Source organism: Geomonas silvestris, from assembly GCF_014193515.1.
Taxonomy (GTDB): domain Bacteria; phylum Desulfobacterota; class Desulfuromonadia; order Geobacterales; family Geobacteraceae; genus Geomonas; species Geomonas silvestris.
Genome location: NZ_BLXX01000013.1, coordinates 1 through 57,671, shown reverse-complemented (window position 1 = coordinate 57,671; position 57,671 = coordinate 1). Strand labels below are relative to the sequence as shown.

At 63.2% G+C, this 57,671-nt stretch carries 50 protein-coding genes and 1 riboswitch (1 of these 51 running past the window's edge); of the genes, 35 read left to right on the top strand and 15 right to left on the bottom strand.

What is annotated here, in order from left to right; genetic code table 11:
- Together GMST_RS18000 and GMST_RS17995 are read left to right on the top strand one after the other, a co-directional pair.
- Positions 1-1,262: the 3' portion of a hypothetical protein gene (locus GMST_RS18000; protein ID WP_183356091.1), read on the top strand. The gene continues 853 nt to the left of window position 1, outside the view; 1,262 of the gene's 2,115 nt are visible here — the last part of the coding sequence; its start codon lies beyond the left edge, outside the window; its stop codon occupies positions 1,260-1,262.
- Between the two features lie 24 nt (positions 1,263-1,286).
- Positions 1,287-1,748 (top strand): hypothetical protein, encoded by a 462-nt coding sequence (locus tag GMST_RS17995; RefSeq protein WP_183356090.1) that lies wholly within the window; start codon positions 1,287-1,289, stop codon positions 1,746-1,748.
- Between the two features lie 85 nt (positions 1,749-1,833).
- On the opposite strand, the gene GMST_RS17990 is transcribed toward GMST_RS17995, so the two are convergent.
- Positions 1,834-1,971, bottom strand: a complete 138-nt coding sequence (locus GMST_RS17990) for a hypothetical protein (RefSeq protein ID WP_183356089.1) — start codon at positions 1,969-1,971, stop codon at positions 1,834-1,836.
- A 282-nt stretch (positions 1,972-2,253) separates the two neighbouring features.
- A riboswitch (cyclic di-GMP riboswitch) is annotated at positions 2,254-2,330 on the top strand.
- A 74-nt stretch (positions 2,331-2,404) separates the two neighbouring features.
- Between GMST_RS17990 and GMST_RS17985 the strand changes: the two genes are divergently transcribed.
- The 4 genes from GMST_RS17985 to tsaA all read left to right on the top strand — a co-directional run bounded on the left by GMST_RS17985 (position 2,405) and on the right by tsaA (position 7,249).
- Positions 2,405-4,363, top strand: coding sequence for an ATP-binding response regulator (locus GMST_RS17985; protein WP_183356088.1), 1,959 nt, complete (start codon positions 2,405-2,407; stop codon positions 4,361-4,363).
- A gap of 111 nt (positions 4,364-4,474) precedes the next feature.
- On the top strand, positions 4,475-5,335 hold the full coding sequence (locus GMST_RS17980; protein WP_183356087.1) for a response regulator: 861 nt from the start codon (positions 4,475-4,477) through the stop codon (positions 5,333-5,335).
- Between the two features lie 266 nt (positions 5,336-5,601).
- Entirely contained in the window at positions 5,602-6,678 is a 1,077-nt protein-coding gene (locus tag GMST_RS17975) for a sensor histidine kinase (RefSeq protein WP_183356086.1), read from the top strand.
- A 49-nt stretch (positions 6,679-6,727) separates the two neighbouring features.
- Complete coding sequence (gene tsaA, locus GMST_RS17970; RefSeq protein ID WP_183356085.1) at positions 6,728-7,249, top strand: tRNA (N6-threonylcarbamoyladenosine(37)-N6)-methyltransferase TrmO; 522 nt, start codon at positions 6,728-6,730, stop codon at positions 7,247-7,249.
- Between the two features lie 169 nt (positions 7,250-7,418).
- Here tsaA and GMST_RS17965 read toward each other — a convergent pair whose 3' ends face one another.
- From GMST_RS17965 to shc, 5 genes are all read right to left on the bottom strand, one after another.
- Positions 7,419-7,979 (bottom strand): four helix bundle suffix domain-containing protein, encoded by a 561-nt coding sequence (locus tag GMST_RS17965; protein WP_183356084.1) that lies wholly within the window; start codon positions 7,977-7,979, stop codon positions 7,419-7,421.
- Positions 7,980-8,223: 244 nt separating this feature from the next.
- A complete protein-coding gene (gene hpnH / locus GMST_RS17960; RefSeq protein WP_183356083.1) occupies positions 8,224-9,222 on the bottom strand; it encodes an adenosyl-hopene transferase HpnH in 999 nt (332 codons plus the stop codon).
- 128 nt (positions 9,223-9,350) lie between these two features.
- Positions 9,351-11,255 carry a 1-deoxy-D-xylulose-5-phosphate synthase gene (gene dxs, locus GMST_RS17955; RefSeq protein WP_183356082.1) on the bottom strand — a complete coding sequence of 635 codons (1,905 nt, stop codon included), beginning with the start codon at positions 11,253-11,255 and terminating at the stop codon, positions 9,351-9,353.
- Positions 11,256-11,660: 405 nt separating this feature from the next.
- On the bottom strand, positions 11,661-12,647 hold the full coding sequence (gene hpnA / locus GMST_RS17950; protein WP_183356081.1) for a hopanoid-associated sugar epimerase: 987 nt from the start codon (positions 12,645-12,647) through the stop codon (positions 11,661-11,663).
- Positions 12,648-12,660: 13 nt separating this feature from the next.
- Positions 12,661-14,703: a squalene--hopene cyclase gene (shc, locus tag GMST_RS17945; protein WP_183356080.1), complete on the bottom strand. Its 2,043-nt coding sequence runs from the start codon at positions 14,701-14,703 to the stop codon at positions 12,661-12,663.
- A 223-nt stretch (positions 14,704-14,926) separates the two neighbouring features.
- Here shc and GMST_RS17940 point away from each other — a divergent pair, with 223 nt between their 5' ends.
- The 3 genes from GMST_RS17940 to hpnI all read left to right on the top strand — a co-directional run bounded on the left by GMST_RS17940 (position 14,927) and on the right by hpnI (position 19,519).
- Positions 14,927-17,575 (top strand): MMPL family transporter, encoded by a 2,649-nt coding sequence (locus tag GMST_RS17940; RefSeq protein ID WP_183356079.1) that lies wholly within the window; start codon positions 14,927-14,929, stop codon positions 17,573-17,575.
- 1 nt (position 17,576) lies between these two features.
- Positions 17,577-18,152 carry a tRNA 5-(aminomethyl)-2-thiouridylate-methyltransferase MnmM gene (gene mnmM, locus GMST_RS17935; protein ID WP_183356078.1) on the top strand — a complete coding sequence of 192 codons (576 nt, stop codon included), beginning with the start codon at positions 17,577-17,579 and terminating at the stop codon, positions 18,150-18,152.
- 227 nt (positions 18,153-18,379) lie between these two features.
- A complete protein-coding gene (gene hpnI, locus GMST_RS17930) occupies positions 18,380-19,519 on the top strand; it encodes a bacteriohopanetetrol glucosamine biosynthesis glycosyltransferase HpnI (protein ID WP_371873138.1) in 1,140 nt (379 codons plus the stop codon).
- A gap of 157 nt (positions 19,520-19,676) precedes the next feature.
- On the opposite strand, the gene GMST_RS17925 is transcribed toward hpnI, so the two are convergent.
- The 3 genes from GMST_RS17925 to GMST_RS17915 all read right to left on the bottom strand — a co-directional run bounded on the left by GMST_RS17925 (position 19,677) and on the right by GMST_RS17915 (position 22,450).
- The gene (locus GMST_RS17925) at positions 19,677-19,889 is read right to left on the bottom strand and encodes a DUF2905 domain-containing protein (protein ID WP_183356076.1); all 213 of its coding nucleotides are present in this window, start codon (positions 19,887-19,889) and stop codon (positions 19,677-19,679) included.
- 12 nt (positions 19,890-19,901) lie between these two features.
- Entirely contained in the window at positions 19,902-20,444 is a 543-nt protein-coding gene (locus tag GMST_RS17920) for an epoxyqueuosine reductase QueH (RefSeq protein WP_183356075.1), read from the bottom strand.
- Between the two features lie 110 nt (positions 20,445-20,554).
- A complete protein-coding gene (locus tag GMST_RS17915; RefSeq protein ID WP_183356074.1) occupies positions 20,555-22,450 on the bottom strand; it encodes a cytochrome c3 family protein in 1,896 nt (631 codons plus the stop codon).
- Positions 22,451-22,715: 265 nt separating this feature from the next.
- On the opposite strand from GMST_RS17915, the gene GMST_RS17910 reads away from it, so the two are divergent.
- The 16 genes from GMST_RS17910 to GMST_RS17835 all read left to right on the top strand — a co-directional run bounded on the left by GMST_RS17910 (position 22,716) and on the right by GMST_RS17835 (position 41,234).
- On the top strand, positions 22,716-24,047 hold the full coding sequence (locus tag GMST_RS17910; RefSeq protein ID WP_183356073.1) for a porin: 1,332 nt from the start codon (positions 22,716-22,718) through the stop codon (positions 24,045-24,047).
- A gap of 132 nt (positions 24,048-24,179) precedes the next feature.
- On the top strand, positions 24,180-24,539 hold the full coding sequence (locus GMST_RS17905) for a cytochrome C (protein WP_183356072.1): 360 nt from the start codon (positions 24,180-24,182) through the stop codon (positions 24,537-24,539).
- 5 nt (positions 24,540-24,544) lie between these two features.
- The gene (locus GMST_RS17900) at positions 24,545-26,749 is read left to right on the top strand and encodes a methyl-accepting chemotaxis protein (protein WP_183356071.1); all 2,205 of its coding nucleotides are present in this window, start codon (positions 24,545-24,547) and stop codon (positions 26,747-26,749) included.
- Between the two features lie 130 nt (positions 26,750-26,879).
- Entirely contained in the window at positions 26,880-27,677 is a 798-nt protein-coding gene (trpA, locus tag GMST_RS17895; RefSeq protein WP_183356070.1) for a tryptophan synthase subunit alpha, read from the top strand.
- A gap of 141 nt (positions 27,678-27,818) precedes the next feature.
- Positions 27,819-28,667 carry an acetyl-CoA carboxylase, carboxyltransferase subunit beta gene (gene accD / locus GMST_RS17890; RefSeq protein ID WP_183356069.1) on the top strand — a complete coding sequence of 283 codons (849 nt, stop codon included), beginning with the start codon at positions 27,819-27,821 and terminating at the stop codon, positions 28,665-28,667.
- A gap of 95 nt (positions 28,668-28,762) precedes the next feature.
- On the top strand, positions 28,763-29,392 hold the full coding sequence (locus tag GMST_RS17885; protein WP_183356068.1) for a LysE family translocator: 630 nt from the start codon (positions 28,763-28,765) through the stop codon (positions 29,390-29,392).
- Positions 29,393-29,597: 205 nt separating this feature from the next.
- Positions 29,598-30,872, top strand: a complete 1,275-nt coding sequence (locus GMST_RS17880) for a bifunctional folylpolyglutamate synthase/dihydrofolate synthase (RefSeq protein ID WP_183356067.1) — start codon at positions 29,598-29,600, stop codon at positions 30,870-30,872.
- A gap of 117 nt (positions 30,873-30,989) precedes the next feature.
- Positions 30,990-33,032: an LPS-assembly protein LptD gene (locus GMST_RS17875; protein WP_183356066.1), complete on the top strand. Its 2,043-nt coding sequence runs from the start codon at positions 30,990-30,992 to the stop codon at positions 33,030-33,032.
- Positions 33,033-33,245: 213 nt separating this feature from the next.
- Positions 33,246-34,313, top strand: a complete 1,068-nt coding sequence (gene rfbB / locus GMST_RS17870; RefSeq protein ID WP_183356065.1) for a dTDP-glucose 4,6-dehydratase — start codon at positions 33,246-33,248, stop codon at positions 34,311-34,313.
- 387 nt (positions 34,314-34,700) lie between these two features.
- Positions 34,701-35,534, top strand: a complete 834-nt coding sequence (gene rfbD / locus GMST_RS17865) for a dTDP-4-dehydrorhamnose reductase (protein ID WP_183356064.1) — start codon at positions 34,701-34,703, stop codon at positions 35,532-35,534.
- 20 nt (positions 35,535-35,554) lie between these two features.
- Positions 35,555-35,920 (top strand): cupin domain-containing protein, encoded by a 366-nt coding sequence (locus GMST_RS17860; RefSeq protein ID WP_183356063.1) that lies wholly within the window; start codon positions 35,555-35,557, stop codon positions 35,918-35,920.
- 208 nt (positions 35,921-36,128) lie between these two features.
- A complete protein-coding gene (locus GMST_RS17855) occupies positions 36,129-37,202 on the top strand; it encodes a mannose-1-phosphate guanylyltransferase (RefSeq protein WP_183356062.1) in 1,074 nt (357 codons plus the stop codon).
- Between the two features lie 286 nt (positions 37,203-37,488).
- Positions 37,489-39,228, top strand: coding sequence for an aldehyde ferredoxin oxidoreductase family protein (locus GMST_RS17850; protein WP_183356061.1), 1,740 nt, complete (start codon positions 37,489-37,491; stop codon positions 39,226-39,228).
- A 46-nt stretch (positions 39,229-39,274) separates the two neighbouring features.
- A complete protein-coding gene (locus GMST_RS17845) occupies positions 39,275-39,829 on the top strand; it encodes a nucleotidyltransferase family protein (RefSeq protein ID WP_183356060.1) in 555 nt (184 codons plus the stop codon).
- Positions 39,816-40,040, top strand: coding sequence for a hypothetical protein (locus GMST_RS17840; protein WP_183356059.1), 225 nt, complete (start codon positions 39,816-39,818; stop codon positions 40,038-40,040). Before GMST_RS17845 ends, GMST_RS17840 begins: the two co-directional genes overlap by 14 nt.
- Positions 40,041-40,058: 18 nt before the next feature.
- Positions 40,059-41,234: a class II aldolase/adducin family protein gene (locus tag GMST_RS17835; protein WP_183356058.1), complete on the top strand. Its 1,176-nt coding sequence runs from the start codon at positions 40,059-40,061 to the stop codon at positions 41,232-41,234.
- Between the two features lie 178 nt (positions 41,235-41,412).
- Here the strand turns inward: GMST_RS17835 and GMST_RS17830 are convergent, their stop codons facing one another.
- Together GMST_RS17830 and GMST_RS17825 are read right to left on the bottom strand one after the other, a co-directional pair.
- Complete coding sequence (locus tag GMST_RS17830) at positions 41,413-42,237, bottom strand: NHL repeat-containing protein (RefSeq protein WP_281380070.1); 825 nt, start codon at positions 42,235-42,237, stop codon at positions 41,413-41,415.
- 46 nt (positions 42,238-42,283) lie between these two features.
- Positions 42,284-43,042, bottom strand: a complete 759-nt coding sequence (locus tag GMST_RS17825; protein ID WP_183356056.1) for a fibronectin type III domain-containing protein — start codon at positions 43,040-43,042, stop codon at positions 42,284-42,286.
- 375 nt (positions 43,043-43,417) lie between these two features.
- On the opposite strand from GMST_RS17825, the gene murJ reads away from it, so the two are divergent.
- Positions 43,418-44,992, top strand: coding sequence for a murein biosynthesis integral membrane protein MurJ (gene murJ / locus GMST_RS17820; protein ID WP_183356055.1), 1,575 nt, complete (start codon positions 43,418-43,420; stop codon positions 44,990-44,992).
- Between the two features lie 350 nt (positions 44,993-45,342).
- On the opposite strand, the gene mazG is transcribed toward murJ, so the two are convergent.
- The 3 genes from mazG to tgt form a co-directional block, all read right to left on the bottom strand.
- Positions 45,343-46,143: a nucleoside triphosphate pyrophosphohydrolase gene (gene mazG / locus GMST_RS17815; RefSeq protein ID WP_183356054.1), complete on the bottom strand. Its 801-nt coding sequence runs from the start codon at positions 46,141-46,143 to the stop codon at positions 45,343-45,345.
- Positions 46,144-46,165: 22 nt separating this feature from the next.
- Positions 46,166-46,522 (bottom strand): c-type cytochrome, encoded by a 357-nt coding sequence (locus tag GMST_RS17810; RefSeq protein WP_183356053.1) that lies wholly within the window; start codon positions 46,520-46,522, stop codon positions 46,166-46,168.
- Positions 46,523-46,633: 111 nt separating this feature from the next.
- Entirely contained in the window at positions 46,634-47,737 is a 1,104-nt protein-coding gene (gene tgt, locus GMST_RS17805) for a tRNA guanosine(34) transglycosylase Tgt (RefSeq protein WP_183356052.1), read from the bottom strand.
- A gap of 423 nt (positions 47,738-48,160) precedes the next feature.
- Here tgt and GMST_RS17800 point away from each other — a divergent pair, with 423 nt between their 5' ends.
- From GMST_RS17800 to GMST_RS17780, 5 genes are all read left to right on the top strand, one after another.
- A complete protein-coding gene (locus GMST_RS17800) occupies positions 48,161-48,817 on the top strand; it encodes a succinate dehydrogenase cytochrome b subunit (protein WP_183356051.1) in 657 nt (218 codons plus the stop codon).
- A 9-nt stretch (positions 48,818-48,826) separates the two neighbouring features.
- Positions 48,827-50,740, top strand: a complete 1,914-nt coding sequence (locus tag GMST_RS17795; protein ID WP_183356050.1) for a fumarate reductase/succinate dehydrogenase flavoprotein subunit — start codon at positions 48,827-48,829, stop codon at positions 50,738-50,740.
- Positions 50,740-51,504 (top strand): succinate dehydrogenase/fumarate reductase iron-sulfur subunit, encoded by a 765-nt coding sequence (locus GMST_RS17790; protein WP_183356049.1) that lies wholly within the window; start codon positions 50,740-50,742, stop codon positions 51,502-51,504. The genes GMST_RS17795 and GMST_RS17790 overlap by 1 nt, the downstream gene beginning before the upstream one ends.
- Positions 51,505-51,655: 151 nt before the next feature.
- On the top strand, positions 51,656-51,808 hold the full coding sequence (locus tag GMST_RS22505; RefSeq protein ID WP_308936502.1) for a type II toxin-antitoxin system HicA family toxin: 153 nt from the start codon (positions 51,656-51,658) through the stop codon (positions 51,806-51,808).
- Between the two features lie 2 nt (positions 51,809-51,810).
- Positions 51,811-52,023 (top strand): type II toxin-antitoxin system HicB family antitoxin, encoded by a 213-nt coding sequence (locus tag GMST_RS17780; RefSeq protein WP_183356048.1) that lies wholly within the window; start codon positions 51,811-51,813, stop codon positions 52,021-52,023.
- A 17-nt stretch (positions 52,024-52,040) separates the two neighbouring features.
- On the opposite strand, the gene GMST_RS17775 is transcribed toward GMST_RS17780, so the two are convergent.
- The gene (locus tag GMST_RS17775) at positions 52,041-52,517 is read right to left on the bottom strand and encodes a tRNA (cytidine(34)-2'-O)-methyltransferase (RefSeq protein ID WP_183356047.1); all 477 of its coding nucleotides are present in this window, start codon (positions 52,515-52,517) and stop codon (positions 52,041-52,043) included.
- A gap of 230 nt (positions 52,518-52,747) precedes the next feature.
- Here GMST_RS17775 and trpB point away from each other — a divergent pair, with 230 nt between their 5' ends.
- The 4 genes from trpB to ettA all read left to right on the top strand — a co-directional run bounded on the left by trpB (position 52,748) and on the right by ettA (position 57,489).
- Entirely contained in the window at positions 52,748-53,938 is a 1,191-nt protein-coding gene (gene trpB / locus GMST_RS17770; protein WP_183356046.1) for a tryptophan synthase subunit beta, read from the top strand.
- A 241-nt stretch (positions 53,939-54,179) separates the two neighbouring features.
- Positions 54,180-54,881, top strand: coding sequence for a transglycosylase SLT domain-containing protein (locus tag GMST_RS17765; RefSeq protein ID WP_183356045.1), 702 nt, complete (start codon positions 54,180-54,182; stop codon positions 54,879-54,881).
- Positions 54,882-54,965: 84 nt separating this feature from the next.
- Positions 54,966-55,466: an LEA/WHy family protein gene (locus GMST_RS17760; protein ID WP_183356044.1), complete on the top strand. Its 501-nt coding sequence runs from the start codon at positions 54,966-54,968 to the stop codon at positions 55,464-55,466.
- Between the two features lie 121 nt (positions 55,467-55,587).
- Entirely contained in the window at positions 55,588-57,489 is a 1,902-nt protein-coding gene (gene ettA / locus GMST_RS17755) for an energy-dependent translational throttle protein EttA (RefSeq protein WP_183356043.1), read from the top strand.
- Positions 57,490-57,671 lie beyond the last annotated feature (182 nt).

The window sequence follows — 57,671 nt, the reverse complement described above, 5'->3', positions numbered from 1 at the left end:
ATGCTCAAACCACCGGTTATCTCATGATCCTCGGGCTGAGACTGTCCGGCCCCATGACGTTCCTGATGGCGGACCAATGGCCGGCCATGAAGAGCGGTCACGCGGGCGTCGTCTATAAGTACCAGGCAGGCAAGTTCTACATCTATGACGACAACTTCCCCGGAGAGGCGACGTCCATCGATTGGGGCGTGGACCAGGCCACCGGCAGGTACAAATTCAGCAACTACACCAAGAACGCCGCTTACAACCCCCAGTTCACGCAGTTCGCCTTCGAGGCTTTCGCGACATTTGCGGAGTCGAGCCAGTACAAGCAACTGTTTGACGGCGCCCAGACCGGATGGGCCGCCGGCAATTCGAAATTCAATACCATTGCCATCACTTCTGCTGCCGACGGTTCCAACGCCGCGCTCAACATAGCTGCCGACGGGACGGTTGAACTGACGCAGGAAGGTCCCGTTACCATCAAGGGCACCGCGACCGGCGGCATCAAGACCGCCAAGTACATCATCTATCGCCTAAACGGAGGCCAACGCAACCGGGTGGAGATCACCGGCAACAGCTTCACCCTCAAGCTGCCGACCGTCACCCTCGGCACCAATTCACTCACGATGGTGGCTTCCGATGACCGGTTCGACGAGTGGCATGCCTACGGCGGCTTCAAGGAAGTTGCCATCAAGATCAAAGGGCAGTTGTTCTTCCAAAATGCCGGGTTCGAGACCGGTGATTTCTCCTCCTGGAATTCCGAGCGTCACCTGTGGCCGGACCAGTCCCCCGAATCGGTGATTCCTTCCGACAAAAGTGCTATAGTGAGCGCGGGCATGGACCCGTACGCTACGACCATAAACCAGGTCTACGTCGGGCACTACGCGGCCCGGGTCAACAACGCGGACAACATGTACCACATCAGTTCCGTGTCCCAGACGGCCACCGTTCCCAACGCAAGCAATCCGCAGGTCAAGTTCTATTGGTCCGCAGTACTGGAAGACCCGAACCACCCGGCCAGCGAGCAGCCCTATGTCGACGTCATCGTTACGGACGACACCGGCGCGACCCTCTACAGCAAACATTTTTACTCCAATGACCCGACCTACCCGGGGTGGATGTCGTTCCAGGGCGGGAGCTGGAAGGCGATCCCGTGGCAGACCATTACCCTCGGCTTCACCAAGGCGGATGCGGGTAAGCGAATCACCGTGAAAGTGTCGGCAGCGGACTGCGACCAGGGCGGCCACGGCGGCTATGTCTATCTCGACGGCGATGAATAACCGCGTATAAAAGGAGGATGGGCCATGGCAGGTAGCCTTGCGCACCCGCCATGGCCCACTCGCATGCACTACGTCAAGTCGGTTCTCACCATCTGCTTCCTCGTTACGGCGTGCGCGCCATCTGCCTGTAACGGCACCCGGTTACCCATGACAACACAACCCACCCAGAGAAATGGGGCCGAAGTCCCCCATATTTCCCCCAGTGACTGGAAAGAGATCCTCCAAAGCGACCGGTCCGCGCACCGCAGACTCAAGGTTCGCATAAAGCTTACCGACGTCAGCGCGTTTGGGGGCTTCTACGCCAAGGGGCACCTCGTCGGATCCCCGAGTTCGAAGGTGCACCTGATCTGGCAACCTGATGCCACTCCCAAGGGACCGGGGCGGGACAAACTGGTCGAGGGGAGGATCGTCACCGTAACAGGAGAGTTCCAGGGGGTTACGGCGGAAGGCGAGGCCATCCTCAATGTGAGTGAGCTGAAAGATTGAGGAGACGCGTGGTGCCGGCGGAGATCGCCCTTCAGATATTCTCCGGCAATTGCCCTGTGCAGATCAACGGCCTCGCAGCTGACGCCTAGGCTGCCATGGGTGGTGCCGTCAGGAACTGCAACACCACTATCGGGCATTCCACGTTGTAGTGCAGCCCATCGTCTGCGAAGTCGGCTATGATCTCGTCCGGCAGGGTGTTCCCGTTCCAGCTGTGACGCATCATATTATGAATAATGCAAACATGCGGACCGCGATCGCTGCAATGGTTTTCTCGGAACGGACCGGCAAAGCTGCCTGTACCTGAGGGGAAGGTCGTGGAAACTGGTATTTCAGGGTGTTCTGGCACGGACGCAGATCTGCCGCAGTGATACGCTGCTGCGGGGGCGGGAAGGATGTTCTGTAGGAGTAAGTGGAGAGAAGGTTGTCCTCATACTGCCTTCTCGGCACTTAAAGAGTTGACACCGGTATTTTCCTGTGATATTGCGGATCTAACATAACAGCTGGTACACGATAATACTCAACCATCCGCGAGGGTGGGGCGGAAAGCCTATAGGGTCTCCCTGAGACAGCCGGGTTGCCGAAATATCATCACGCTCATGATATCGGCCCCGGTTTTTTTGCGTTCGGGGCATGCACAGTGAACTTTCGGAGGCCCCATGCTGAGCGACAATCCCGCCTCTCCCGCTATTCTGCTGATCGAAAACGACGAGGATGCCGCCGCCTCGATCCGCCAGGCCTTCGAGGCCGCCCCCGACGCTTACCGGTTTCTTTCGCTCAACAACCTCTCCGACGCGTATGCGTACCTGGAACTCAATTCCCCCGACCTGATCCTCGCCGACTACCTTTTAGCCGACGGCGACAACAACGCCCTGGTCGCCAAGGCCTTCGGCATCTGTCCGGTGATCCTTTTGGCAGCGCAGCCAAACGCACGCACTGCGGTGACCGTCATCAAGGCCGGGGCGCAGGACTATCTCGCCAAGTCCCCAGATACCTTCGCCTCGTTGCCGCAACTCGGCCGCCTGGCGCTCAAGGAGTGGCTGATCCTCCAGGAACGGAGGAAGATCCAGGAAAAGGTGAGCCAGGGGAAGCGCGAGTGGGAAAATACCTTCGACGCCGTCTCCGATCTCATCCTAATCGTCGACACCAACCACACCATCTCGCGTGCCAACCGGGCCATGGCCGAGCGCTTCGGCCTGAGCCCCGCCGACCTGCCGGGACGCAAGTGCTACGAAGTCTTCCACCAGCGCTCCACCCCCCCCCACTTCTGCCCCTTCCGCAGGCTGATGGCCTCGGGCGGGGAACAGCGCCAGGAGATCGAGGAGAAGACCCTGGACGGCTTCTTCGAGCTCACGGCGTCCCCGCTCTACGACCTCCAGGGGGAGCTCGTGGCCTGCGTGCACGTGGCGCGGGAGATCACCGAGCGAAAGCGCACCGAGGAGGAGCGCCTGGCGCTCGAGCAGCAGTTGCAGCAGGCCCAGAAACTGGAGAGCCTGGGGGTGCTGGCCGGCGGGATCGCCCACGACTTCAACAACATCCTGATGATCATCCTCGGCCACTGCTTCCTCGCCAAGGATGACGGGGACGGCGACCAGCGCGCCCACCTGCAGCAGATCGAACTCGCCGCCAGCCGGGCCGCCGACCTCTGCCGGCAGATGCTCGCCTACGCCGGCAAGAGCCCCCTGGTGCAGACCCGGGTCGACCTGAGACGGCTGGTGCAGGAGATGGTCGACATGCTGCGCTCGGCCATGAAGAAAAACGTCTCCTTCGAGTTCGAGGAGGTAAGCGCGCTGCCGGAGATCACCGGCGACCGGGCCAAGATCCAGCAGATCATCATGAACCTCATCGTGAACGCCGCGGAGGCCATCGGCGAGCACGCCGGGACGGTGACGGTCGAGCTCTCCTCGGCTGAGCTGTTCCCGGGGCAGGAGGCGGATTTTCTCGGCAACCCGATCCCCGCGGGCCCCTATGTCTGCCTCAAGGTGGCCGATACCGGCTGCGGCATGGACGACGAGACCCGCAAGCGCATCTTCGAGCCGTTCTTCAGCACCAAGTTCGCCGGGCGCGGACTCGGGATGTCGGCCATCATCGGGATCGTGAAGTCGCACAAGGGTGCGCTGCAGCTGAGGAGTGCCCCCGGCTCCGGTACGGTCTTCAAGGTCTACTTCCCGCTGAGCGCGGCTGCCGGTCCGGAAATGGCGGCGCCGCGGCCGGCGCTGGCCGCAGGGGAGCGGCAGCCGAGCGGGCAGGGGACCGTGCTCCTGGTGGACGACGAGGCCGCGCTGCGGGAGATCGGGGCGAGGCTTCTGGAGGGGATGGGGTTTACGGTGCTGCAGGCGGTCAACGGCCGGGAGGCGGTCCGCCTCTACGCAGAGCGCAGATCGGGGATCGACCTGGTGCTCATGGATCTCACCATGCCGGACCTGGACGGCATCAAGGCGTACCGGGAGATGCGCAAGCTCTCAAAGAGCGTGCCGATCGTGATCTGCAGCGGGTACGACAACAACGAGATTTCTGCGACGATAAGCCAGGACCCGCTTGCGGGATTCGTCTCCAAGCCCTACCGGCCGGAGCAGGTGCGGCAGCTGTTGATGAGGCTTTTGAAAAAAGAACTCTGATTCCCGCGACGCGCTCTGTGGGCAGGGACCATCAGGGCATCACTCCTCGGAAAACCCGGTAGAACCTTAAGCAAGGCTACGGGGGCAGCAAATATCATGGAGATCGGGACGATGGCAGACGAGCAGCAGACCGAGGCAGGCACCCCTAAAAAGAGGCTGGGGGAGATTTTTGTCGAGAAGGGAATACTGTCTGCGCTGACGGTGGAACGGCTGGTGGTGCTCGCCAAAAAGAAGGGGAAACGCTTCGGGACCGTGCTCGAGGAGCTGGGGCTCGTCACCCCCAACGAGTTCGCCGAAGCCCTGGCGCAGCAGCATAACCTCAAGTTCCTGAACGACTTCCACCTGTACCGGTACCCTGACGAGCTGCTCAGGATGGTACCGTTCAAGACGGCCATGGAGCACTACCTGTTTCCGCTGAAGATGCAGGACGGCAAGCTCGCCGTCGCCATCAGCGATCCCCAGACCCTGGATCTGGCCAAGTCGCTTGCCGAGAAGCAGGGGCTGGTCATCATGCCGTACATCGCCGCGCGCAGCGAAATCATGCTGGCTATCAGGGCCCACTACCTCAAGTCGGCTTCCGCAGCGCCACGGGACAAAAAATGCGTGCTCGTGGTGGAAGACGACCAGGCGGTGCGGGAATTCATCGGGTCTTCGTTGAAACGGAAAGGGTACCACGTGGTCAGTGCCTGTGACGGAATGGAGGCGTTCCGCGAAATCGTCTCGGTACGGCCCGACTTGGTGATTACGGATAAGGAGATGCCGAAACTGAACGGGTACGCGGTGTTGGAGTCGGTGCGCAGTTTTCCGGAGACGGCCAAGATACCGGTGATACTCATTACCTCCACCGCCACCGTTGACGAGGAGGCCGCCGCACTGCGGCGCGGCTTTTTCGATTTCATCCCCAAACCGTTGCGGGAGGCCACTCTTGCCGTGAAAGTCGAACGTGCGCTCAGCATGTCCGAAGAGTACTGAAGAGGGAGTTTGGGGCTGCTTGCAGCAGGGCGGTGAGAGCCGGGTGCCGACTCCGCCCGAAGGGGGAGGCAAGGGATGTTGCCAGGGCAGGGGAGGCCCTTACAATTTCAATTTGACAATTTAATGAACTAGCACGATCATGCCTTTGAACCCGGCAAGGCGCGCCTGCTTCCTTGGGCCATCGCCTTTTCCGGTGGCCTCGACACCGTTTGACCGGTTGGCGCGCTTCATCCCGGGGATTAAAGAGTGATGGTGAGGTGTTTTCTTTGACGTCAAAAGCTGAAATGGAGCCCACCGGCGGACCTGCGCCGGCCTTCGACTGGAGGCTGCGGGTGGCTCTGAGCGCTTCCAAAATGGGACTTTGGGACTGGGACCTGCAGACCGGCGCGGTCACCTGGTCTCCGGAGACCTTCGCGATAGTCGGCCTCGAAGATTTCGACGGCGGTTTCGATAGCTTCGCAAAACTGGTCCATCCTGAGGACCTCCCCCGGGTCATGGAGCAGGTCGACCGGGCCCTGAGGGAAAAAAACGAATATACCGACGAGTTCCGCATCACCCGTCCGGACGGCCAGGAACGCTGGCTCTGCAACGTGGGACGCCCCACGCTGGATGAGGGCGGGGTACCGGTGCGGCTTTCGGGCACGGTGCAGGACGTGACCGAGCGCAAGCAGAGCGAGCAGGTGCTCAAAGGCTACGCGCAGCGCCTGATCGCGCTCGAAGAGGAGTTGCGCAAAGAGGTGTCGATCGAGCTGCACGACGATATCGGACAGCAACTTTCGGCTCTGGGTTTCAACTTGGGCTACCTCAGGAAAAACCTGCCGGCCGGGGTCGACAAGAACCTCGTGGCGACGCTTGACGACTCGCGCCGGTTGGCCAAGGAGATAAACGGTGCCGTCCGGAATCTGATGGTCGAGCTGCACCCGCTGCCACTGGAAGAGTTCGGGCTGGCAGGGGCGATTACCGACTTTGCGAAGCAGTTCTCGAAAAGAACGGGCCTCGCCCTCAGCTTGCGGCTGAGTCCGGTTCTGCCGAGGCTTCCTGCGCAGGCGGAACTTGCCCTGTTCCGGATCACCCAGGAAGCGCTCAACAACGTTCTCAAGCACGCCGCAGCCACCGAGGTCCGGATCTCCCTGGACATCAAGGGGGCGTTGTTGCACCTCTCGATAAGGGACGACGGGCAGGGGTTCCAGCCCAAGGGGGAGCACCAGCAACGAGCTGGCACGGGGTGGGGGCTCACCATCATGAGGCAACGCGCGGCATTGGTGGGCGGTAGTTTGCGGATCGAGACCGAGCCTGGGGCCGGGACCACGATCTGCGTCGAGATGGGAGTCGCGGGGCGCTGAGGGGCGCCACCTTCTTTCGGGGATCAGACCGTGGAAAGAACCATTTGACATGACGACAGACGCTCACGATTTTACCTATCGCCCCATCGGGATCCTGCGCTCGCCCTACGCCCGCCGCATCGATGCGCCGCACCAACCGACGGTCGTGGAAGGTACCGAGACCGGCGAGCAGGCCCTGGCGACCCTGGAGCTGGCGGGGTGGCTCGACGAGAAGGTGCTGCAGGATCTGGCGGGTTTCCAGAGGCTTTGGCTCATCTTCGCCTTTCACCTAAGCGAAGGGTGGAAGAGCACCGTGAAGCCGCCGCGGGGTGGGCCGAAGCGCGGCGTCTTGGCCACCCGCTCCCCGCACCGCCCGAACTCTATCGGGCTCTCCGCCGTGGAGCTGGTGCAGGTCGAGGGGAGAACGCTCAAGCTGCGCGGCGTGGACCTTTTGGACGGCACGCCGGTGCTGGACATAAAGCCGTACGTCCCCTACGCGGACGCCTTCCCGGATTCACGGGCGGGATGGATAGATGAGATGGACGCGAAGCTTGGGCGGTACTCGGCGCCGGGACCCAGGAGGCCGCGGTAGCTGAAGGTGCATCCAGTACTGCTTTACTAGCCCGTGGAGAGGGATGCCTTTCCACGGGCTCTTTTTGTAAGGCAACCAGCACAGAAAGGACGGAAGGGACGGAAAGGACGGAAGGGACGGAAAGGACGGAAGGGGGCGTGGGAAGCTGAAGAGGCTTCACGTGGCTGGTCTAGTCTGGTGAACTGCGGCGCGCTTGTAAGCGCGCGCGGGTCATGCGCTCACGCAGACCGCCCTCTGTGAGAAATGTTGTCTCAAGTTGGGCCAGTTGCCGGTCCAGGAGGTAGTTGGTCACTCGAATGAGGCCGATGATGACATTGGCCGAGATGGTTGGATCCGGGTGCTCAATCCCTTTGCGGAAAGTGTCGTAACCGGCACTAGGGATGCGGTTCAGCTTCCGGAGACGCATGGCGCAGGGGTGGTCCTTGGACCATTCGGTGAGGTCGTGAGTGCGCAGGAAGTCGCGGTAGTCTTCCAGGAGTTCTTCCAGGCTCGCCCTTGCGACGTTGGTGAGCTTGATCTCGGTTTCTTTGGAGGTCCCCGATGCCATGCTTCCCTCGACAATGTTCTGCTTGCCTGAGCGTGCAGCCTGCACCATCTGGTCATGGGTGCGGCTGCGCCGGTCGATGAAACGGTTACAAAAATACACCGTGGCGTCGTAGACGATTTGGGCCTTCTGGTAGGAGAGCAGCTGCTGGTAACCACCATGCTTGGGGATAAAACCGGTGGACATGTCAGCCTCCGGTGTTGCGGGTTAGTTTTTTAGGGGCTTAAAGGACTTGAACGACACCAAGGACACCAAGGACACCAAGGTAACGCAGGGCACCGGGTAATTTTATCGCAGTTTGGTTGACTTGATGTCCTTGTTTGTCCCTGGTGTCCTTTTTGTCATTTAAGCAGCTCAGCCACAAAAAACAAAGCCCGCTGGTCCGAAGACCAGCGGGCTTTTGTGCGTGCAAAAAGGTGGCTGGGGCTGCCTAGGTCATGTTCCAGAGGAACATTTCCCACATGTCTTTCCAGCTCTTGCCGATCTCGGCGACGACGGAGGGCTCGAATCCGCAGTGCATCATGCACTGGGCGCAACGCGGGTCCTTGCCCACGCCGTACTTGTCCCACTCGGTCTTCTCCATCATCTCCTTGAAGGTCGGGTAGTGGGCGTCGGTGATCAGGTAGCAGGGGGCCTTCCAACCGCGGGTGTTGCGGGTCGGGTTGCCCCACGGGGTGCACTCGAGCTGCTTCTCCCCCTTCAGGAACCTCAGGTACATCGGGGTCGAGTAGAAGCAGAAACGCTTGCTCATCTCGTAGACCTGCTCGAACTTCTTCTGGATCTCGCGACGCTCGAGGAAGAGCTTCTCGCCGACTGCCTCGTAGCCGAAGCCCGGCGCCACCAGGAAGCCGTCCACACCGAGATCGCGCAGGTGCGAGAAGAGCATCTCGATCTCGACCAGGTCGGTCTCCTTGAAGATGGTGGTGTTGGTGCAGATCCGGAAGCCCAGACGCTTCGCCTTCTTGATCGCCTCGATGGCGATCTTGAAGGTACCCTTGCGCTCGAGGATCCGGTCGTGGGTCTCTTCCATCCCGTCCATGTGGATGTTGAGGATGAAGTTGGGATGCGGCTTCATGTTGTCGAGCGCCTTCTCAAGCAAGAGGGCGTTGGTGCACAGGTAGATGTGCTTGCCGCGCTCCAGGACCGCATCGATCAGCGGGTAGATGTGCGGGTAGAGAAACGGCTCGCCACCGGTGATGGTGACGACCGGTGCCGGGCACTCGTCGACGGAGTCGAGGCACTGTTGCAGGGTCAGCATGTCCTGAATAGTATCGGCATATTCCCTGATCCTGCCGCACCCCGAACAGGCGAGGTTGCACAGGTGAGTAGGCTCCAGCATCAGCACCAGCGGGTACTTCTCCACTTTCTGGAGCTTGTTGGAAACGATGTACTTGGTCAAATCGTAGTTGAGTCGCATGGGAAAACGCATGTTGAGATCCATCCCCTTGAGTTACTGCAGAAATTTGCTCGGCATTGTGACACAGAAAAACGGGACAAGTCAAAGGGTACGTCCCCTCCCTTTGTCTGTCCCGTGAGTTTGCTACCTGGGTGCTACGGTTATTTCACCCGCGAAAGCTGCGGCTTGGCTACCTTGCCGGCGCTTAAAAACGCCTCGCAGGTGGCCGCGATTCCCGCGCCGTCGAGACCGAGGTCGGCGCGCAGCTGCGCCTGGCTCCCCTGCTCGATGAAGGCATCGGGGATGCCGATCCTTTTAAGGCGCACCGCGGTGTGCCCCTCGTCGGAGAGGAGCTCGAGTACCGCTGACCCGAAACCGCCCATGAGGGCGTTCTCCTCGACGGTGACCAGAACACCGGTCTTTGCCGCCTGGGACAGGATCAGCTCGCGGTCCAGGGGCTTCGCGAAACGGGCGTTCACCACCGACGCCGAGATGCCGCGCTCGCGAAGCAGGTCGGCGGCCTCGAGTGCCGGATAGACGGTGGAACCGATGGCCACGATGGAGAGGTCGCTCCCCTCTTCCAGAAGCTCGCCTTTGCCGATCTCGAGAGCTTTCAGTTCCTGGTCCAGCGTGACGCCGTAGCCGGCGCCGCGCGGATAGCGCAGCGCAATGGGGCGATCGTGGTAGACCGCGGTCTTCACCATGTGCTGCAGCTCGTTCTCGTCCTTGGGCGCCATCACGGTGAGTTCCGGGAGATGGCGCAAAAAGGAGATGTCAAAGGCGCCGTGGTGCGTCGGGCCGTCGTCGCCCACCAGGCCGGCCCGGTCGAGCGCCAGGACAACAGGCAGCTTCTGCAGGCAGATGTCGTGGAACACCTGGTCGTAGGCGCGCTGGGTGAACGTGGAGTAGATGGCGGCCACGGGGCGGAACCCCTCGGCGGCAAGGCCGGCTGCGAAGGTGAGCCCATGCTGCTCGGCGATCCCCACATCGAAAAAACGCTCCGGGAAACGCTTGGCAAACGGGGTGAGACCGGTGCCATCGGGCATCGCCGCGGTGATCGCCACGACCTTGGGATCCTCGGCCCCCAGTTTCACCAGGGTGTCGCCGAAGACGGCGGTGTAGGAGGGGGGCGCGGGTTTGGACGCAGCTCCCGCGGGCTTCACCGGAGCGATGCCGTGGAACTTGTCCGGGGTCAGCTCGGCCGGCTCGTACCCTTTCCCTTTCTTGGTCATCACGTGCAGCAGGATCGGCCCCTCCATCTTCTTCACGTTCTCCAGAACGCTCAGCAAGTTGGGGATGTCGTGCCCCGGAATGGGACCGACGTACTCGAAGCCCAGGGCCTCGAAAAGGGTGCCCGGGGTGAGAAACCCCTTGAGGGAGTTCTCCGCCTTCTTCGCAAAGCTCAGGATGTTGCTGCCGATGGCCGGGATGCTGGAGAGAACCCCTTCCATCTCCTTTTTGAGGCTGCGGTAGTAGCCTCCGGTCATCTTGCGGGAGATGAAGGAGGAGAGGGCGCCGACGTTCTTCGAGATGGACATCTCGTTGTCGTTAAGAACGACGATCAGGTTCTTTCTTAGGTGTCCCGCCTGGTTCAGCGCCTCGAAGGCCATGCCGCCGGTGAGCGAGCCGTCGCCGATCACCGCGATGGTGCGCGCGGAGTCCTTGGCGAGGCTGTGGGCCACCGCCATGCCGAGGCCGGCCGAGATGGAGGTGGAGGAGTGGCCGGCGCCGAAGGCGTCGTGCGGGCTCTCCGAGCGTTTCGGGAAGCCGCTGATCCCCTTGTAGCAGCGCTGGGTGTGGAACTTGTCGCGCCGCCCGGTGAGGATCTTGTGGGTGTAGGCCTGGTGGCCGACGTCCCAGATGATCTTGTCCTTGGGAGATTCGAAGCAGTAGTGCAGCGCGATGGTGAGCTCGACGCACCCAAGGTTGGAGGCTAAGTGCCCTCCGGTCTTGGTGACGGTCTCCAGCAAAAAGGCACGGACCTCGTCGGCCAGTGTGGAGAGCTCTTCTTCGGACAGCTTCTTCAGGTCGCCTGGACTGTTGATTTTGCCGAGTTGTTTGTACATGGATCTCCTTTCGAGAACCCCGCAACCCCGAGAAGCGGTTCTATGTTCTACGTTCTAGGTGCTACGTAAAAGCGGAAGCCGCCCCTGGGGTTGTTACCGCCCGGCATGAGCTCAACACCATTGTAGAGTGCAGCCGGGACGTACTACCGAAACTAACTGTAGGTTGAAAACCGAAGACGGTAGATGCTTCGGTTGGGTAGTCGAAAAAAAGAAACGGTTCTATGTTCTAGGTTCTATGTTCTAGGTTAAAACCGACTATCTCGTATCGGCGTTGGCGGTGCTGCCGGCGCCCTCACCCCGACCCTCTCCCAGAGGGCGAGGGGGAAAACCTTCTATAGGCTCCGTATGCGGTGGTTCGAGGTTCTCAACGTAGAACTTAGAACTTAGAACAGCCGTTCGCCTTCATCACTTCGCGTAGTCGTGGCTGCGGAACCACTCTACCGCGCGCTCCAAGGACTCCTTCACGGGGCGCTGGGGAAGACCCAGTTCGCGCACGGCCTTCGCCGAATCGAAGAACATGAACTTCGCCGCCATCTGCACGCCGGCAAGCGGTATGAGCGGCTCCTTCCCGGTCAGGGCCGAAATCCCCTGGTTCAGATAGGCGGCCCAGAGGATGGGGCGGTAGGGGAGCCTCACCCTGGGAGCCTTGAGACCGGTCACCTCGGAGAGGAGCCGGAAGATCTCGGCAAGGGTCAGGTTCTGGTTCCCCAGGATGTACTTCTCGCCGATCTTCCCTTGCTGCGCCGCCAGGATGTGGCCGCGGGCGCAGTCCTCGACGTCGAGGATGTTGAGGCCGCTGTCGAGATACGCGGGCATCTTCCGGTTCAAAAAGTCGACGATGATCTTGCCGGTCGGCGTCGGCTTGATGTCCCGGGGGCCTACCGGCGTGGAGGGGTTCACGATCACCAGGGGAAGCCCCTTGGGGAGGAACTCCTCGGCCGCGCGCTCGGCCAGGAACTTGCTCTTCTTGTAGTCCCCCACCATGTCGGCAAAGCTGACCGGGGTCTTTTCGTCCCCCGGCCGGCCGTCCCCAGGGTTCCCCAGGGTGCCGACGCTGCTGGTGTAGACTACCTTTTCCACCCCGGCATCGAGTGCGGCGCCGAGGATGTTGCGGGTCCCGCCTACGTTTGCCTCGTACATGGAGGCGGGGTTCCTGGTCCAGAGCCGGTAATCGGCGGCGGCGTGGAACAGGGTCTGGCAGCCGGCGAGCCCGCCGATCAACGCCCCGCGGTCGCTCAAATCCCCTTCCCAAACCTCGACGTCGAGACCTTCCAGGTTGCGGCGGTCCGAACCCGGCCGGGCCAGGACGCGCACCTCGCAGCCGTCCTTCAAAAGTTCGCGGGCGATGCTCGCACCTAAGAAACCGGTGGCGCCGGTGACAAATGCCTTCATGCCTTTTCCCGCGTCAGTTCATGCCGCCGGTCTGCGCCCGGTAGGTCCCCAGGGCCATGAGCGGGAAGCAGTTGCGGTAGATGTGGTACTTGATCATGAAGTACTTCGGGAAACCGGTGCCGGTGTACTGGGTCTCGTCCCAGGTGCCGTCGGCTTTCTGGGTGCTGATCAGGTACTGGATGCCGCGCGCCACGGTGGAGGAGTTGGCCTCGCCGGCAGCCATCAGGGCCAACAGGGCCCAGCCGGTCTGCGACGGGGTGCTCTCGCCCATACCCATGAGGGTGCGGTCGTGGTAGGACTCGCAGGTCTCGCCCCAGCCGCCGTCGATGTTCTGGCGCGACTTGATCCAGTTGACCGCCTTCTTGATGTAGGGCTGCTCCAGGTCCTCGCCGATGGCGGAGAGACCGCACAGGACGCTCCAGGTGCCGTAGAGGTAGTTGACCCCCCAGCGCCCCCACCAGGGACCCTCGGGCTCCTGGTTCTCCTTGAGGAACTCGATGGCGCGGGTGGCCGCCGGGTATTCCAGCGCGTAGCCGAAGGTCCCCATGAGCTCGAGCATGCGGCCGGTGAGGTCGGCCGTGGGCGGATCGATGTTCGCCTCGAGGTCGGCAAAGGGGATCTTGTTCAACAGGTACTTGGTGTTGTCCTTGTCGAAGGCGCCCCAACCGCCGTTTTTGCTCTGCATCCCGAGGCACCAGTCGATGCCGCGCTTGATGGCGCCGTTCATCGACTTTCTGTCTTTCACCTGGATACCCTTGAGCGCGATCATCACGAAGCCGGAGTCGTCGACGTCGGGGTACCAGTCGTTCAGGAATTCGAAGGCCCAGCCGCCGGGCTCGAGGTTCGGAGCCTTGATCTTCCAGTCGCCGGGCTTGCGCACTTCCTTGTCCAGAAGCCACTGGGCGCCCTTGACGAGGGCCGGGTGGTCGGAAGGGACGCCGGAGTCGACCAGCGCCTTCAGGGCCAGCGCGGTGTCCCAGACCGGCGAGATGCAGGACTGCAGGACCAGCTCGTCCTCGGTTTCGATGCAGAAGTTGGCGAGCGCCTCCATCCCCTTCACGATGACCGGGTGGTCGTTCGCGTAGCCGCGCACGTGGAGCGCCAGGATGGCGTTCAGCATGGCGGGCTGGATGCCGCCCCAGTCGCCGGTGTGCTCCTGGTGCTCCAGGACCCACTGCTCGGCCGCTGCCAGCGCCTTGTTCTTGAACGGGCGGATCGGGCTCGACTCGTACACCTTGAGCATGTGGTCCACGCCGATGAAGAAGTTCTTCCAGGTGAGGATGCCGTCTTCCTTGGAGAAGGTGTAGTCGATGGGGCGCGGCGGGCGTAAGTAGAGTTCCTGGATCCTGGCCGCCGGCGGGAGCTTCTTCACCGGGCGCTTCTCCATGACGATGGAGAGCGGGATGATGGTGGCGCGGGCCCAGCTGGAGAACTCGTACATGTTCAGGTAGGCCCAGTTGGGGAGCAGGGTGAGCTCCACCGGCATGGACGGCACGCCGAACCAGGCGAACTCGCCGAAGAGCGCCAGGAATATCTTGGTGAAGACGCGGGTCTTGATGATGCCGCCCTGCTCGAGGATGAAGGTGCGCGCCCTCTCCATGGCCGGGTGCTCGGCCGGGTAGCCGGCAAGTTTCAGGGCGAAGTAGGCCTCAACCGTGGTGGAGATGTCCCCGGGGCCGCCGTAGTAGATGGTCCAGGAACCGTCCTCGGTCTGCTTGGAGAGGAGGTAGTTTGCCATCTTGCGCTGCTTTTCGTGATCGACCATTCCCAGGAAGTGGAACAGCATCACGTACTCGGCAGTAATAGTGACGTTCGATTCTAGCTCAGCCCACCAGTACCCCTTGGGGAGCTGCTCTCTGAAGAAGAAATCGCGGCTCGCCTCAATGGCAACGTCGAGCGGGCTTTTGGATTTACCCTGCTTGCTCTTCCAGATGGACGCCGGCAGATGATGCACCTTGCCGCCCTGCTGCTGGCTGGCCGGCTGCTCCGTTTCGGTAGTGTTACCGTTAAATGAAGTCAGTGCGTGTGATATGGGGTGCTTATAGAGGGAGGTCACCACAAACTCCTTTGATCATTGCAGATTAGCTCAGTGTAACGATTTTGCTGTTTGTTACAAGCTGTGAGACATACCATAATTTGACAGAAAGGTACACCCCTTTTTGTGGATATTTCCGAATTTTGCTAATTAAAATCGAGGTTTGCTGCAGTTTCTTGATTTCTCGGGACGCGGTGTGATAGGTTCGGCTCACCAATAAATGAAAGTGACCATGAGACCTTCTATGACTACGACTCCGCAAAAGCGCGGCCTTTTGTTTTCGCTCGCCTCACGCCACCCCTGGCTCGTCCTCGCTGTTGCCCTTGTTCTTTCGGGGCTTTCCCTCTGGTTCACCGCCGAGCGCATGGAGTTTCTCACCGGGCGCGACGACCTGATGCCCAAGAACACCCAGTTCAACCGCGACTTCAAGACCTGGCGCGCCGAGTTCGGCGACATGGAAGATATCGTGGTGGTCATCGAGAGTAAGGACGCCGAGCGCGCCGGCGCCTTCGGGAGCCGGCTCTACCAGGAGCTCGCCAAAGACAAGAAGGTCTTCGCCGACGTCTTCTACCCGTTTGCGCTCCCGTTTTTCCAGAAAAACGGTCTCATGTTCATGTCGCTCGACGAACTGAAGGAGCTGCACCGCAACTTAAGCCTCGCGGCGCCGGTGTTGCAGGAACTCTCCGCCGCGCCCAAGGTCTCCACCCTGTTCACCCACCTCACCAAGCGGATGGACAACTACGTGGCCGGAAAAGGGGACGAACTCCCCGGGCTGGTCTTCATGCTGGACAAGCTGGGGGCTGGCTTCACCACCTTCGGCGCCGGGAAGGGATCTCCCCCGTCGCTGGAAACGGTCTTCATGAACTCCGAATCTTCCTTCGCCAAGGCCGGCCAGCAGCAGATCCTCACCGTTTTGCCGGTGAGAAACAGCACCGGCTTCGTGCCGGCGGTCGCCGCAATCGCCAAGGTGCGTGCCGAGGTTGCGAAGCTGAAGGCGCTTCCCGAGTTCAAGGGTGTGAAGGCGGGGCTCACCGGCTCGCCGGTCCTGGAAAACGAGGAGATGGCAACCAGCCAGAAGGACATCTCGTTCGCCACGATCGTCTCGCTGGCGCTCACCGTGGTCCTCCTGCTTCTGGCGTTTAGAGGGGTGCTGAACGTGATCGCGGCGATGGTGTCGCTTTTGGTCGCCATCTCGCTCTCCTTCGGGTTTGCGACCCTGGCCGTCGGGCACCTGAACATACTTTCCATGGTCTTCGCCATCATGCTGATCGGTATCGGCATCGAGTACGGGATCCAGGTGGTGCTGCGCTACCAGGAAGAACTGCGCCAGGGAGTACCGGAGCTCGAAGCGATCGGTACCGGGGTAAACCGCAACGTCTGGGCCATCGTCATGGCGGCGGCCACCGTGGCTGCGGCGTTTCTCACCTTCGTCTTCACCGACTTCCGCGGCATCGCCGAATTGGGGATCATCGCAGCGGGAGGGGTCGCCATCTGCGTCGCGATCACCTTCACCGTGCTCCCCGCCATGCTGGTGCTCCTCTCCCGCTTCAGGAAACCGAAACAGGTAAAGCCCGTGCGGCCGGCGGCCGACGGCAGGCGCTTCAACCTCATCTTCGGGCACCCGAAGGCGGTCATCGCGCTTACCGCGCTTTTGTGCGCGGGCTCGCTCTACCCGCTCACCCACATCGCCTTCGACTACAACCTGATGAACCTGCAGGCCAAGGGGCTCGAGTCGGTCACCTACGCCTACAAGCTCATGCGCAGCAAGGAGAACGCCGGCTACTTCGCGGCGGTCACCGCCAACACCCGCGAGGAGGTGGCGGCGAAGACCAAGGCGCTGGAGGCGCTCCCCGCGGTGGACCACGTGGTGAGCATCGACAGCTTCGTCCCCGACCACCAAAAGGAGAAGCTCGCGGAACTCGCGGCGATCCGGCAGGAGCTCTCGGGGATCAATCCCGGCAAGTACGAGGAGGAGCTCTCGCTCATGGAGCTCCCCACCGTGTTCGAGAACTTCCGCACCTCGACGGTGAAGTTCAAGGAGAAGCTCGTGGCGGAAAAACGCCCCGAGGCGAAGCCGGTGGGGAACTTCCTCGCCATCCTGGACACGTTCTTCGCGGGGCTTGAGAAGGAGAAGGATAGAAACGCGGTGGGGATGCTCTCCGACTTCCAGGGGGGGATGTTCCGCGACCTCCCGGACAAGATCGGGCTCTTGAAGGAGAGCCTGAACGCCACCCCGATCACCGACGCCGATATCCCGCCCGAGCTTAGGGCGCGCTTCGTCGGGAAGACCGGGAAGTTCATGCTGCAGGTGGCGCCCAAGGGGGAGATCTTCGACCTGAAGCCGCTGAAAAACTACCTGGACCAGGTGCGCAGCGTCGACCCGCACGCAAGCGGCGAGCCGGTCATGGTCTACGAGTCGATGACCATCATGCGCGACGCCTACCGGATGGCCTTCATCTACGCCTTTGCGGCCATCGTCGGGATCCTCCTGGTCACCTTCCGCAGTCTGAAGTTCACCCTGATCGGGCTGGTGCCGCTCGTGGTGGGGGTGCTCTTCATGGTCTCCGGGATGTACCTCTTCGGGGTCAGCTTCAACTCGGCGAACATCATCGTGATGCCGCTTGTGCTGGGGATCGCGGTCGACTCGGGGATCTACATCATCAACCGTTTCCGCCGCGAGGAGGGGAGTGCCGCCTCGGTCGTTATGAGCAGTACCGGCGTCGGGGTTTTGTTGAACACCCTCACCATCATGGCGAGTTTCGGCGCGCTCATGGTGGCGCACCACCAGGGGGTCTTCAGCATCGGCGCCGTGATGTCCCTGGGGATGGTGGCCTGCCAGATCGCCTTCATGGTGACGCTGCCGGCGGTCCTCACCCTGGCCGGAAAGAAGTAGCGTGAAAAAACCGGAGAGCCTGCGCGGCGCGGTGCCGCTGGCCCACTTCTACCTGAAAGAGCGGGTGCGGGAAGGCGACCGGGTGCTGGACGCGACCTGCGGCAACGGGCAGGACACGCTGCTTCTGGCCGAGCTGGTAGGGGAGGGGGGCGAGGTCGTTGCCTTCGACGTGCAGCCGCGGGCCATTGCGGCAACCGGCGAACTGTTGGAGCGCCACGGGGTTTCGGGGCGGGTCCGGCTCGTCGAGGCCGGCCACGAGCGGCTTGGAGAGCTGGTGAGTGGCGAACTGGCCGCGGCCGTCTTCAACCTGGGGTATCTGCCGGGAGGGGATGCGGCGCTCGTCACCGTCCCCGAGAATAGCGTGGCAGCACTTACCCAGGCCGCGGGGCTTTTGAAGCCCGGCGGGATCCTGACCGTCGCACTCTACACCGGGCATGACGGAGGGCCGGAGGAGGCGGGTGCGGTGGAGGCCTGGGCCGCGGGGCTGTCTCCGAGAGAGTTCAACGTCTGGAGCTGCCGCCAGCTGAACCGTCCCCCGCTTGCGCCGTATCTGGTTTTCGTGGAGAAGGTGCGGTAGTCGACAGCCCAACTCGCAGTGGTAGCCTTTCCGGGTCGCGCCGACTTCTCCTCTCCCCTGGTGGGATAGGGATAGGGTGAGGGGGAAGCTGGCTGAGACGAGGCTGCCTGTGGTCTGTTGTCTGCCGCAACTTGGTTTTTTATGGGTGGCACCTTCCCTCACCCCCCAGCCCCCTCCCGCAGGGCGGGGGAGTCGGTTACCCCGCAGAAGATAACGTAGAGGTTTTGATGCATCCGGTTATCCCCTTTCTCATAACTGCACCTGCTCTCGCCTATTCGGCGATCACGCTTTTTTGCGGGCGCAGCTTCTTCGGCAAGGGCTCGGCGCTCTCCGACTTCACTCCGCCGGTCACGATCCTCAAACCGGTGAAGGGGATGGACGGGGAGAGCTTCGAGAACTTCGCCTCGTTCTGCCGCCAGGACTACCCCACCTACCAAATCGTCTTCGCCGTCGCCTCGGAAAACGACCCGGTCATCCCGGTGATCAAGCGGGTTAAGGAGAGCTTCCCCGAGCACGACGTCTTACTGGTCATCGACCCCCGCATTCACGGAGCGAACTACAAGGTCTGCAACCTGATGCACGCGCACGCCCGGGCGAAGCACCCGTTTGTCATCGTCTGCGACAGCGACATCCGGGTGACGCCGAGCTACCTGCGCGAGGTCTTGGCCCCCTTCGCCGATCCGGAGGTCGGGCTGGTCACCTCGCTCTACCGCACCTCGGGCGCCCGCGGGGTCGGCTGCGCCATCGAGGCGCTCGGCTTTTCCTGCGAGATGGTCCCCAACGTGATGGCGGCGCTCAAGCTGGAGGGGCTGAGCTTCGCGCTGGGGGCGTCGATCGCGGTGCGCCGCGAGGCCTTGGAGAAGATCGGCGGCTTCGAGGCGCTGGTGGACTACCTGGCCGACGACTACCAGCTGGGGAACATGACCTTCCGCGCCGGCTACCGACTGGAGCTCACCTCGTACTGCGTGGAGAGCATCATGAAGGGGAGCGAGAGCGTCAAGGAGGTGCTGGTGCGCCAACTGCGCTGGGGACGCACCATGCGGGTCTCGCGCCCGGGGGGGTACCTCGCCTCGGGGATCACGCTCCCCTTTCCGGGGGCGCTCCTGGCGCTCATCCTCTCCGGCTTTTCGGCGGCGGGGTGGGGGGCGGCGGCGCTCCTCTACCTGGTGCGCTCGGCGGTCTGCCTCACCTACAGCAGGGCGTTTCTGAAGGATCTCCTCCTGCCGCGCTGGCTCTGGCTCTTGCCGGTGCGCGACGCGCTCTCCTTCGGGGTCTGGTTCCTCTCGCTCTTCGGGAGCCGGGTCATCTGGCGCGGGCATCTCTTCCAGCTCTCCAAGGGGGGGAAGATCGTCGAGGTGGAGTCGTAAAGGCGGATCCCCCCTGTCCCCCCCTTTTGCAAAGTGGGGGACGCGAGGGCGGCTGCAGCTCGTCGGGGAAATTTAGTTGTGGCTTCTGGGAGCGTAACGGAGAATCAAAGAAGGGGACGGGCACCTTGCGGAGCCGGTCCCCTTTTGTTTGCGGGAGCTATTTGCGTAACAGCCAGAGGACGAAGGAGAGGACGACGGAGACGATGATGCTGGTGGCAAGGGGGAAGTAGAAGGTGAAGTTCTCCCGCTTGATGTAGATGTCGCCGGGGAGCCGCCCGAGCCAGGGGAGCTTGCCGGCGAAGTTGAACAGCACGCCGACGGCGGCGATGACGAGGCCGATAACTATGAGGGATTTTCCCAAGGAGGACATCGCGCTTGCTCCCTACGCGCCCTTTTTCTTCTTGGCGTAGCGGTCCTTCTCGCTGTAGATGCAACCGCAGTACTTCTGGCGGTAGAGCCCCATCTCCTTGGAAAGGTCGATCCCTTCCTGCCAGCCGCGCCGGAAATCGTCGTGGTAGAACTTGACGCCGTAGCGCTCCCCCAACTCCTCTCCGTAGGCCCGGATCAACTCCTGGTTCTGGTACCTGCTGTAGAGAAGGGTCGAGGAAAAGTGCGGGAAGCCGAGTTCCGCTGCGCTCTTCGCGGTTTCCTCGAGACGGGAGCGGTAGCAATAGCCGCAACGTGCCGCCGGTTGCCCCGCCACGTTTTCCAGGAACTCCTCGAGCCGGTACTCGTCCCGGTAGATCACCTTGAGCTCCACCATCTCGGCGTAGCTCTTCACCGCGTCGCGCCGCAGGCGGTACTCCGTGTAGGGGTGGATGTTGTGGTTGAAGAAGAACCCGGTCACCTCAATCCCGCCGGAACGAAGTTCCTTCACGGGGTAGACGGCGCACGGCCCACAGCAGATGTGTAAAAGTAGTTTCATGGACAGCTCTCGTGCGGCTGAAAAAGGGAGCCCCGCGCCAGGAAGGGCGGGGCTCTGTGGTCGGTTGGCTCGACGTGCCGAGTGTGCCAGGTTTTACTGCGTGCTGCCAGCTAGGGGCGCTCCGGGGAGTTCCAGGCCCCGGCCTTCGCAGCGGCGGTTGCCGGGTCGGCGTCGCTTCCGCTGCGGCTCCAGCCGACCAGGTAGAGCATCGCCTCGCTGGTGCCGCTCGCGATGGTGGTGATGACGTACTTGGTGACGCCGTTGGTGGTGGAGTCGAAGGCGCTGTCGTAAGCCTTGGCCCCCTTGGTGAACTTTCCGAACACCGGGTTGGTCAGGGCGCTCCCCGAGGCGCTCACGGTCTGAGCGGTGGTGCCCGTGGAGCCGTTCATGATCCCGTCGTCGATGAAGTCGATGGAGTCGTAAAGCAGGCGCCGCGAGTAGCTGCGGGCATGGGCGAAGGCCGCCGGGTCCTTGGTCAGGAGTTGGACGTTGAAGCAGGCACCCATCATTTTCTTGCCGTTCCGGGTGCCGCTGATGGTCCAGTCCTTCACGGCGCTGGCCGAGCTGTGGGTCTGTCCCCCGACGAAGAAGTACGGGTAGAGGGCCGGATCGTACTCGACGTTGTACCTGTCTTTCAAGAGGTAGACGGCCAGTTCCAGGGTGGACTGGAACGCCTCGGCCTGCGGCTCGAGGAACACGCTCCGGAAGTTGGCGGCGTTGAGCGGCACGGTGTTTTCGGAGGAGTGGCAGTTGGTGCAAAGCTGGTTGTAGGCGTTGTCGTCGATCTTCAGGCTGTGGCCGTTTGCCGCCCGGACCGCAACGCCGCTTGCGTTGAGGTGGCAGGTGACGCAGGGGCCGTTACTGTCCGCCACTCCCGGCACGAAGAAGCTCGGCTTGTGCGAGTCGTTGTTGATCCGGGTGGTGCCGAGGTTGCGGTGGGTGCTCGTGGTCCCTCCGCTCATCCCGCCCGGGGTGGAGATGCTGTCCGGGGAGAGCGATTTGCCGTAGGTCGAGGAGCCGATTACCGCGCTTGCCGAGGTAAAGCCGGTGAAGCCGGACTGCATGTACATGAGCCCGGCGGCGGCGAGGTAGTGCGGGTTGATGAAGTTGGCCGAGGCGAAGTTGGGGACCGCGTCCAGCGAATGGCCGCTCTCGCGCCCGGTGTGGCAGGGGATGCAGAGGTTGGTCTCGCCGACCGCGGGGAAACTGGCCAGGTCGCTGCCGTTATACCCTTTGTAGGGCGCGGTGAAGGAGGCCACCTGGCGGATGTTCTTGAAGTCGTAGCTTGTGTGGCAGGCGTTGCAGGCCAGAAGCTGGCGCGACCCGTCGCCGGTACCCGCGGCGGTGCTGGGGACCGTGAAGTTGCTGGTCACGTAGCTTAGGTAGCCGGTGGCGGTGTGGCAGCGGCTGCAGAGGGCGCGGCTGGCGACGGTAAAGTCGTTGCTGGACCAGGCCACCCCCTTGGGATCGCCGTGCGCGGAACCCGCCCAGGCCCGGTGCTGCGGGGTGACCGTGTTCAGGTGCGGGTTGTGGCAGGCACGGCAGTCGCCCACGTAGCGCCCGCTTACAAAGGAGGCGCGCTTGGCCTGTCCCTGCACCGTGGCGCTCGAGTAGCCGTAGTGCTGCGGCGCCTTCACCATCATGATGTCGGAAGGGTGGGCGGGGCCGTGGCACTTGAGGCACTTGCCGGCGGCATCCGGGTTCTGGGTTACCTCTCCGGTCCCGCCGCCGTGACAGGCGCTGCAGGCGTTGTTCGGGTGGTTTGCGGGAGGCTCGTGGCAGTCGGCGCAGCTGGCGCCGTTATTGAGGTTGTGGGTCGAGGTGCCCCACTCGGCGGCGATCAGGGCGCCGGTGCCGGGAGAAACGGCGCTGGCGTGGCAATCAAGGCAGGTGGCCGACGCCGCCGCCGTGCTGACGGCGTGGGGGGAACCGGTCGAGCTGCTGCCGCCGCAACCTGCCAAGAGCACGAGGGAAATAACACAGAAAACAAGGTTCACAAGCTGCATGACAGGACCCTCCCGATATTTTGCCGATCTTTATAGCATTTCCGTCAAAAAAAAAGTAGAAAAAATGAGTATCGGCTCACTCCGTATACCGGAATTCCTACGTCAGGTTGTTTTGTTAAGTTGACTTCACATCGTCAATATTGTAATAATCGGCATCCGCTTTTGGATCTCTGTCATCAGTGTCTGCGGTTTTGCCTGAGATAATGGTTTTTTATGAGTGTGGCATAATGTTTCTTTGTGATTACTGCGCTGCCAGGAGATCTTAATGTCCTCGAGGAAAAGCTCCCTTGTTCTCGCTCTGCCGTTGTTGGCCCTTACCCTCTTACAACTCAGCCTCCCAAAAGGGGCCCACGCCATCCCCGCCTTCAGCAGGCAGTTCAAAACCGAGTGCTCCACCTGCCACACCATCTACCCGGAACTCAACGAGTTCGGCGACGCCTTCCTGAAAAACGGCTACGTCTACCCGGGGAAGCCGGGGGAGGCCGTGCAGCCTGCCGATAAGAAAGAGGGCAAGATCGAGGGACTCTGGCTTTCCGGGCTTCCGGAGCTTTTGCCGGTATCCTTCACCGGCACCCTGGACGTCGCCTACAACAACGACGCCTTCGACGGCAACAAGGTCGACCTTTCCACCCGTTCGCTGAGGCTCCAGGCCGGCGGCGCGTTCCGGGACGTGGCCGGGTTCTTCCTGACCTACAACCTCTACTCGCAGGGGACCCAGACCAGCGCCACCGCCAGCAGCAGCCCGGCGAGCAACGCCAACACCCCTCCCAGCAACAGCCCCGACATCTACGAGATGTACGCCATCTGGCGCCACGCCTTCGGCACTCCGATCAACTTCCGGATCGGCCGCATGGAGCCCAAACTCTCCTTGTGGAAAAAGAGTAACCGCGTTATCCTTACCCCCTCGTACGCCTCCACCGCCTACACCGTCGGTTCCTCCTTCTCGCAGGGCTCCACCCCCTTCTCCCTTGATGCTCCTGAAGACGCCCTCGAGGTGAACGCGGTGCTCGGGAACCGGGTCTTCCTGGCGGGCGGGGTGGTCGACCGCAACGGCCAGAAGAACAAGGACGGCTACGGGCACATCTCGGTGAAGCTGGGCGGCACCGACTTCCTGGGGCACGAACCCGAGATCGACCTGGAAAGCGACAGCGTCTGGGATTACCTCTCGCTTACCCTGGGGGGCTTCGGCTACGCGGGGAGCAACGGGAAGTTCAACGACCGCGGCGTGGCCCAGTTCAAAAACGAGTTCTACCGTGCCGGGGCAGAGGCGGACCTGCTCTACAAGCGCTTCCACCTGAAGGGGAGCGGCGCCTTCGGGCGCGACGACAATCCCACCTTCAGTTCCACGGCCCCCACGCCGATAGACTCGAAGGCCTATGCGGTGGAAGGGGAGTACATGTTCGGCGCCCCGGTGAACCTGATCACCCTTTTCCGCTACGAGTACCAAAAAGACCTGAACGGCCGGACCCGCCGCTACATCCCGGCGGTCTCCTATGCGCCGCTGCAGAACACCAAGGTCTCCCTGGAGTACATCTTCACCGACGCCCCCAGCGGGATCCAGCGCCTGACGCTGGCCTCCCTGGCGATCAGCTTCTAGCCGCTCGAAGGCGAGGTTGAGGTGAAGGTTGAGGTTGAGAAGACCTCGAGACGACAACCGGCGGCGTACGCGCTCCGGAGGTTATACACAAACAAACAGCAGTACCCGCCTTATCAAGGAGGATTCACCCAGATGAAAAAGCTCCTCATCACCCTGCTCCTGGTTTCCCTGTCGGCAACCGCGGCCCACGCCGGACTCAAGGTCATCGGGAAAGGGGACAACATGCGCCTCGACCCCTCCAACTTCCCGCCGCAGATGAAGGCCAACTACGAGATCGTCCGCGTGAGGTGCGTGAAGTGCCACACCCTGGAGCGGACCATCGTCGCGGTGCAGACCGGCGTGGCCCCCATCTCCGGCCAGCCTTTCGACCGCAACGCCACCAAGGCCTACGGTGTGAAGATGCTCAGAAAGCCCGACTCCAACATGTCCAAGCCGGAGGTGAAAGCCTCGGTCGAACTGCTCAACTACCTCTTGTCTGAAGCGGAGCGCTGATAGTGATGAAAAATATCAAGCTGCGTACCCGACTTCTGGTCTCCTTCCTGATCATGGCGCTTTTGGTTGCCTTCACCGGCTTCTTCGGCGCGCTGAACATGAAGCGGGTGGGCGGCGAGATCCAGAGCATCCTGGAACAGCTCTCCAAGCAGCAGAAGCTGGTGCTGCTCATGGGGGTCACCCAGAAGTACTGCCACGTAAGCCTCATGCAGGCCGCCCTGGTCCGCAGCGAGCCGGACAAGATGGAAGAGTACGTGGAAGACTACCGGATGAAGCGCGACCTGTTGCTCTCCCAGGCCCAGACCATCCTGGACGGCAACAAGAAGCTCGGCGTGCGCCCCGCGGCGAAGGGGAGCCTGATCGAGAAGCGCACCCGGCTGTTCCTGGTGAGCTGGGCCGACTTCGAGAAGGTGGCCGACCAGCTGATTGCCCGCAAGGAACAGCTGATGAAGGCGGTTCCCCCCAACTCGCTCGGGCAGGCAGCCAAGGATGCGCTGGCCGACGAAGAGCTGCACAAGCTCGCCAACGACGCCATCACCGAGGCCAACGACAAGGCCAAGGCCGACCTCGACGACATCCTGGTCGAGGTGGGGAACCAGATGAACGCGGCCAACGCGCAGGTGACCCAGATCCAGCGCTCCGCAGGGATCACCTTCGTGGTCGTCATCCTGATCTCCATCGCAGTCGCCATTACGCTCGGGCTGCTCATCACCCGCAACATCGTAAGCCGCATCCGGATCATGGCCCAGGCCGTGAACCGCGGCGCCGAGGGTGACCTGACCGCCACCATCGTCCTCGACACCGACGACGAGCTGGGGCAGCTGGCGCGCGACTTCAACGAGATGGTCAATAAGCTCTCCGGCATGATCGGCAAGGTGTCGCGCTCCTCGAGCGAATTGGCCGGCATCTCCGACACCATGGCGAAGGCGTCCCACTCGGTGGTCGGAAGCGCGAAGACCCAGGCCGACAGCGTCTCCAAGACCTCGGCCGCCATCGTGCAGATCAACACCTCGGTTAAGGGTGTGGCCCAGGGGGTCGACTCCCTCTCGGTCTCCGCCTCGGAGAGCTCCTCCTCGATCCTCGAGATGGCCTCCAGCGTGGAAGAGGTGGTGCAGAACATGGAAAACCTGGCCCTCTCGGTGGGCGAGGTGAGCTCCTCCATCGTCGAGATGGGAAGCTCCATCAAGCAGGTCGGTAACGGCGTGGTGAGCCTCATGGAAGTGGCCACGGCGACCGCCTCCTCGGTCATGGAGATGGACAGCTCGATCAAGCAGGTGGAGCGAAACGCGAACGAAACCGCCTCCATCTCGAAGGCCGTGCGCGTCGACGCCGAAACCGGCCGCGAGGCGGTCGAAGCGGTGATCGGCGGCATGCAGGAGATAAAAAGGGCCTCCAGGATCACCTCCGAGGTAGTCACCACCCTCTCCGAGCGCGCCGGCGACATCGGCGAGATCCTCTCGGTGATCGACGAGGTGGCCGAGCAGACGAACCTCCTGGCCCTGAACGCCGCCATCATCGCGGCCCAGGCCGGCGAGCACGGCAAAGGGTTCGCCGTGGTGGCCGACGAGATCAAGGAACTCTCCGAGCGTACCTCCAGCTCGACCCGCGAGATCTCCCAGGTGATCCGCGGCGTCCAGGAGGAGACCCGCCGCGCCGTGGACGCCATCAACCAGGCCGAGCGCTCCATCGCCGACGGCGAGCTCCTCTCCCAGAAGTCCGGCGAGGCGCTCACCAAGATCGTGATCGGGGTAACCGAGGCGACCGCGCAGGTGACCGAGATCGCCCGCACCACCGTGGAGCAGGCCAAGGGGAGCCAGATGATCCGCGAGGCGATGGAGCAGGTCTCCGAGATGGTGGCCCAGATCGCCAAGGCGACCCGCGAGCAGGGGCAGGGGAGCGAGCTCATCATGGCGGCGGTCGAGAACATGAAGGGGCTCACCTCGCAGGTGCTCTCCTCGACCCGCGAGCAGAACAAGGTGGGGAACCTGATCGCCCAGTCCACCGAGAGCATCACAGAGATGATCCGCCACATAAAGCGGGCCTGCGACGAGCAGAGCCGCGGCTCCGAGCAGATCGTCTCCTCGGTCGAGGACATCCAGTCGGCGACCGACGCGAACCTCGAGGCGACCCGGGTCATGGACGAGGCGGTCTACAAGCTGTTCCGCCAGACCGACCTTTTGAAAAAAGAGATGGAAGCGTTCAACATCTAGGGCGGGGCTTCCGTCAAAACTGCAGGAAACAGCGGGGGCGAATGATGTTCGCCCCTTGTTGTTTTTATCGGCCGGCTGTGCTACAAATCGTCCTTCGCGGCAGCATGAGCCGGCGTTAAAGGAGTGGAACATGAGCAGGATCGAGAAGAAGTTTGCCGAACTGAAAGGGCGCGGCGAGAAGGCGCTGGTTACCTTCATCACCGCCGGGGACCCGGACCTGGCCACCACGGAAGAGGTGGTGCTCGAGCTGGAGCGTGCCGGCTGCGACCTCATCGAGTTGGGCGTCCCCTTCTCGGACCCGATGGCCGACGGCCCGACCATCCAGCTCTCTTCGGAGCGCGCACTCGCCGCCGGGACCACGCTCCCCGGCATCCTCGAGATGGTCGCGCGCCTGAGGAGCCGCACCCAGATCCCCATCGTGCTCATGGGGTACTTCAACCCGATCTTCGCCTACGGCGCCGAGCGCTTCGCGGCCGACGCGGTCAAGGCCGGCGTGGACGGACTCCTGGTGGTGGATCTCCCGCCCGAGGAGGCGGCCGAACTGCAGGTGGCGACCGACGCGAACGGGCTCGATTTCATCTTCCTCTTGACCCCGACCTCGGATCCCTCGCGCGTGGCGACCGTCTCCCGCCTGGGGCGCGGCTTCATCTACTACGTCTCGGTGGCAGGGGTTACCGGCGCCCGCAGCCAGGTAGCCGATACCCTGGCGGACCGGGTGGCGAGCGTGCGCAGCGAACTGGAACTCCCCATGGTGGTCGGTTTCGGGATCTCGACTCCCGAGCAGGCGGCCCAGGTGGCGAGCGTGGCAGACGGGGTCGTGGTGGGGAGCGCGCTGGTGAAGTACTTCGAGCGCTTCAAAGGGGCGGAGCTCTTACGCGAGCTCTCCGGTTTCGTCGCCTCCCTCAAAAAAGGGGTGCTGGGCGCCTGACCGCTTATCCGCCGTAATACCGAAAAGTTACGGCGAGTTGCCCACCGTTTTGATTGACATCGCTGTGGTGATCTGTTAAGTATCTGCCGCAGTTTACACTAACGAACTATACGGGGGGAGGGCCCCCTGACGAGGTATGCTATGGCTTGGTTTAAGAGGGACAATCCGCCGATCGGGAAGGGGGCCAACCCCAGGGTAAAGGTGCCGGAAGGGCTTTGGACGAAGTGCGTGAGCTGCGGTGAGACCATCCTGACCAAGGACATCGAGAACAACCTCAACGTCTGCCCCAAGTGCAACCACCACTACCGGATCTCGGCCAGAAAGCGCCTGGAACTCCTCCTTGACGCCGGGAGCTTCACCGAGTTCGACGCCGGGATGGTATCGGTCGACTGCCTCAACTTCAAGGACACCAAGAGCTACCAAAGCCGCATCGACGCTGCGCTCGCCAAGGGGGGCTCCAAAGACGCCATCATCTGCGGCTCCGGCCAAGTCGAGGGGACCCCGGTGGAGATCAGCGTCTTCGACTTCTCCTTCATGGGGGGCTCCATGGGGAGCGTGGTCGGCGAGAAGATCACCCGCTCCATCGAGCGCGCGCTCGACAAGCGCACCCCGGTGATCATCGTCTCCGCCTCGGGCGGCGCGCGCATGCAGGAGAGCATCCTGTCGCTCATGCAGATGGCGAAGACCTCCGCGGCGCTCGCGAAGCTTGCCGAGGCGGGGCTTCCCTTCGTCTCGATCCTCACCGATCCGACCACCGGCGGCGTCACCGCGAGCTTCGCCATGCTGGGCGACGTCAACATGTCGGAGCCCAAGGCGCTCATCGGGTTTGCCGGGCCGCGCGTCATCGAGCAGACCATCCGCCAGAAACTCCCCGAGGGTTTCCAGCGCGCGGAATACCTCCTGGAGCATGGCATGGTGGACGTCATCGTGGAGCGCAGCAAGATGAAGGCGCAGCTCTCCAGCATCCTGAAGATGCTCTACCGCAACTAGTCCCAGCCGGCAGCACACCCCCAAACGGAAAGCCACCAGGCGCCCGTCCAGCAGCTCGGCTGGCGGGCGCCTTTTGTATTTCTGGAGGAAATTTCATGGTGACCCTAAGTCAGCTCGCCCTTTTTTCCGCCGCCTCGCTTCTGCTCATCTTCACCCCCGGCCCCGACATCATCTACGTGATGACCCGCGGCATCGCGCAGGGGAGGAGGGCGGCCCTTGCCGCGGCAGCCGGGTTTGGCCTGGGTAACTTCGCGCACACCTTCTTCGCGGTGGTCGGGCTCTCGGCGCTCATCAAGTCGTCGGCCACCGCTTTCGCCTGCGTGAAGTACGCCGGCGCCGCCTACCTCTTCTACATCGGCATCAAGCTCCTGCGCAGCGGCGCCGCGCTGGTCCCCGAGGGGAGTGCCGGCGACCTCGCCTGCCGGACCATTTTCCGGCAGAGCATCCTGGCCAACATCATGAACCCCAAGGTGGCGCTCTTCTTCCTGGCCTTCTTCCCGCAGTTCATCGAGTTCGGCCGCGGCCAGGTGGCGCTGCAGATGCTGATACTCGGGAGCACCTTCGTCGTCCTCACCCTGCTCGGCTTCGGGCTGGTCGCCCTTTGCTCCGGAGAGATCGGCCGCTGGCTGAACCGCAGCGCCACGGGCGGCGCGCGGGTCGGGCAGTTGGCCGGCTGCGTCCTCATGGGGCTCGGGCTGAAGCTCGCCTGGCCGGAGCGCTGGTAGGGAACGCCGCCTTGCAGTGAGTCCCCTCTCCCCTTGCGGGAGAGCAACTGTGAGGGGGAAGCTGCCGCCTCAGCGCAACTGGCAGCCTCACCCACCCCCTAGCCCCCTCCCTCGAGGGAGGGGGGACTCGTAACGGACATCGACCCGAGGCAGCTTGGGAATCGGTGGACTTTTGCCTGCTCTTTACCTATAATCCCCGCCAGTCATGACCTACGCTGAAACCCTCACGCACATCTTCGCCCTGGGCCGCTTCGGCATCAAGCCCGGGCTGGAACGCATCTCGCTTCTGCTTGAGGCCCTGGGCAACCCGCAGCACGCCTTCGCGGCGCTCCACGTGGTGGGGACCAACGGCAAGGGTTCCACCGCCTCCCAGTTGAGCACCCTGTTGGCTTCCGGCGGTTACCGTACCGGGCTCTTCACCTCTCCGCACCTCATCTCCTTTACCGAGCGCATCCGGGTCAACGGCGCCGAGATCGCCGAGGAGGACGTGGTGCGCCTCGCCGGGCGGGTGCTGGCGGCCGCCCCTCCGGAGACCACCTTCTTCGAAATCGTGACGGCCCTGGCGGCGCTGCATTTCGCCGAGGCCGGGGTCGAGATCGCGGTCTTCGAGGCGGGCATGGGGGGGCGTCTCGACGCGACCAACGTCTTTGACGGGGTCCTCGGGATCATCACACCGGTTTCCCTGGACCACACCGATTACCTCGGGGGCTCCATCGCCGAGATCGCCCGGGAAAAGGTGGGGATCTGCAAACCGGGGCGCCCCATCGTCTCGGCGCAGCAAGCGCCGGAGGCGGCGCAGCTGATCGAGGCACAGGCCGCGGCACTGAGTGCGCCGCTCTACCGGCTGGGCGAGGAGTTCGACGCCTGGTGGGAAGGGGGGAACCTGAGCTACCGCGGCATTGGGATGCGGCTCGATGCCCTCAGCCCCGGGCTCGCTGGCGCCTACCAAAGCGGCAACATCGCCTGTGCCCTGGCCGCGGCCGAGCTTTTGGCCGGGGTGGGTTTCCCGGTTCCCGCGCGAGCCTTTCCCGGGGCGGTAGCCGAGGCCCGCTGGCCGGGGCGCCTGGAACTCTTTGAAGGAACGCCCCGGCTCATCCTGGACGGGGCGCACAACCCGGCAGGCGCCCGCGCCCTCGCCGAGGCCTTGGGCGGGATCCCGTACCAACGTCTCTTCCTGGTAATCGGGGTGATGGGGGACAAGGAGCTCTCCGGGATCCTGGGCCCCCTGGTGCCGCTCGCCGAGCGCGTCTTCACCGTGTCACCCGACCTGGAGCGAGCGCTTCCCGCCGAGGCGCTGGCCGCCTCGTGCGCGGAGTACGGGGTGCCGGTGGAGGCTGCCGGCCCGGTTCGGCGCGGCATCGAGCTCGCCCGGGCGGCCGCGGGGCCCGACGACCTGATCCTCGTCTGCGGCTCGCTCTTCACCGTGGGGGAGGCGCGCGGCATCCTGCTCTCCCGGGACTTCCACCTGTTCAGGGGCTGAACCTCCCGCAGTTTTTCGGCGCCTTACTTTGAGTGCCGGTTGTTTTGCTGATACTCTTGGTCCGGCCGGTTGCCGGACGGCTGACGCCAGTATATTTACACGTCCCACGGAGCACCTTTGAAAGCTGCACGAGCCCTCGGGCTTCTCGCATACCTGGTCACCGCCCCCCACCTGGCGCAGGCGGCCTCGGACGTCGGGGTGAGCCTCGAGGCGGATACCTTGAAGATCGACGTCCCCACCGACAGCTACCAGGCCTCGGGGCGGGTGCGCATGGAGCGCGCCGGCGTCTCGCTTTTGGCGGACAGCGTGATCTACCACCGCCTGACCGGCGACGCGGAGGCCCGGGGGAACATCTTCCTGCAGAAGGCCTCCGATACCCTCAAGGGGGACCGGATCTCGCTCAACCTGAAGACGGAGACCGGTGAGCTCATAAACGGCGAGCTCTTCGTGAAGAGTTCCAACTTCCGGATGCGCGGGGAGCGCGTGCAGAAAACCGGCGAGGAGGACTACCGGGTCGAGCGCGGCAGCTTCACCACCTGCGACGGCGACCTCCCCAGCTGGCACTTCGAGGCCCGCGACCTGAAGGTCACCCTGGACGACTTCGCCACCGCCCGCGACGCCGTCTTCTACGTCGGAAAGGTCCCGGTGCTCTACACCCCCTACCTGCTTTTCCCGGTCAACAAGGAGCGCCAGTCCGGCCTCCTGCTCCCGCGCATCGGCCACTCCACCAAGAAGGGGTTCTACTACATCCAGCCCTACTACTGGGCGCCGACCCCCAGCCAGGACGTCACCTTCGACCTGGACATCGAGAGCTCGCGCGGCGTCGGGATGGGGTGGGACTACCGCTACCTGCGCCGCGGCGGCAGCGAAGGGACCCTGCAGGGGTTCGGGATCTACGACACCGCTGCCGAGCGTTTCCGCGGGGAGTTGAACCAGCGCCACCTGGAGCTGCTTACCCCGAGCGTCACGCTCGCCTCGGACATCCACCTGATCACCGACCGCTCCTACTACCGCGACTTCAGCGAGGACACCGGAGATTACAACCGCCAGCTGCTGCAGTCCAACGTCTCCTTCGACAAGAGGTGGGAGCGCTACGCCCTAAGCGGCGAGTTCCGCTACGTCGAGGACCTGGTCGCCTCCAACAACAACGCCACCCTGCAGAACCTCCCGGCCCTGAGCTTCACCGCGGCGGGGAACCGGCTCGCCGGTCCGCTCTACTTCGCCATGGATTCCAGCCTGGTCAATTTCCAGCGCATCGAGGGGACCACCGGGCAGCGGCTCACCCTGTCGCCGCGCCTGACGCTCTACCAGAAGCCGGCAGGGCTTATGGACCTCTCGGTGTACGGCGGCTACCGGCAGCAGTTCTACAACCTCTACGGCGCCGGTGCCCCGGGGGCCTTGCAGCAGTCCGGCCAGGCCGAGGCCGGCTCAACCCTTTCGCTCCCCCTGGCGCGCGTCTACGACGGGCGCTACCGGCACCTGATGATCCCCGGGCTCGAGTACAGCTACCTCCAGGAACCGCACGGCCTCGGTTTCACCCCCTTCGACCGCCTGGACCAGATCCCCGGACACAGCTCGCTCGTCTGGTCGGTGAGTAACCTCGTGACCGAGAAGATCGTCAAGGAAGGGGGAGCTGCCGAGTACCGCGATCTCCTCTACCTGAAACTCTCCCAGGGGTACTGGTTCACCGGAGAGCGGCTGAACCTGCTCAACCTGGACCAGGCGGACCTCGGGCACCGGCTGAACGACCTGATGATCGAAGGGAAGTACCTGCCGACCCGCGAGCTCACCATCGCGGGCGACGGCCGCTACAACACCGTTGACAACGATATCTCCACTGCTAACCTCGCTGCTGAACTGCACGACGGGGTCGGGCCGACCGCGAAACTGGCCGCACTCGGCTACCGCTACTCGCGCAGCGAGCTGAGCTACCTGGAGGGGCGCTTCTCGCTCCCGGTTACCTCACAGATTTCGGCGAGCGTCCTCGGACGCTACTCCTTCGACAAGGGTGACTTCCTTGAGTCGCGCTACTCGCTGGAGTACAAACGCCAGTGTTGGGGGATCGTCGCCACCTATACCAACCGGCCGGACAACAAGTCCTTCACCGTCAACTTCACGCTCTCCGGAGTCGGCGGACTGGTGCCGGTCCGGGCCTTTTGACCGGGGATAACAAGTTGACAGTTTTGCGCCGCGCGGTGTATCAAGGGTAGTCCACCTTCGCTAAAGCCTTGCCTGCGCAAGGAGCTGCGGCGGATACAGCACCAGCTCAATCGGGGGAGCGCAAAGGGCTCCCAGCTTCGCAGAACGCTTGCTGGCGCAGGCAGCTACGCTGGAGTGGACGCGTCCCGGGCGCATTCATAACACGGAGGACTCATGTCTGATACCTTTACTCCCGCCTCGGTGCTGGTCACCGGAGGGGCCGGGTTCATCGGTTCCAACTTCATCCACCACTTTTTGGCCGGCAACCCCGGCTGCCGGGTGGTCAACCTCGACATCCTCACCTACGCCGGGAACCTGAAGAACTTAACCGCGGTCCAGGACAACCCGAACTACCGGTTCGTGAGGGGGGACATCTGCGACGCCCCCCTGGTGGCGACGCTGCTCGACGAGGAGCGGATCGACGCGGTGGTCCACTTCGCCGCCGAGTCGCACGTGGACCGCTCCATAACGGGCCCCGAGATCTTCGTGAGGACCAACGTCCTGGGGACCCAGACGCTTCTCGAGGCGAGCCGCAAGCACGCCGAAAAGGTCTCGAACTTCCGCTTCCTGCAGGTCTCCACCGACGAGGTCTACGGAAGCCTCGGCCCGGTCGGGTACTTCACCGAAGAGACCCCGCTCGCGCCCAACTCCCCGTACTCGGCATCGAAGGCCGGCGCCGACCTTTTGGTGCGCGCCTACTTCGAGACCTTCCGGCTCCCGACGCTCAACACCCGCTGCTCCAACAACTACGGGCCGTACCACTTCCCGGAGAAGCTCATACCGCTCATGATCCACAACATCCTGCAGCGCCACCCGCTGCCGGTCTACGGCGACGGCCTCAACGTGCGCGACTGGCTGCACGTGAAGGACCACTCCGCCGCCATCGAGCGGGTGCTGAAGAAGGGCACCCCCGGCGAGGTGTTCAACATCGGCGGCAACAACGAGTGGAAGAACATCGACATCGTGAAGCTGGTCTGCGACCTGATGGACGAGCGGCTGGGACGCTTCCCCGGGGAGAGCCGGCAGCTGATAACCTACGTGAAGGACCGCCCGGGACACGACCGGCGCTACGCCATCGACGCCTCGAAGCTGAAGCGCGAGCTGGGGTGGGAGCCGAGCTACACCTTCGAGCGCGGCATCGCCGAGACCATCGACTGGTACCTGGCGAACCAGGGGTGGGTCGCCGAGGTCGCCTCCGGCGCCTACCGCGAGTACTACCAGGCGCAGTACGGGAACCGGTAACAAAAAGGCGGTCTGGCGGGAGTGGTCCGAATCCCCCTTGCCAGGCTCTGCAGGTGGCGCAAGGTCCCTCCCTTTGGAAAAGGGAGGTCAGGAGGGATTCGATGTTGACCGCGATTCCTGCTGATTAGCCGCTGGCCGCTTCGCAAAAATCGAATCCCCCCTGCCCCCCCTTTTTCAACGGGGGGGACGTGCTGCATCCTGTGGTGCTTCGTGGAAAGTTGATATAAGGTTTCACGGACTTGCCCGAAAGCTGGTTTAAAGTGGCAGGCCTAAGGGGACAGGCACCTGCGCAGCCGGTCCCCGCGCTGTGGCAAAAACAAAATTAGACGTTACATTTATTCGGGCGCGGCACGGCCTTGACCGGCGTCGCCGGCCCCGGAGGGTTACATGATACTGGTGGTTGGTAACAAGGGGATGCTCGGGCAGGAACTGATGGCCCTTTTCGGGAGCGCGGCTCGCGGCGTGGACGTTGGCGAGATCGACATCACGGACCTGGTCTCGGTGCAGCGGGTGCTGACCACCCTGAAGCCCCGCGTGGTGGTGAACGCCGCCGCCTATACCGACGTGGACGGCTGCGAGAGCAACAGCGAACTCGCCCTGCAGGTAAACGGCGAAGGGGTGGCGCACCTGGCGATGATCAGCAAGGAGATCGACGCGAAGCTCGTGCAGGTGAGCACCGACTACGTCTTCGACGGCAGGAAGGGCTCCCCCTACCAGGAGGACGACGCCCCGGCCCCCCTGAGCGTCTACGGCGAATCGAAGCTTGCCGGGGAGATGAACACCTGCTTCAACCCGAACCACCTGATCGTGCGCACCCAGTGGCTCTACGGGCACGCCGGCAAGAACTTCGTGGAGACCATGCTGAAGCTGGCCGCCGAGCGCGACACACTGACCGTGGTGGACGACCAGATCGGCTCCCCCACCTGGACCCGCGACCTCGCCCTGGCCATCAAGGCGCTCATCGACAAGGACTGCCGCGGCACCTACCACGCCGCCAACGCGGGCGTCACCTCCTGGAACGGCTTCGCCAAGGAGATCTTCCGGCTGGCGGGGCTTAAGGTCGAGGTGGCGCCGATGACGACCGAAGAGCTGGGACGCCCGGCTGCCCGGCCGCTGTACTCCACGCTCGACTGCGGCAAGCTGAGCGCCGATACCGGCTTTTCGCCGCAGCCCTGGCAGGACGCGCTGCAGCGCTACCTCGAGCTGAGACAACCAAACTAACCGCAACACCTGGAGGAGACATGGAACGCGGAGAGCGTCCCTGGGGGACCTATACGGTACTCGACGAGCACACCGGCTACAAGATCAAGCGCATCGAGGTGATGCCCGGCCAGCGCCTGTCGCTGCAGATGCACCACCACAGAAGCGAGCACTGGATCGTGGTCTCGGGAACCGCCAAGGTGACCTGCGGCGAGCAGGTTAAGATCGTGAACGTGAACGAATCGACCTTCATCCCGATCGGCACCAACCACCGGCTGGAGAACCCCGGCGTGATCCCGCTCGTCATCATCGAGGTGCAAAGCGGCGAGTACCTGGGCGAGGACGATATCGTGCGCTTCCAGGACGACTACCACCGCGTGGAAATCGACGTCGACAAGATCGTCTAGACCTGAAGCAGCACCACGCGGCTGACCGCGCGTTGGGCGCCGGAGCGGGTTACGCGCGCGGCGCGGACCGGGCGGATTTCCCGCGGGTACCCAGAAAACCCCTCGAGGGCTTTTGGTATCCGCCGTGAATCCGCCTTTTCCGCGCCTTGGCTCCGGCCCCGGCATCCGCTTCTCTCATCTTTGCGATCCCCTTTGACCAGGAGGCACCATGTACATCGTCATTCTCGCCGGAGGATCCGGCACCAGGTTCTGGCCGCTTTCCAGGAAGAGCACCCCGAAGCAGCTCATGTCGGTGTTCGGCGGCAAGTCGATGCTGCAGCGCACCGTCGAGCGGGTACTCCCCCTGAAGCCCAAAAGGGTCATGGTGGTCACCAACGCCCTGCAGGCAGCGGAGACCCGGCGCCAGCTGGAGTACATCGCCGGCGTCCCGGTGGACGTGATCGAGGAGCCGGTGGGGCGGAACACGGCACCCGCCATCGGGCTTGCCGCCTCGATCATCGCGCGTTTCGATCCGGACGGGATCATGGCGGTCCTGCCGGCGGACCACTACATCGTCGACGAGGAGCGCTTTAGGGCGACGCTGGTTAAGGCGAAGGGGGTGGCGCAAACCGCGGCGCTGGTGACGCTGGGGATCGCCCCCACCCGCCCCGAGACCGGCTACGGCTACATCGAGGCGACCGAGAACAAGGGGGAGGAGCCGGCGAAGGTTGCCCGCTTCGTGGAGAAGCCCCCCCTGGAGCGGGCCCTGGAGTTCCTGGCGACCGGGCGTTTCTACTGGAACAGCGGCATGTTCGTCTGGGGCGCCTGCGCCATCCTGGACCAGATCGCCGCTCTCATGCCGGAACTCTCAAAGGCGCTTGCCAAGCTCACCTTCCACCAGGACCTCTGGGAGATATCCGACCTGAAACCGCAGATCGCCGAGATCTACGCCGGCATCAAGGGGGATTCGATCGACTTCGGCGTCATGGAGAAGGCGACCAACGTGCAGGTGATCCCCGCCTCCTTCGGCTGGAGCGACGTCGGCTCCTGGAGCGCGCTCCCCGAGGTGATGGAAGCGGACCAGGATAACCACGTGGTGATCGAGGCGCCGGGATCGGTCTCGGTGAAGTCCGAGGGGTGCCTGGCCTACGCGGGAGGGAAGCTGGTCGCCCTGGTAGGCGTCAAGGACCTCGTCGTGGTGGACACCCCCGACGCGCTCCTGGTCTGCGCGAAGGACGCCGCCCAGGATGTGAAGAAGGTTGTCGAGGAACTTGAGCGGCGCGGGAAGACGGAGTATCTGTAATCCGGACTGTTGCAGCGCTGCCCACATTGGTAACGGCCTCGCCTTTGGGACCCCGCGGTCACCAGGCGAGGCCGTTTTGCATCCGGCCTCAGGGTTGAGCAAAGGTGCGAATCTCCCCTGTCTTCGCTTCTTCAAGGTGCGCCCGAGGTTCCCCCGACGCGAGCCTCGCAATCTTCGAGAAAAATTGCTACACTGGCCGCCGTGCCTTGCCCGTCGGTCGCCCCGACGTGGCGCCTCACCTGAACCGAACCGTCTCGAGACCGTGCGTCTCGGAAGGATAGCTCCTATGTACGGCTGGACCGGAAAATTACTGCATGTGGATCTGACCCGCGGGATCCTGGAACGCCGGGTGATCCCCCGTGAGCTCCTCGAGGCCTACCTGGGGGGGCGCGGCCTTGGGGTCAGGCTGATGCGGGACTACTTCAAGATTGATCCCTTCGATCCCGACATGCCGCTCATCCTCGCGGTCGGCCCGCTGTGCGGCACCGCTTCCCCCACCGCGGCCCGTCTGGCCGCCGTCTCCCGCTCCCCCTTGACCGGCACCATCTACGACTGCTCCGCCGGCGGGCGTTTCCCCTGGCGCCTGAAGGCCGCCGGACTCGACGCAGTTTTCATCACCGGGAAAAGTGCCGAGCCCGTGGTGCTTGCCATCGACGACGAGAGGGCCGAGCTCTTGCCGGCGCGCGATTTGTGGGGCAAGGAGATCAAGGCGACGGTCGCGGCCCTCGAGGAGCGCGGATCCGTGGCGGCCATCGGTCCTGCCGGGGAAAACGGGGTGCTCTTCGCCAACATCATGATGGGGGAGGGGAACTCGATCGGCCGCGGCGGCCTGGGGGCCGTGATGGGGGGGAAACTTCTGAAGGCGGTGGTGGTGCAGGGGACCGGGACGACGCAGGTTGCCGACCGGGAGCGCTTCGAGGCCGCCCGCGCCGACGTGATGCGCCTGTTCCGCGCCTCCCCGGTGATCTTCGGGGAGCTGGGGATTTCGGAGTACGGCACCCCCGCGCTGGTCGACCTGATGGCGCAACGCCGCATGGCCCCCACCGAGAACTTCAGCGCGACCTTCTTCGAGAACTCGGAGAACTACTCCGGGCCGGCCATCCGCCGGGAGTGCGGTGCCAAGAAGGACGGCTGCTACGGCTGCCCGATCCAGTGCAAGAAGGCAAGCCGCGACGGCGTAGCGCTCCCCGAGTACGAGACGGTGAACCACTTCGGCGCCTTAAACGGGATCTCCGACCTGAGCGCCATCGTGCGGGCCAACACCCTCTGCAACGAACTGGGGATGGATACCATCTCCGCCGCTGCCACACTCTCCGCCTTCGGCGAGGCAAGGGGGCGCTTCCCGGGCGCCGACGAGGTGCCCAAGCTCTTGAGCGACATCGCCTACCGGCGCGGGGAGGGGGAACTCCTGAGCCTGGGCTCGCGGCGTGCGGCCGAAGCGCTGGGGAAACCGGGACTCTCCATGAGCGTCAAGTCCCTGGAGCTTCCCGCCTACGACCCGCGCGGCGCCTACGGGATGGCGCTCGCCTACGTCACCTCGAACCGGGGCGGCTGCCACCTGCGCGCCTACCCGATCTCCCACGAGATCCTGAGAAAGCCGGTCCCCACCGACCGCTTCTCCTTCTCGGGGAAGGCCCGCATCATCAAGATCGCCGAGGACGTGAACGCCGCGGTGGACTCGCTGGTCGCCTGCAAGTTCGCCTTCTTCGGGGCGACCCTCGAGGAGTACGGCGAGCTCCTCTCGGCGATGACCGGCGTCGAGTACGGGCCGGAGTCCCTCAAGGCCATCGGCGAGCGCATCTACCTCACCGAGCGCTTCTACAACTGCGCGAACGGCTTCGATCTCGACAAGGACACGCTCCCGGAGCGCTTCTTTGCCGAGCCGGGGTCGGCAGGGGAGGGGATCGACATCCCGCCCCTGGACCGCGCGCGCTTCGACGAGGAACTCAGGAAGTACTACCGCATCCGCGGCCTCAACGACCGGGGCTGCTTCGACGACGAGGGTTTCCTGCAGCGGCTTCCCTGAGAAACGGGGGGCGGCCCTGCGCCCCTTTCTGGAAGGCGAGGTGTCAATGGACTTCAAAGCGACTGTGAGGAACCTGGTGGCCGCCTTCGAGAGGGAAGGGATCGCCTATGGCCTGATCGGCGGCTTTGCCTTGGGGTTGTGGGGAGTGCACCGCGGCACGGTCGACATGGATTTCCTGGTCAAGCGGGACGACCTCGACAAGGTCGACGCCATCATGGCGGATCTCGGCTACGAGCTGCGCTACCGCTCGGAAAACGTCTCGCAGTTCCTCTCGCCGCTTCCGGTATTCGGTGAGCTCGACTTCCTGCATGGCTTCCGCAAGGCCTCGCTCGAGATGCTCGAGCGCGCCGAGCACAAGGTGCTCTTCGGCAACGGCATCACCCTTGCTGTCCTGCAGCCGGAGGACCTGATCGGGCTCAAGCTGCAGGCGCTGGTAAACGACCCGCGCCGCGAGCCGGTGGACCGCAGCGACATCGAGATGCTCATGGCCCTGCGTGACAGGAGCATGAACTGGGAGATCGTCCGGGAGTACTTCGAGATCTTCGAGATGCTGGAGCTTTTCGACGAGTTGGAGAGGAAGTATCGCCATGGCCATACCTGACGCCGATCGCGCCGAATTGAAGGTGCTCGCCGCCTCGGCAGAACTGCGGGAGGACGCGCGGCACCTCGCCGCCACCCGGCACAACCCGTTTCTGGTGGACGGCGAGGTGGACGGCGACCGCGTGCTCGAGTTCCTGGACCAGTACAACGCCTTCATGAACCATCCCGTGAAACCTGCCACCCCTTTTTTAGAAACCAACATGAAGCTGTAAAACGGGACCGCCCTGCGCATGAAAGACCAGATCGAAAAGTACACCGCCAAACTGCTTGCCGACCGCTCCGCGCGTCCCGACGCCATCGCCTTTGCCGCGCAGGACGACGTCCTGATCAGCTCCGGTGCGCCGGAACTGGCCGCCCTGGCCGGCGCCACCCTCACGCGCCTGAACGCCCTGGCGCTCGTGGCGGCCCGCCCGGCACTCCCCTTCGCCGATTTTCTGGTGGCGCGCGCTGCGGCCGAGGAGGACGCCATCGTCCCGCAGGACACCGAGACGCGTACCTTCTTGCACGACATCCCGTTCCTGCGCCAAAAGGATCTGGGGGACGACCCGGCACCGGAGATCGCCCGCCTTTTGGGGAGCCGCAAAGGGGTGATCGTCGAAGGGGTGGGGATCGTGGCGGTGGGGGCCATAACCGTCGAGCAGGCCTTCATCAACTACTCGTCCGTATTCCACTCCACCTTCGTGAAGTACCTGCAGGACGTCCTGGCGCAGGGATTTCTGGTGCCGGGCGAGGCCGAGGCGTTTCAGGCCTTCCGCACCCAGTGGCTCCGCCCGGTTTCCGCCGAGGGGCTCGAGTTTAAGACCCCGCTTGCCGGGGAGAAGGAGACGATCCTCGCCGAGATCGAGCGGGTGGGGCGCTACACGGTCGAGCGCGGGCTGGTGGACAGCTTCTTCGGCAACATCTCGGCACGCGCAGGGGAGCTCATCTACATCTCCCAGACCGCGGCGAGCCTCGATGAGCTGGCCGGCTGCATCGACCCGGTCCCCACCGACAACTCGTCGACCACCGGCATCACCGCCTCGAGCGAACTTTTGGCGCACCGCAAGGTGTTCGAAGAGACCGGGGCGCGGGTGATCCTGCACGGCCATCCCAAGTTCTCGGTGGTGATGAGCATGCTCTGCGAGTCCAAGGCGGGGTGTGCCATCAAGGACTGCTGGAAGGACTGCCCCCACGTGCGTCTTTTGGGCGGCACCCCGGTGGTGGCCGGGGAGATCGGCGCCGGCGGACTCGCCAAACGGGTGCCGCCGGTGATCGGAACGACCGGCAGCGCCATCGTCTACGGCCACGGCGTCTTCTCCATCGGCAGGGAAGGCTTCGCCGAGGCCTTCGCCGCCCTGGTGGAGGTGGAAAATTTCTGCCGGCAGGAGTACTTCAGGCGCTTCGACGCCCAGCCGGGCAACAGGTAAGCTGTACCGGTTTATATCCCTCGTTCCCACTCTCCTGCGTGCGCATGCCTCAGGGGACGCCCCGCGTCCCCGGGTTTGCCTGTGCTTTGGAAAAGAGAAAAAGGCCCCCGACTGATGCCGGGGGCCTTTTTTGCTGCCGCGTGCGGTCGATCAGGGGACGGAAGTCCCCGAAAGGTCGTCAGTCGTGGGATCCGATCACCCCGGGGGTTCCCGCCACGGTCGTGGTGACGCCGGTGCTGATCACGATCTTGCGGATGGTCGAGTTGAAGTACTCGGCCACGTAGAGATTGCCGCCGTAGCTGGTAATCCCTTTCGGAGCGCCGAACGTGGCAGCGGTGCCGGTGCCATCGGCCGAGCCGCTTACCCCCACGGTCCCCGCCAGGGTGCTGGTGGCGCCGGTGACGCTGTCCACCTGCCGGATGGTCTGGTTCTGGGTGTCGGTGATGTAGAGCTGTCCCCCTGCCAGGGTCACGCCGTAGATCTGGCTGAAGCTCGCCAAGAGCCCGTTGGCGTTGTCTGCAGAGCCGGTGTCGCCGCTGCCGGCCAGGGTGCTTACGACTTCAGTGGCGATATCGATGCGGCGCACCAGCCGGTTGTCCGCGTCCAGCACGAAGAGGCTCGTTCCGTCGGTGGCGATGCCCAGGGGGCGGTTGAAGGTGTACCCGACCGACATGGTGGTGGTCACTCCGGTCGTGGTGACCTTGCGGATCCGGTTGGTCAACTGGTCGGTGACATAGAGGTAGGTTCCATCGGTGGTAATGCCGGTGGGACCACCGAAACGCGCCGTTGCGCCGTCTCCGTCGAGCGCGCCGGGATAGCCGTCCGAGATGCCGGCAAGCGTGGTGACGACCGCGGTGGCGAGGTTGATCACCCGGATCTGGTTGTTGTTGGTGTCCGCGACGTAGAGGTTGCCTCCCAGGACCACGAGCCCTTGGGGATACCGGAACCGGGCGGTTGCTCCCGTTCCGTTATCGGCTCCGCTGCTTCCCGCGGTCCCTGCCAGGGTTGAGGTCGCCCCGGTCGCGATGACGATCTTGCGGATGGTGTCGCTATCGGTATCGGCAACGTAGAGGTTCGTGCCGTCGGTGGCGATCCCCTGCGGATGGTTGAACAGTGCCGTGTTGGGGAAGGGGGACGTCGGGGGGGGTGGGGGTGGCCGGCGCCGAAACCGTGCTGAGGCCGCTGCTGTTCCCGCTGCTTTTCGCCTTGATCCAGAAATAGTAGGCGGTGTTGTTCTGCAGACCGGTCACGGTGCAGGTGGTGTCCGAAGTGTTGCTGTCCCCGGTAAACATGGTGGCTGCAAGAGCGTCGCTGGCGGTGTGGTAGTACACCTCGTAGCTGGTCGCGCCGGTTACCGCCGACCAGGTAAGGGTGACCTGGCCGTCGCCGGGGGTAACGGTAGTGAGGGCCGGTGTGGCCAGGGGGGGCTGAGGCGTCGCCGGCGCGGCGGCCGCGGTGAGGCTACTCCCCCCGGCGCTGTTCACCGCCCTGGCCCAGACGTAGTAGGCGGTGCCGTTGGTCAGGCCGGTTATGGTGCAGGTCGTGTCGGCGGTATTGCTGTCCCCGGTGAAGCGGGTAGCCGTCGAGCTGTCGCTCGTGGTGCTGTAGTAGACCTCGTACCCCGTGGCGCCCGCTACGGCATTCCAGGAAACGTTCAGCTGGGCGTCGGCAGGGGTGACGGTGAGGAGGCCTACCTGGGTAGGCGGGGTCGGCGTGCTGGCAACACCCCCGGAATCGCTGCATGCTGCAAGAAGAAACACCACCGCTACTGACAGTAACCACCGGACGATGCCTGCGTTCTTCATCATGACTCCCTCCTTTTTTCATCGGCTTCCTGCTGTGACCGTCACCCTCCGCTCCACCTTGTGATTGAATATGGTACTTTGCCAATTAATTCCTTCAAAATAAAGATACCAGAAACAACCTCCGCTTCAATTTGCTGTCAAAAATAAAGGTGCACATCGTGCTGATTCATAAAATCTTTTGCTCATGACAGTGTCAGGCGGATGCCCGTGCTTCGCTCTCGAAGGCTGTAGTTGCCGCCGCTTCTGCCGCACGGGTTACGCCGCCTAACCCGGACCCCCGAACTCGCCTCCCCTCGGTCCACGGCCCGGAAAAGATTATCCATTTCCCATGCTTTGTGCTAAATTCCCCCACTTGTGGAAACCTGACCAGAGGTGCCGATGTCCGAAAAGAGAAACATAGCCCGCGCCGCCGGCGTCCTGGGCGCCGCCACCATGCTCTCGCGCATCATGGGGATGCTGCGCGACATGGTGGTCTCCCGCCTGTTCGGCGCCGGCCTTGCCACCGACGCCTTCTTCGCCGCCTTCCAGATCCCCAACATGCTGCGCCGCTTTTTCGCGGAAGGGGCGCTCACGGCCGCCTTCGTCCCCACCTTCTCGGAGTGGTACACGAACAAGGGGGAGCAGGAGGCGCGGGCGCTCGCCAACGTCTGCTTTACCGTCCTCACCATCGTGATGGCCGCCATCACGGTCGTCGGCATCATCCTCTCCCCGCAGCTGGTGCAGCTCATGTTCCCGGGCTTTGCGGGGAACCCGGCGAAGGCCTCCGTCACCATCTTCCTGAACCGGCTCATGTTCCCCTACATCTTCTTCGTGAGCCTGGTCGCCCTGTGCATGGGGATCCTCAATACGGTGCGCCACTTCTTCACCCCGGCCATCTCGACGGTGTTCCTCAACCTCTCCATGATCCTCAGCGCGCTCTTTCTGCACAGCCGCTTCGAGGTCCCCATCGTCTCCCTGGCGGTCGGGGTGCTGATCGGGGGCTTTCTGCAACTCGCCCTGCAGCTCCCGGTGCTCTACCGTAAGGGGTTCCCGCTGCGCCCGAACTTCGCCTTCAACCACCCGGCCCTGAAGCGGATCGCGCTCCTCATGGGCCCCTCGGTGTTCGGCGTCGGGGTCTACTACCTGAACATCGCGGTGGGCGCCATCCTCGCCTCGCTGCTTCCCGAGGGGAGCGTCTCCTATCTCTACTACGCGCAGCGGCTCTTCGAGTTCCCCCAGGGGATCTTCACCGTCTCGGTGGCGCAGGCGGTGCTCCCCTCGATGAGCCGCCAGGCGGCCAACGGGGATCTCGATGCCCTCAAGGAGTCGCTCAACTACGGGGTGCGGCTCACCCTGTTCATCACGGTCCCCGCCATGGCCGGGCTCATGTTCTGCGCCACGCCGATCTTCTCGCTGCTCTTCATGGGGGGCGCCTTCGACTACGCCAAGGCGGTCAACTGCGGGGTGGCGCTCCTCTACTACTCGCTGGGGCTTACCTTCGTGGCCCTGGTGCGCGTGCTGGTTCCGGCCTTCTACGCGCTCAAGGACACCAAGACCCCTGTGGTGGTCGCCTTCATCGCCTTTCTCCTGAACCTCGCGTTCAGCCTGGCCCTCATGGGGCCGCTCAAACACGGCGGCCTGGCGCTCGCCTCCTCGCTCTCGGCGCTGGGGAACATGGCGCTCCTTTTGTACCTGCTGCGCAAGAAGATCGGCCCCTTCGGCGGCCGCGCCATCGCCGTCTCGGGGCTTAAGGGGCTCCTCGCCTCGGTCCCCATGGCCGCGGTGGTTTACCTGATCCTCGGGCTCGGGGACTGGTCCCGGGTCGGCGGGAAGCTCGCCAAGGGGGCGGTTTTGGGGAGTGCGGTGACGGTCGGCATCGTCATCTTCCTGGCCGCCGCGCACCTTCTGGCCTGCGACGAGGCGCGTGACGTGACCGGGATGCTGAAAAGAAAGCTGCTGAAACAAAAGGGGTGAACCGGAGAGGGAGGAGGGAAACCTTCAAGGAGAACTTGAAGTGAGGGGGGCTGATTTTCTAATCTTGAAGCCCTACGGCGGGAACCCTCAGCCGAGGTTTATGAACAGTTTTTCCACTGTTTTCCCCAGGCAGATTAAAGTTGTCCAATTTTTCCGGCTGCCGGGGCGGGTGAAACCCCAGCCTGAGGCTAAGTAGCTTGAATTTCGAGGTTATCTGGCGTGGGTAAAAAGTGGGCAGAATGCAGAAACGGTTTAAAACGCGCGGTTTTCTCTACTTGTTAACACAGTTTCCCACAAGTTTCCCACAGATCCTGTGGAAAACTTGCGGGGCGCCCTGAACATTAGCAGGATCAGGGCTTCTCCAGCTTCTCGAGCTTCTTGGCCTCGTCCCAGAGCGCGTCCATCTCGGCGAGCGTAGAGGCCTGCAGGGTGGTCCCCCGCTCGTGCAGGGTCTGCTCCACGTACCCGAAGCGGCCGGTGAAGCGGCGTATGGTCTTCCTGAGCGCCTCCTCCGGGTCGATGGAGAGGAAACGCCCGAGGTTCACGATGGCGAAGAGCAGGTCGCCCAGCTCGGACTCCATCTCCTCCTGGCTCCCCGAGAGCATCGCCTCCTCGAACTCGTGCAGCTCCTCCATCACCTTGGCGAACACCTGGTCGGTGTGTTCCCAGTCAAAGCCGACCCGCGCCGCCTTCTCGGTGATCTTCTGCGCCTGCATGAGCGCGGGGAGCGCCGGCGGGATCCCGGAGAGCGCGGTCTTCCTCTCGTCTCCCTTCTCCCCCTTCTTGATCTTTTCCCAGTTAGCGATCTGCGCCTCGCTCGACTCGATGACCGCCTCGCCGAAGACGTGGGGGTGGCGGCGCACCAGCTTGTCGTTGATGGCGTCGAGCACCTCGTCCATGGTGAAGGCGCCGCGCTCCTCGGCGATCGCCGCGTGGAAGACCGGCTGCAAGAGGAGGTCCCCCAGCTCTTCCTTTAGGTGGGCGTCGTCGTCGGCGTCGATGGTCTCGATCACCTCGTAGGCCTCCTCCAGAAGGTAGCGCTTGAGCGACCCGTGGGTCTGCTCGGCGTCCCAGGGGCACCCCCCCGGCGCCCTCAACTTGCGCATGATCTCCATCAGCCGGTCGAAGCGGCCCTGTTCGCTTGCAGTCATGGTGCTTCCTTTCTGGCGTTTGTCACTTGAGTGTTTCCAGGTAGTCCGCCAAAAGCTTCAGCTGGTCGGCGGGGAGCGAGTCGTAGGGGGGCATCACGGTGCCGGGGTAGGCCTTGGAAGGGTCCTTGACGACCCGCTCCAGGAAGTCCCGGCTGCGCGTGCTCCCCACGCCGGAGAGGTCCGGGCCCACCACCCCCCCTTTCTCGTGCACCCGGTGGCAGTCGCGGCAGCGCTCGATGAAGATCGCCTCCCCGGTCCACTTGGTGCCGGCCTTCAGGGTGTGCGGCTCCGCGGTGATCGGGTCGCTCTTCCCCTTGCTGCAGCCGGCGAAAAGGGTGAACGTCACGACGAGCGCTGCGATTGGTAGCTTGTCTCGCATGGGATCCTCCGGTTGTCTGGATGATCGTTGCCGCGCCGAAGCGGGCCGAAAAGGCGGGTCGGGATACCGGTGTGGCCGTCCCCCGCGCATGCGGGGGGGCCAGGCCGATTGCTACTTCTTCAGGTACTGGGCCAGGAACTCCTGCTTGAAGCTCGCGTAGCGGTCTTCCTCGATCGCCTGGCGCACCTTGGCCATCAGGTCGAGGTAGAACTGCACGTTGTGGATGCTGGCGAGGATCGCCGAGAGCACCTCGTTGGCCGTGAACAGGTGGTGCAGGTAGGCGCGGGTGAAGTTTCTGCAGGTGTAGCAGCTGCAGTTGGGCTCCACCGGGTAGAAGTCGCGCCGGTAGTTCTTGTTGGTGAGCCTGATGCGGCCGCGGTTGGTGAAGAGCGTGGCGCTTCGGGCGTAGCGGGTCGGGATCACGCAGTCGAACATGTCGATGCCGCGCTCGACGCTCTCCAGGATGTCCTCGGGAAGCCCCACCCCCATGAGGTAGCGCGGCTTGTCCTCGGGGAGGTAGGGGGTCGTGTACCCCACCACCTGTTTCAGGAGCTCGAGCCCCTCGCCGACCGAGACCCCGCCCACCGCGTAGCCGGGGAAGTCCATCTTCACCAGTTCCTTGGCGCAGTGCTTTCGCAAGTCCTCGAAGACGCTCCCCTGCACGATGCCGAACAGGTACTGGTCCTTTTTCGAATGGGCCTCCTTGCACTGCTTGGCCCAGCGGATGGTCTTCTCGGTGGAGCGCTGGGCGTACCCCTTGTCGCAGGGATACGGGATGCACTCGTCGAAGTTCATGATGATGTCGGCGCCCAGGGCCTCCTGGATGGCGATCGCCTTGGCGGGATCGAGGAAAACCTCCTCGCCGGTGTCCTCGTGGCGGAAGTAGGCGCCTTCCTCGGTGATCCGCTTGTTGGGGAGCGAGAAAACCTGGAAACCGCCGGAATCGGTGAGGATGGGGCCGTCCCACCCCATGAACTTGTGCAGGCCGCCGGCCTTTTGCACCAGGGCCTCGCCCGGGTGCAGGTGCAGGTGGTAGGTGTTTGAGAGGATGATCTGGGCGCCGGTCTCCTTGACCTGGGCCGGGGTCATCGCCTTCATGGCGGCGTGGGTCCCGACCGGCATGAAGATGGGGGTCTGGATGACGCCGTGGGCGGTGGTGACCGTGCCGCGGCGTGCCTGGCTGGTGCGATCCTTGTGCAGCAGTTTGAAAATCATGAACCTTCCGTTGTTACGCGTTTTTTTGGTGTGAAGCCGTAACTTACTTAGCAGAGCGGGGCCCAAAATGCAACATGAACCAGTCGGCGGTATTCCATAACGGCGTTCGTCGCGCCTTGAGCGGCTTATCCGGGCGAATACATTAATTGTATACCGTATACAAAAAATTGTTGCATTTTGTCCTAGCGGCATTTAATATGCGCGCTGAAATACCTCATTTTATCTCAATCCAGCTTGCAGGGATTTATATCACTTACAGAGAAGGAGAGACGAAATGCAGGCATTGAGCCCATGGCGGGCACCCCCATCCCTATGAAACGGACACCGTGAGTCAGATACCTGGCCTCAATGAGCAAAAACACGGTTCCACCGAAGACAGATTCTCACCAACAGATTCTCGATAAAGGCAAAGGGAAAACAAACATGCGAATATTCAACAGCACCGTGGGAAGAAAGCTCCTGATGTCGATTTCAGGCCAGCTCCTGATCATCTTCGTCCTCATTCACCTGGCCGGTAACTCCACCATCTACTTCGGGTGGATCAACGCCTACGCCGAGCACCTGCACAGCATGCCGCCGGTCGTCTGGGTCTTCCGCGCCATCATGCTGGCCATCGTCGGCACGCACATCTGCTACGGCGTCATGCTGACCCTGGAGAACAAGGCCGCCAACCCGACGAACTACGCCGTGAAGCGCCAGCTGAAGGCAAGCTTCGCCTCCGAGAACATGATCTGGACCGGCCTCCTGCTGGCAGCTTTCATCGTGTACCACCTGCTGCAGTTCACCGTGAAGGTGACCCCCGATGTGGCCTGGACCGCCAACCAGGCTGTGGTCGACGTGTTCAAGATGGTGGTGACGAGCTTCTCCAACGCCGCGATCGTCGTGGTCTACGCCCTGGCCATGATCATGCTGTTCCTGCACCTCTCCCACGGCATCCCGAGCTTCCTGCAGACCATGGGCTGGAACAACGATAAGACCATTCCCGTTTACGGCACGGCCGGCAAAGTGATCTCCGCTTTCCTGATGCTTGCCTACATCTCCATTCCTGCCACGATCCTGGTTGGCTTATTGAAACTTTAGGGGGTTCAAGTGATACTCGACGGAAAATGTCCGAAAGGACCGATTCAGACCTCGTGGGACCGGCACCGCTTCGACCTGAAGCTGGTTAACCCCGCAAACAAGCGTAAGTACAAGATCCTCGTCGTCGGTACCGGCCTCGCCGGTGGCGCCGCCGCAGCTTCCTTGGGCGAGCTCGGCTACAACGTGGAGGCTTTCTGCTACCAGGACAGCGCCCGCCGCGCCCACTCCATCGCGGCGCAGGGCGGCATCAACGCGGCGAAGAACTACCCCAACGACGGCGACAGCATCTACCGCCTGTTCTACGACACCATCAAGGGTGGCGACTTCCGTGCCCGTGAGGCGGACGTTTGGCGTCTGGCCCAGGTGTCCAACAACATCATCGACCAGTGCGTGGCCCAGGGTGTTCCCTTCGCCCGCGACTACGCAGGCTACCTGGACAACCGCTCCTTCGGCGGCGCCCAGGTCTCCCGTACCTTCTACGCCCGCGGCCAGACGGGGCAGCAGCTCCTTCTGGGCGCCTACTCCGCGCTCGCCCGCCAGGTGAAAGCCGGCAGCGTGAAGCTCTTCCAGCGCACCGAGATGCTCGACCTGGTGGTGGTGGACGGCGAGGCCAAGGGTATCACCGTGCGCGACCTGGTCACCGGCGAGATCCGCACCCACGTGGGCGACGCGGTGGTTCTGGCCACCGGCGGCTACGTGAACGTGTTCTACCTCTCCACCAACGCCATGGGGTGCTCGGTCACCGCGACCTGGCGCGCCCACAAAAAGGGTGCCTTCTTCGCGAACCCCTGCTACACCCAGATCCACCCGACCTGCATCCCGCAGTCCGGCGAGCACCAGTCGAAACTCACCCTCATGTCCGAGTCGCTTCGTAACGACGGCCGCTGCTGGGCGCCCAAGAAGAAGGGCGACAACCGTCCCCCCAACGAGATCCCGGAAGAGGACCGCGACTACTACCTGGAAAGGAAGTACCCCTCCTTCGGCAACCTGGCCCCGCGCGACATCGCCTCGCGTGCCGCCAAGGAGCAGTGCGACGAAGGGCGCGGCGTGGGACCGGGCGGTCGCGGGGTCAACCTCGACTTCGCCGACTCCATCAAGCGCCTGGGCGAGGACACCATCCGCGCGCGCTACGGCAACCTCTTCGAGATGTACGAGAAGATCACCGACGAGAACGCCTACAAGGTGCCGATGCGCATGTACCCGGCTCCGCACTACTCCATGGGCGGTCTGTGGGTCGACTACAACTGCGAGAGCAACGTCCCGGGCCTCTTCGTCCTGGGAGAGGCGAACTTCTCGGTGCACGGCGCGAACCGCCTGGGTGCTTCCGCCCTCATGCAGGGTCTGGCCGACGGCTACTTCGTGATCCCCTACACCATCGCGAACTACCTCGCGAAGACCAAGCCGGGCGCGGTCAAGGCCGACAACCCCGAGTGCAAGAAGTCCATCGAGGACATCAAGGCGCAGACCAACAAGTTCCTCTCCATCAACGGCAAGAAGACCGTCTCGGAGTTCCACCGCGAACTGGGCAAGATCATGTGGGAAAACGTCGGTATGGCCAGAAGCGAAGAGAGCCTGAAAGACGCCCTCAAGAAGATCCCGGTCTTAAGGGAGGAGTTCTGGAAGAACGTCAAGGTCACCGGCAAGGGCGAGGAGCTGAACCAGCAGCTCGAGAACGCCGGCCGCGTCGCCGACTTCCTCGAGTTCGCCGAGCTGATGAGCAAGGACGCGCTGCACAGAAACGAGTCCTGCGGCGGCCACTTCCGCGTCGAGCACCAGATGCCGGACGGCGAGGCCAAGCGTAACGACGAGGATTACTGCTATGCCGCCGCCTGGGAGTTCAAAGGTGTCGGCAACGAACCTGAACTGCACAAGGAGCCGTTGACGTTCGAGAACGTTCATCTGGCGGTAAGGAGCTACAAATAATGAGTGCACATACCTCCAATACCATGACCATAACCCTGCACGTCTGGCGCCAGGCGGGCCCGAACGCACCGGGCAAGCTGGAGCAGTACGAGGCCAAGAACGTGAGCCCCGACCAGTCTTTCCTGGAGATGCTGGACGAAGTCAACGAGGACCTGATCAAGGCGGGCAAGGACCCGATCGCCTTCGACCACGACTGCCGCGAAGGTATTTGCGGCATGTGCTCCTCGGTCATCAACGGCGTGCCGCACGGCGGCCAGGTGCGTACCACCGCCTGCCAGCTTCACATGAGGACCTTCAAGGACGGCGACGCCATCTACATCGAGCCCTGGAGGGCCAAGGCGTTCCCGATCATCAAGGACCTGATCGTGGACCGTAACGCCCTCGAGCGCATCATGCAGGCCGGCGGCTACACCTCCTGCCACACCGGCGGGGTGCCCGACGGCAACGCGATCCTCATTCCGAAGCCGGAAGCGGATTACGCGATGGACGCCGCCGAGTGCATCGGCTGCGGCGCCTGCGTGGCGGCCTGCCCCAACGGAAGCGCCATGCTCTACACCTCGGCCAAGGTGGCCCAGCTCTCCGTACTGCCGCAGGGCAAGGCGGAGGCCGCCGAGCGCGTCTGCGCCATGGTCGACGCCATGCAGGAGAACGGCTTCGGCAACTGCTCGAACCACTACGAGTGCCAGGCCGCCTGCCCGAAAGGCATCTCGGTCAAGTTCATCGCGAAACTGAACCGCGAGTACCAGAAGGCGCTCTTCAAGTAACAGACGAAGTACCAGGCAAGAACAAGAATGGGCGAGAGGGAAACCTCTCGCCCTTTCTTGTTTGTTGCCGGGTAACTGCCCAAAAAAGCAGCCGTGCTATCCTTTGCTGCATGAAAATAAGGGATGTGATAAAGCTGATAGAGGATGACGGGTGGTACCTGGTGGCAAGCCGGGGAGCCATCGACAGTTCAAGCACCCGATAAAGTCGGGGCGGGTCACCATCGCCGGGCACGGCAACGACGACCTTGCACCGGGAACCTTGAACAGTATCTATAAACAGGCGAAAATAGAGAAGAGAGGCTAAACATGTACAGCTACCTGGTCGTCATCGAAAAAACAGAAACAAACTTTTCCGCCTACGCCCCCGACCTTCCCGGTTGCGTAGCTACCGGAGCCACTCGGGAAGAGACCGAGGCGAATATGCGCAAGGCCCTGAAATTCCACATCGAGGGGCTCATGGAAGATAACCAGCCGATCCCAGAACCCCGCTCTTACGCAGAAATCATGGCCGTCTCCTAGAAACCGTCCTGCCCCTGCTACTCCCCCTCCAGCGCCCCGGTCTGCCGCAAGGCCTCGTAGAGCACGATACCCGCCGACGTCGACAGGTTCAGGCTGCGCACCTTGCCGAAGATCGGGATGCGCACCGAGCGCTCCGGGTTCGCCTCGATGAGTTCCTCCGGCAGCCCCTTGGTCTCCTTCCCGAACACGATGAAATCCCCCGCCCTGAAGCCGAACTCCACATAACTCCTAGGCGCCTTCTTGCTGGTGTAGACGAAGCGGCCCCCGGGAAAGGCCCGCTCGAGGGCAGGGAGGTCGGGCCAGTAACGGATATCCACCTCGCTCCAGTAATCGAGGCCGGCCCGCTTCAGGTAGCGGTCGTCGGTAGAAAAACCGAGCTTGCCAACCAGGTGCAGCACGGTAGCGGTGGCGCCGCAGAGGCGGGCTATGTTGCCGGTGTTTGGCGGAATTTCCGGCTCGACCAGCACTATGTTAAACGGTACGCTGCACGACATTTCTAAGATCTCCTTACAGCTTTAATCTATTTGTAAACGCACTTTCTCATTATAGAAAAAAAGCTACTCAATCTGTACTTTATTATTAGCTCAAAGCTTCACGTTACGCAAAAAGAAATCCTGTAAACCCCAGTGATTATGCGCCTTTAAAAGTGGTCTCAGTTACGTAAGCTTGCAATTTTTCTAAATTAGTGCTATGGTCTGCACCTCTTTAACACACGGAGGCAATTTTGGAGCTGCCTGACAGTCACGGACACTTCGGTAGATTTGGGGGCAGATACGTCTCGGAGACGTTGATGCCGGCCCTGCTCGAGCTCGAGCAGGCCTACCAGCACTACCGCAACGATAAGGAATTCCAGGAGGAGTTCGCCTACTACCTGCGTCAGTACGTGGGCCGGCCGAACCCCCTGTACCTGGCGGCCAAGCTCAGTGACAAGCTGGGGGGCGCCAAGATCTATCTCAAGCGCGAAGACTTAAACCACACCGGCGCGCACAAGGTGAACAATACCATCGGCCAGGCCCTTTTGGCCAAGCGGATGGGGAAAAACAAGGTGATCGCCGAAACCGGCGCCGGACAGCACGGCGTAGCGACGGCCACGGTGGCGGCGCTCTTCGGGATGCAGTGCGAGGTATACATGGGCGAGGAGGACATCCGCCGCCAGTCCCTCAACGTGTTCCGCATGAAGCTCCTGGGTGCCACGGTGGTTCCGGTCAGCTCCGGCACCGCAACGCTCAAAGACGCCATGAACGAGGCGATGCGCCGGTGGGTCACCAACGTCGCCGACACCTTCTACATCATCGGCACCGTCGCGGGGCCGCATCCCTACCCGGTCATGGTGCGCGATTTCCAGGCGGTCATCGGCGACGAGGCCCGGGAGCAGCACCTGGCTGCCGAAGGGCGCCTGCCCGACTACCTGGTTGCCGCCGTCGGCGGCGGCAGCAACGCCATCGGCCTCTTCCACGCCTTCCGGGAGGACGCCTCGGTGCAGCTGATCGGGGTCGAGGCGGCCGGTTACGGCATCGATTCCGGCAAGCACGCAGCCCCCTTGTGCGCCGGCAGCGTCGGGGTGTTGCACGGCAACAAGACCTTTCTGTTGCAGGACGCCTTCGGCCAGATAGCACATGCGCACTCCATCTCCGCGGGACTCGACTACCCCGGTGTGGGACCCGAGCACGCCTACCTGAAAGAGAGCGGCCGCGCGAGCTACGTGTCGGTTACCGACGCGGAGGCTCTGGACGCCTTCCAGGCACTCACCCGCGAAGAGGGGATCATTCCGGCCCTGGAGTCGTCGCACGCCGTGGCTCACGCCATGCGCCTCGCCCCCACGCTCTCCCGCGACAAAAGCATCGTGGTCTGCCTCTCCGGCAGGGGGGACAAGGACATCCACACCGTTGCCGACGTGATGGGGGTGCAGCTGTAACTATTTGACATCCTGTGCTCAAGGGAAGGGGGCCGGCGTCGGTCCTCTTTTTTTGTTTGGAAATCTTACACAAATCTAATTTAACGCTTGCAATGTTGTCGGTATTGGCTACACTTTAGGCCTCTGGGCCTTTTATATATGAGGGGATTTAATTAAAAGAAGGAGATGATTGGCGCGGGCCTAAACCGACAGTAAGGAGCTGACACCTGAAAGCCGGCAAAGCCATTCAAACTAACCATCTATGAAAAGAACGATCGTATCGCTGGTCGCGGTGCTGTTTTTGAGCGCATCGTGTGACCAGTCCCATCTGCAGCAGACCCAGGCCACAGTTCAGCCTGGCCTGTCTCCGTGGGACCGGGATCTTTTAGCCCGGGAATCGGAAGAGAAATCGAACGCAACAGGACCTGCCCAGAAGCCGGCGCAGGTACAACCTTTCCAAGATGACGACGCTGTAGAAGTAAGGAGGAAGCAGATCCCGGCCATCTCGGCCACCTTTGCCCGGCGCACCACGCCGGAGCGGGCCCAGTGGCTTGCGGAGCTCTGCTTCAAGAAGACCATCGGGACCACCTTCACGCCGCTCGACCTGGCGGAGATCGCACTCGCGGAGACCGGCGGCCATCAGCTTTCCTCCCGGGCGGTGTCCTCCAAGGGCGCCCTGGGTGTCTGGCAGTTGATGCCCGAGCGGGCGAGGAGCCACGGGTTCCACCCCTCCGAGATGAGGGACGACGAGAAATGCGCCGACGCTGCGGTGCGGGAGCTCAAAGAGAAGCTCACCATGGCGGGGGGCAACCTGTCCAGGGCGAAGCGCTACTACTGCGGTGCGGGTCCGGCCGCCGTAGCCTACGACAAGCTGCGCAAGCGCTTCAGGGCCGAAATCCTGCAGGAGCTCGAAAAAGGTTTTCAGGACCGTGGGCTCCTGGTCCAGATGGCAAGTCACGGATAGTCTTTTTCGTATCATTGGGTTGTGGTATAGTGGGCGGGTTCCGGGGGCGGAATCCGCCCCTTTTTTTATTTGAGGAGATAGCGTGTGAAAAAAGCGGTATGGCTGGTTGTGCTGGTGCTGATCCTCTCCGGGTGCACCTTGTTCGTGAAGGAACCCCAGGTCGCGGTCCGGGACCTCAATGTAGTGTCGCTGGATCCTGCCGGGCTCGGCATGGAGCTCTACCTGACGGTCGACAATCCCAACTCGTTCGACCTGCGGCTTTTGGGCTACAGCTACGACCTCAAGGTAATGGCGCTCCCGCTGGCCAGAGGGGGGGCGCGCGACGAGATCCGTTTCCCCGCGAAGAGCGAGACCGGCGTGCGCATCCCGGTGAAGATCGGCTATGGCGAACTCATCGAGATCCTCAAGAGGATGCCCGATCCCGACCACATCCCCTATACGCTTTCCGCCGGACTCGACCTGGAGACCCCGGTCGGGCAGCGCAGCATCCCGGTGAACCGCACCGGCACCTACGCGGTCCCGCCGCAGTACCGCCCGGGAAACCTCTTCAAGGGGCTGGGAAACCTGTTTAACGGCAGGGACTAAAGGCAGGGCCCGGGGGCAATGGCGTAGAGGAAAGGCAGGGGCCAGGGGATGGGACCGGGGCGGTCGAGGTTGCCGCGGGTATCCCCAGGCTCCGGTCCACTGATTTATATGAGGAGCTGGAATGAACGTAGTTGACGTAGTGGGGCTGAGCAAGAGTTTCGGGTCCAAGGTGATCCTCGACAAGGTGATCTTCGCGGTGGGCGACGACGAGAGGGTGGGGTTGATCGGGGCCAACGGTGCCGGCAAATCGACACTGCTCACCATCCTCGCCGGCGTGGAGGACTCGGACGGCGGCTCGATCGCCATGAAACGCGGCGCGCAGGTGGGCTACCTGAGCCAGGATCCGGTCCTGGACGAGACTTCGACGGTCGCCGCCGAGATAGAGAGCGGTCTGGTGAAGATCAGAAAGACCATGGCCGAGTTCAACGAGATCTCCGAGAAGATGGCGCAGAACCCGGCCGACCTGGACCGGCTGCTGGCGCGCCAGGGGGAGCTCTCGGTCTGGATCGAGCACCACGGCGGCTGGAACACCGACCACCGGGTGGCCGAAATGATGACCCATCTGCAGCTTCCCGACCCGAACCAGAAGATCGGCACCCTCTCCGGGGGTACCAAGCGCCGGGTGGCACTGGCGCGGCTCCTCTTGCAGGCGCCGGACCTGCTGCTCCTGGACGAGCCGACCAACCACCTGGACGCCGACACCACCCAGTGGCTGCAGGAACACCTGAAGGCGTACCCCGGCGCCGTCATGCTGATCACCCACGACCGCTACTTCCTGGACCAGGTGGTGACGAGGATGCTGGAGCTGGAACGCGGCGCCATCATCTCCTATCCGGGCGGCTACTCCCAATACCTCGAACAGCGCGAGGAGCGCCTGATGGGCGAGGCGACTACCCGCTCGCGTCTGCTGAACCTGTTGCGCACCGAGACCGCCTGGATGCGGCGCGGCCCGGCGGCCAGGACCACCAAGCAGAAGGCGCGCATCGACCGCTTCTACGACCTGGAGGAGGCCGTCTCAGGCCCGGTGCGCAAGGAGCTCAAGATCGGCTTCAACACCGAGGAGGGGCTGGGCGGCACCATCCTCGAGCTGGACAAGGTGGCCAAGGGGTACGGCGAGCGCAAGCTCCTCAAAGGGGTGAGCTTCGGGATGAAGCGCGGCGACCGCGTCGGCGTCATCGGCCCCAACGGCTGCGGCAAGACCACCCTGATCAGGATGATCATGGGGCAGGAGGAACCGGACTCGGGGAAGCTGGTGGTCGGCAAGAAGACCAAGATCTCCTACTTTGACCAGTTGCGCGAGGTGATCGATCCCGACCAGACCGTGTACGACTTCTTCGGCGAGGGGGATTACGTCACCACCAGTAACGGGGAGAAGCGGCACAAGATCGGCTACCTCGAGGAGTTCCTGTTTGCACCGGAGGACCGGCGCCGCCCGATCGGCAGCCTCTCCGGTGGTGAGAAGAGCCGGCTCATCCTGGCGCGCCTCATGCTGCAGGACGCGAACCTGCTGGTGCTCGACGAGCCGACCAACGACCTCGACATCCCGACCCTGCAGCTTCTGGACGCTTCACTCGCGAACTTCCCGGGGTGCGTGCTCATGGTAACCCACGACCGCTTCTTCCTGGACAAGGTGGCGACGGGGGTGCTCGCCTTCGAAGGGGAGGGGAGCGTCATCTTCTACGAGGGGAACTACACCAACTACCGCGAGCGCAAGGAAGAGAACCGGGTAGCAGCGGTTGCTGCCCAGCGCGTGGAGAAGAAGGACGCCCCGGCGGCGCGGCCGGAGAAGGCGAAGAAGGGGCTCACCTATGCGGAGCGGATCGAGCTTGAGAAGCTGGAGGCCAACATCGGTGTGCTGGAGCAGGAGTTTGCCGAGGTTGAGAAGCAACTGGCGGATCCCAGCTGTTATGCGGCGGTTGACGGTGGGATAGCGGCCATCTCGGCAAACTACAGTCGCCTTGAAGGTGAGCTTGCCACGAGCTATGCGCGGTGGGAGGAACTGGAGCTGAAAAAGGGAGGTTGATGGGGGAGGCTAGGCAGCAGTTCCGCCCCCTCGGGGGCCCCGCAGCCCCTCTGGGGGTGTAAAGGATTTTGTGTAAATGTCCTATCGGCTACATAACGGGCATTCTACCTTCGTAAATGATCGAGAACTGGTTTAGGGCTAGCCTCCACCCCGGGATCGCTCTGCACCAAGTCTTGGAGACG

Bases quoted from the DNA above. Each gene is read 5' to 3' on its own strand.
- GMST_RS17920 (WP_183356075.1), bottom strand. From the start codon at position 20,444: ATGAAACTACTTTTACACATCTGCTGTGGGCCGTGCGCCGTCTACCCC.
- GMST_RS17900 (WP_183356071.1), top strand. From the start codon at position 24,545: ATGAAAAATATCAAGCTGCGTACCCGACTTCTGGTCTCCTTCCTGATC.
- GMST_RS17905 (WP_183356072.1), top strand. From the start codon at position 24,180: ATGAAAAAGCTCCTCATCACCCTGCTCCTGGTTTCCCTGTCGGCAACC.
- GMST_RS17980 (WP_183356087.1), top strand. From the start codon at position 4,475: ATGGCAGACGAGCAGCAGACCGAGGCAGGCACCCCTAAAAAGAGGCTG.
- GMST_RS17880 (WP_183356067.1), top strand. From the start codon at position 29,598: ATGACCTACGCTGAAACCCTCACGCACATCTTCGCCCTGGGCCGCTTC.
- rfbD (WP_183356064.1), top strand. From the start codon at position 34,701: ATGATACTGGTGGTTGGTAACAAGGGGATGCTCGGGCAGGAACTGATG.
- ettA (WP_183356043.1), top strand. From the start codon at position 55,588: ATGAACGTAGTTGACGTAGTGGGGCTGAGCAAGAGTTTCGGGTCCAAG.
- GMST_RS17835 (WP_183356058.1), top strand. From the start codon at position 40,059: ATGAAAGACCAGATCGAAAAGTACACCGCCAAACTGCTTGCCGACCGC.
- GMST_RS17940 (WP_183356079.1), top strand. From the start codon at position 14,927: ATGACTACGACTCCGCAAAAGCGCGGCCTTTTGTTTTCGCTCGCCTCA.
- GMST_RS17855 (WP_183356062.1), top strand. From the start codon at position 36,129: ATGTACATCGTCATTCTCGCCGGAGGATCCGGCACCAGGTTCTGGCCG.
- GMST_RS17765 (WP_183356045.1), top strand. From the start codon at position 54,180: ATGAAAAGAACGATCGTATCGCTGGTCGCGGTGCTGTTTTTGAGCGCA.
- hpnA (WP_183356081.1), bottom strand. From the start codon at position 12,647: ATGAAGGCATTTGTCACCGGCGCCACCGGTTTCTTAGGTGCGAGCATC.
- rfbB (WP_183356065.1), top strand. From the start codon at position 33,246: ATGTCTGATACCTTTACTCCCGCCTCGGTGCTGGTCACCGGAGGGGCC.
- GMST_RS17985 (WP_183356088.1), top strand. From the start codon at position 2,405: ATGCTGAGCGACAATCCCGCCTCTCCCGCTATTCTGCTGATCGAAAAC.
- tsaA (WP_183356085.1), top strand. From the start codon at position 6,728: ATGACGACAGACGCTCACGATTTTACCTATCGCCCCATCGGGATCCTG.
- GMST_RS17965 (WP_183356084.1), bottom strand. From the start codon at position 7,979: ATGTCCACCGGTTTTATCCCCAAGCATGGTGGTTACCAGCAGCTGCTC.
- hpnI (WP_371873138.1), top strand. From the start codon at position 18,380: ATGCATCCGGTTATCCCCTTTCTCATAACTGCACCTGCTCTCGCCTAT.
- trpA (WP_183356070.1), top strand. From the start codon at position 26,880: ATGAGCAGGATCGAGAAGAAGTTTGCCGAACTGAAAGGGCGCGGCGAG.
- GMST_RS17840 (WP_183356059.1), top strand. From the start codon at position 39,816: ATGGCCATACCTGACGCCGATCGCGCCGAATTGAAGGTGCTCGCCGCC.
- GMST_RS17850 (WP_183356061.1), top strand. From the start codon at position 37,489: ATGTACGGCTGGACCGGAAAATTACTGCATGTGGATCTGACCCGCGGG.
- murJ (WP_183356055.1), top strand. From the start codon at position 43,418: ATGTCCGAAAAGAGAAACATAGCCCGCGCCGCCGGCGTCCTGGGCGCC.
- mazG (WP_183356054.1), bottom strand. From the start codon at position 46,143: ATGACTGCAAGCGAACAGGGCCGCTTCGACCGGCTGATGGAGATCATG.
- accD (WP_183356069.1), top strand. From the start codon at position 27,819: ATGGCTTGGTTTAAGAGGGACAATCCGCCGATCGGGAAGGGGGCCAAC.
- GMST_RS17990 (WP_183356089.1), bottom strand. From the start codon at position 1,971: ATGATGCGTCACAGCTGGAACGGGAACACCCTGCCGGACGAGATCATA.
- dxs (WP_183356082.1), bottom strand. From the start codon at position 11,255: ATGTACAAACAACTCGGCAAAATCAACAGTCCAGGCGACCTGAAGAAG.
- GMST_RS17885 (WP_183356068.1), top strand. From the start codon at position 28,763: ATGGTGACCCTAAGTCAGCTCGCCCTTTTTTCCGCCGCCTCGCTTCTG.
- GMST_RS17790 (WP_183356049.1), top strand. From the start codon at position 50,740: ATGAGTGCACATACCTCCAATACCATGACCATAACCCTGCACGTCTGG.
- GMST_RS17860 (WP_183356063.1), top strand. From the start codon at position 35,555: ATGGAACGCGGAGAGCGTCCCTGGGGGACCTATACGGTACTCGACGAG.
- GMST_RS17915 (WP_183356074.1), bottom strand. From the start codon at position 22,450: ATGCAGCTTGTGAACCTTGTTTTCTGTGTTATTTCCCTCGTGCTCTTG.
- GMST_RS17810 (WP_183356053.1), bottom strand. From the start codon at position 46,522: ATGCGAGACAAGCTACCAATCGCAGCGCTCGTCGTGACGTTCACCCTT.
- GMST_RS17995 (WP_183356090.1), top strand. From the start codon at position 1,287: ATGGCAGGTAGCCTTGCGCACCCGCCATGGCCCACTCGCATGCACTAC.
- GMST_RS17845 (WP_183356060.1), top strand. From the start codon at position 39,275: ATGGACTTCAAAGCGACTGTGAGGAACCTGGTGGCCGCCTTCGAGAGG.
- tgt (WP_183356052.1), bottom strand. From the start codon at position 47,737: ATGATTTTCAAACTGCTGCACAAGGATCGCACCAGCCAGGCACGCCGC.
- GMST_RS17775 (WP_183356047.1), bottom strand. From the start codon at position 52,517: ATGTCGTGCAGCGTACCGTTTAACATAGTGCTGGTCGAGCCGGAAATT.
- GMST_RS17825 (WP_183356056.1), bottom strand. From the start codon at position 43,042: ATGATGAAGAACGCAGGCATCGTCCGGTGGTTACTGTCAGTAGCGGTG.
- GMST_RS17910 (WP_183356073.1), top strand. From the start codon at position 22,716: ATGTCCTCGAGGAAAAGCTCCCTTGTTCTCGCTCTGCCGTTGTTGGCC.
- GMST_RS17780 (WP_183356048.1), top strand. From the start codon at position 51,811: ATGTACAGCTACCTGGTCGTCATCGAAAAAACAGAAACAAACTTTTCC.
- hpnH (WP_183356083.1), bottom strand. From the start codon at position 9,222: ATGCGTTTTCCCATGCGACTCAACTACGATTTGACCAAGTACATCGTT.
- GMST_RS17800 (WP_183356051.1), top strand. From the start codon at position 48,161: ATGCGAATATTCAACAGCACCGTGGGAAGAAAGCTCCTGATGTCGATT.
- GMST_RS17925 (WP_183356076.1), bottom strand. From the start codon at position 19,889: ATGTCCTCCTTGGGAAAATCCCTCATAGTTATCGGCCTCGTCATCGCC.